The organism is Sphingobacterium sp. FBM7-1, assembly GCF_020687765.1.
In the GTDB taxonomy this organism is placed as follows: Bacteria; Bacteroidota; Bacteroidia; order Sphingobacteriales; family Sphingobacteriaceae; genus Sphingobacterium.
Genome location: NZ_JAJEWJ010000011.1, coordinates 1 through 57671 on the forward strand (window position 1 = coordinate 1; position 57671 = coordinate 57671).

General features: G+C 43.3%; 36 protein-coding genes (1 of these 36 running past the window's edge). 16 read left to right on the forward strand and 20 right to left on the reverse strand.

Annotation, left to right across the window (positions count from 1 at the left end; genetic code table 11):
• Window positions 1–89: 89 nt before the first annotated feature.
• Window positions 90–530, reverse strand: a complete 441-nt coding sequence (locus tag LKO28_RS14635; RefSeq protein ID WP_227695766.1) for a hypothetical protein — start codon at window positions 528–530, stop codon at window positions 90–92.
• Window positions 531–1198: 668 nt separating this feature from the next.
• On the opposite strand from LKO28_RS14635, the gene acnA reads away from it, so the two are divergent.
• From acnA to LKO28_RS14660, 5 genes are all read left to right on the forward strand, one after another.
• A complete protein-coding gene (acnA, locus tag LKO28_RS14640; protein ID WP_227695767.1) occupies window positions 1199–3925 on the forward strand; it encodes an aconitate hydratase AcnA in 2727 nt (908 codons plus the stop codon).
• A 316-nt stretch (window positions 3926–4241) separates the two neighbouring features.
• A complete protein-coding gene (locus LKO28_RS14645) occupies window positions 4242–7418 on the forward strand; it encodes a SusC/RagA family TonB-linked outer membrane protein (protein ID WP_227695768.1) in 3177 nt (1058 codons plus the stop codon).
• 10 nt (window positions 7419–7428) lie between these two features.
• Window positions 7429–9234, forward strand: coding sequence for a RagB/SusD family nutrient uptake outer membrane protein (locus LKO28_RS14650; protein ID WP_227695769.1), 1806 nt, complete (start codon window positions 7429–7431; stop codon window positions 9232–9234).
• A gap of 18 nt (window positions 9235–9252) precedes the next feature.
• Window positions 9253–10800, forward strand: coding sequence for a DUF4957 domain-containing protein (locus LKO28_RS14655; protein ID WP_227695770.1), 1548 nt, complete (start codon window positions 9253–9255; stop codon window positions 10798–10800).
• Between the two features lie 87 nt (window positions 10801–10887).
• Window positions 10888–12621: a pectate lyase gene (locus LKO28_RS14660; protein ID WP_227695771.1), complete on the forward strand. Its 1734-nt coding sequence runs from the start codon at window positions 10888–10890 to the stop codon at window positions 12619–12621.
• A gap of 686 nt (window positions 12622–13307) precedes the next feature.
• On the opposite strand, the gene LKO28_RS14665 is transcribed toward LKO28_RS14660, so the two are convergent.
• The 5 genes from LKO28_RS14665 to LKO28_RS14685 form a co-directional block, all read right to left on the reverse strand.
• The gene (locus tag LKO28_RS14665) at window positions 13308–13673 is read right to left on the reverse strand and encodes a hypothetical protein (protein ID WP_227695772.1); all 366 of its coding nucleotides are present in this window, start codon (window positions 13671–13673) and stop codon (window positions 13308–13310) included.
• Window positions 13674–14026: 353 nt separating this feature from the next.
• Window positions 14027–14329 (reverse strand): hypothetical protein, encoded by a 303-nt coding sequence (locus LKO28_RS14670; RefSeq protein ID WP_227695773.1) that lies wholly within the window; start codon window positions 14327–14329, stop codon window positions 14027–14029.
• Between the two features lie 397 nt (window positions 14330–14726).
• Window positions 14727–15644: a hypothetical protein gene (locus LKO28_RS14675; protein ID WP_227695775.1), complete on the reverse strand. Its 918-nt coding sequence runs from the start codon at window positions 15642–15644 to the stop codon at window positions 14727–14729.
• 238 nt (window positions 15645–15882) lie between these two features.
• Window positions 15883–16326 carry a hypothetical protein gene (locus tag LKO28_RS14680; RefSeq protein WP_227695776.1) on the reverse strand — a complete coding sequence of 148 codons (444 nt, stop codon included), beginning with the start codon at window positions 16324–16326 and terminating at the stop codon, window positions 15883–15885.
• A gap of 13 nt (window positions 16327–16339) precedes the next feature.
• The gene (locus LKO28_RS14685; RefSeq protein ID WP_227695777.1) at window positions 16340–16807 is read right to left on the reverse strand and encodes a hypothetical protein; all 468 of its coding nucleotides are present in this window, start codon (window positions 16805–16807) and stop codon (window positions 16340–16342) included.
• Window positions 16808–17061: 254 nt separating this feature from the next.
• On the opposite strand from LKO28_RS14685, the gene LKO28_RS14690 reads away from it, so the two are divergent.
• The 4 genes from LKO28_RS14690 (at window position 17062) to LKO28_RS14705 (ending at window position 20988) form a co-directional block, all read left to right on the forward strand.
• A complete protein-coding gene (locus tag LKO28_RS14690) occupies window positions 17062–17508 on the forward strand; it encodes a ferritin-like domain-containing protein (RefSeq protein ID WP_227695778.1) in 447 nt (148 codons plus the stop codon).
• A 176-nt stretch (window positions 17509–17684) separates the two neighbouring features.
• The gene (locus LKO28_RS14695) at window positions 17685–18845 is read left to right on the forward strand and encodes a glycoside hydrolase family 105 protein (RefSeq protein WP_227695779.1); all 1161 of its coding nucleotides are present in this window, start codon (window positions 17685–17687) and stop codon (window positions 18843–18845) included.
• A gap of 4 nt (window positions 18846–18849) precedes the next feature.
• On the forward strand, window positions 18850–19857 hold the full coding sequence (locus LKO28_RS14700) for an alpha/beta hydrolase (RefSeq protein ID WP_227695780.1): 1008 nt from the start codon (window positions 18850–18852) through the stop codon (window positions 19855–19857).
• A gap of 78 nt (window positions 19858–19935) precedes the next feature.
• Window positions 19936–20988 (forward strand): sugar phosphate isomerase/epimerase family protein, encoded by a 1053-nt coding sequence (locus LKO28_RS14705; RefSeq protein WP_227695781.1) that lies wholly within the window; start codon window positions 19936–19938, stop codon window positions 20986–20988.
• 46 nt (window positions 20989–21034) lie between these two features.
• Here LKO28_RS14705 and LKO28_RS14710 read toward each other — a convergent pair whose 3' ends face one another.
• The 14 genes from LKO28_RS14710 to LKO28_RS14775 all read right to left on the reverse strand — a co-directional run bounded on the left by LKO28_RS14710 (window position 21035) and on the right by LKO28_RS14775 (window position 49446).
• The gene (locus LKO28_RS14710; protein WP_227695782.1) at window positions 21035–23512 is read right to left on the reverse strand and encodes a glycosyl hydrolase family 95 catalytic domain-containing protein; all 2478 of its coding nucleotides are present in this window, start codon (window positions 23510–23512) and stop codon (window positions 21035–21037) included.
• Between the two features lie 14 nt (window positions 23513–23526).
• Window positions 23527–25185 carry a glycoside hydrolase family 28 protein gene (locus LKO28_RS14715; protein WP_227695783.1) on the reverse strand — a complete coding sequence of 553 codons (1659 nt, stop codon included), beginning with the start codon at window positions 25183–25185 and terminating at the stop codon, window positions 23527–23529.
• Between the two features lie 15 nt (window positions 25186–25200).
• On the reverse strand, window positions 25201–26106 hold the full coding sequence (locus LKO28_RS14720) for an alpha/beta hydrolase (RefSeq protein WP_227695784.1): 906 nt from the start codon (window positions 26104–26106) through the stop codon (window positions 25201–25203).
• Window positions 26107–26125: 19 nt separating this feature from the next.
• The gene (locus tag LKO28_RS14725; protein ID WP_227695785.1) at window positions 26126–27202 is read right to left on the reverse strand and encodes a pectinesterase family protein; all 1077 of its coding nucleotides are present in this window, start codon (window positions 27200–27202) and stop codon (window positions 26126–26128) included.
• A 7-nt stretch (window positions 27203–27209) separates the two neighbouring features.
• Window positions 27210–28700 carry a pectate lyase gene (locus LKO28_RS14730; protein ID WP_227695786.1) on the reverse strand — a complete coding sequence of 497 codons (1491 nt, stop codon included), beginning with the start codon at window positions 28698–28700 and terminating at the stop codon, window positions 27210–27212.
• Between the two features lie 80 nt (window positions 28701–28780).
• Entirely contained in the window at window positions 28781–30412 is a 1632-nt protein-coding gene (locus LKO28_RS14735) for a DUF5123 domain-containing protein (protein ID WP_227695787.1), read from the reverse strand.
• A 19-nt stretch (window positions 30413–30431) separates the two neighbouring features.
• Window positions 30432–32459, reverse strand: a complete 2028-nt coding sequence (locus LKO28_RS14740; protein ID WP_227695788.1) for a RagB/SusD family nutrient uptake outer membrane protein — start codon at window positions 32457–32459, stop codon at window positions 30432–30434.
• 13 nt (window positions 32460–32472) lie between these two features.
• Complete coding sequence (locus tag LKO28_RS14745) at window positions 32473–35760, reverse strand: SusC/RagA family TonB-linked outer membrane protein (RefSeq protein ID WP_227695789.1); 3288 nt, start codon at window positions 35758–35760, stop codon at window positions 32473–32475.
• 141 nt (window positions 35761–35901) lie between these two features.
• Window positions 35902–40200 carry a hybrid sensor histidine kinase/response regulator transcription factor gene (locus tag LKO28_RS14750; protein ID WP_227695790.1) on the reverse strand — a complete coding sequence of 1433 codons (4299 nt, stop codon included), beginning with the start codon at window positions 40198–40200 and terminating at the stop codon, window positions 35902–35904.
• An 11-nt stretch (window positions 40201–40211) separates the two neighbouring features.
• Window positions 40212–42254 carry a RagB/SusD family nutrient uptake outer membrane protein gene (locus LKO28_RS14755; RefSeq protein WP_227695791.1) on the reverse strand — a complete coding sequence of 681 codons (2043 nt, stop codon included), beginning with the start codon at window positions 42252–42254 and terminating at the stop codon, window positions 40212–40214.
• Between the two features lie 37 nt (window positions 42255–42291).
• Entirely contained in the window at window positions 42292–45648 is a 3357-nt protein-coding gene (locus tag LKO28_RS14760; RefSeq protein ID WP_227695792.1) for a SusC/RagA family TonB-linked outer membrane protein, read from the reverse strand.
• Window positions 45649–46017: 369 nt separating this feature from the next.
• Window positions 46018–46794, reverse strand: coding sequence for a rhamnogalacturonan acetylesterase (locus LKO28_RS14765; protein WP_227695793.1), 777 nt, complete (start codon window positions 46792–46794; stop codon window positions 46018–46020).
• A gap of 6 nt (window positions 46795–46800) precedes the next feature.
• Window positions 46801–47799 (reverse strand): pectinesterase family protein, encoded by a 999-nt coding sequence (locus LKO28_RS14770; RefSeq protein ID WP_227695795.1) that lies wholly within the window; start codon window positions 47797–47799, stop codon window positions 46801–46803.
• 12 nt (window positions 47800–47811) lie between these two features.
• On the reverse strand, window positions 47812–49446 hold the full coding sequence (locus LKO28_RS14775; RefSeq protein ID WP_227695797.1) for a glycoside hydrolase 43 family protein: 1635 nt from the start codon (window positions 49444–49446) through the stop codon (window positions 47812–47814).
• A gap of 180 nt (window positions 49447–49626) precedes the next feature.
• On the opposite strand from LKO28_RS14775, the gene LKO28_RS14780 reads away from it, so the two are divergent.
• The 7 genes from LKO28_RS14780 to LKO28_RS14810 all read left to right on the forward strand — a co-directional run.
• A complete protein-coding gene (locus LKO28_RS14780; RefSeq protein ID WP_227695799.1) occupies window positions 49627–50382 on the forward strand; it encodes a rhamnogalacturonan acetylesterase in 756 nt (251 codons plus the stop codon).
• Window positions 50383–50386: 4 nt separating this feature from the next.
• On the forward strand, window positions 50387–51397 hold the full coding sequence (locus tag LKO28_RS14785) for a zinc-binding alcohol dehydrogenase family protein (protein ID WP_227695800.1): 1011 nt from the start codon (window positions 50387–50389) through the stop codon (window positions 51395–51397).
• Window positions 51398–51537: 140 nt separating this feature from the next.
• Window positions 51538–52515 carry a pectinesterase family protein gene (locus tag LKO28_RS14790; RefSeq protein WP_227695801.1) on the forward strand — a complete coding sequence of 326 codons (978 nt, stop codon included), beginning with the start codon at window positions 51538–51540 and terminating at the stop codon, window positions 52513–52515.
• A gap of 90 nt (window positions 52516–52605) precedes the next feature.
• On the forward strand, window positions 52606–54267 hold the full coding sequence (locus LKO28_RS14795) for a glycoside hydrolase family 28 protein (protein ID WP_227695802.1): 1662 nt from the start codon (window positions 52606–52608) through the stop codon (window positions 54265–54267).
• Window positions 54268–54287: 20 nt separating this feature from the next.
• Complete coding sequence (locus LKO28_RS14800; RefSeq protein WP_227695803.1) at window positions 54288–56201, forward strand: glycoside hydrolase family 88 protein; 1914 nt, start codon at window positions 54288–54290, stop codon at window positions 56199–56201.
• A gap of 7 nt (window positions 56202–56208) precedes the next feature.
• Window positions 56209–57246 carry a pectate lyase gene (pelA, locus tag LKO28_RS14805; protein WP_227695804.1) on the forward strand — a complete coding sequence of 346 codons (1038 nt, stop codon included), beginning with the start codon at window positions 56209–56211 and terminating at the stop codon, window positions 57244–57246.
• Between the two features lie 3 nt (window positions 57247–57249).
• On the forward strand, window positions 57250–57671 hold the start of the coding sequence (locus LKO28_RS14810) for a tagaturonate reductase (RefSeq protein WP_227695805.1). 1078 nt of this gene lie beyond the right edge of the window; the window shows 422 of its 1500 coding nt (coding positions 1–422); its start codon is at window positions 57250–57252; its stop codon lies off the right edge, out of view.

Here is a 57671-nt window from a genome sequence, read left to right on the forward strand (position 1 = left end):
ATTCCTTAAGGATCTTACTGATCTGCTCTGGTTTGAATCGTTTTCCTTTCATAATACACTGTTAAAGTTATTAATCATTTTTCTATTCTCTAACAGTCTTTTTTTAGGGGAAGCTTACAGGCAGTATTATTGATTACCCTCTGATGGTTATAATGCTTTGACAATAGGTCTATATCATTTTGATAAAAAAAATATACAAAAGCATCTCCTAATGCTTTTATTGTGTTGACAATAAAATCTATTCCTTCTTTAAATTTCGAAAGTAGCCTAACCTTTGATAAAAACCAATCGCGATTATATTTACTTCTGTTTGTAATAATTCTCTTTTCTTCAGAAATTATTTGATCTCTAATCGAGTGTAAATCAAAAATTGTTTCAGCTAGTTTTTCTTGAAACTCAACGATATTAGTCCCTAAGTTTGTCCTTTTTGTCTTAAACTCTTTAATATCAATTAATATGCCCCAACAAATATTGATCTTATCTTCTGCTTTATCAAAAGCATTTTTTACGGCTTTCTTCGTTAATTTCATTTTAAATAAGATCTATTTTTAAACCAAATGATATTATCGAAATATAATAATTAATATTAAAACCTTCATTAAAAACAAAATATGTCTATTATTTTACTCTGAATGTTAAAGATGGCACATACAAAATCTCATACAAATTCTTCTTTTATCACTAAACAACATTCTATACATATTTGGAAATCTTAAAATTTTGTGTGTTGATAAAGTTTTTACATTTCCAAAATCATAATGAAACCATATATTTCATTATGAAAATGTGAATTCTGCTCGGGGCTACAATTTTTAACGAAAAACGCCGAAATCTTTAAGACTTCGGCGTTTTTTTGTTTTCTCTAATCTTTTAAACTAGAACAGCCTAAAGATTTAACTTAAAACTGGTAATGTTCGCCTCGTCTACGGAAGGTATTCGGCAAATATAGGAGAAAGCTTGCAGAAGACTTCGAAAAAGTTAGGGCATTTCTTCGGCATTTCTTCGGCAGCGCTTCGGGTGTTCTTCGACTAGCAGCCGAAGAAACCCGAAGCGGAGTCGAACAACAGTCGAAGCGGACTCGAAGCCTACCCGAAGCAGTCTCGAAGCGGAGTTTTCCCAAAGTTTATTTATATTCCTGATTTCAAACAATATGTGTTATATTGGGGTTATCCCGTAAAATGAACGAAACTAACACATCATGACACACAAAATAGCTCCACTTAAAAAATTACAAGAGAACGGTAAGAATATTCATCGATTACCATTTTCGATTCGGATTCTTTTAGAAAATGTCCTTCGAAATCATGACGGCTTTGCGGTAACCGATGATCATGTGGATATATTGACAAACTGGAATGCTTCGGGCACGGACAAAGATATCCCTTTTAAGCCAGCTCGTGTATTGATGCAAGATTTTACAGGTGTACCTGCGGTTGTGGACATTACTTCAATCCGAGCGGAATTTGTACGAAAGGGAGGCGATGGAGCCAAAATTAACCCTGCTATTCCGGTTGACCTAGTCATAGACCATTCGGTACAAGTAGATTATTTTGGGACAGATTATTCTTATCAGGAAAACGTAAAATTGGAGTATGAGCGAAATGCGGAACGGTATCAGCTGCTAAAGTGGGCCCAGCAGGGCTTGGACAACTTGACGGTGGTTCCGCCCGGCATGGGTATCTGCCATCAAGTGAACTTGGAGTACTTGGCGAAAGGTATTGTAGAGCGGGATGGTTGGGCTTTTCCGGACACTTTGGTCGGAACAGATTCCCATACCCCGATGGTAAATGGTATCGGCGTTCTGGGTTGGGGTGTAGGAGGAATTGAAGCCGAAGCAGCCATGCTAGGGCAGCCGGTATATTTCACCTGTCCGCAAGTAGTTGGTCTAAAACTCACCGGCGAAATTCCCGCGGGTTGCACGGCGACGGATATGGTTTTGTCCATAACAAAAATACTGAGAGATACGGGGGTCGTGGGGAAATTTGTAGAAGTATTTGGTGATGGTTTGGATAAATTAACCGTTACCGACCGCGCTACAATCTCGAATATGTCGCCTGAGTTTGGCTGCACGGTAACTTACTTTCCTATCGACGATCAAACGCTTGATTATATGGCGCGGACGAACCGTTCTACAGCGCAAATTGAACTAGTACGAAAGTATTGCCAGGAAAATATGCTTTGGCGGACGGGAAATGAAGAGATTGAATACTCTAGGATTGTAGAGTTAGATCTCACTACATTAGAACCCACCGTCGCGGGTCCCAAACGGCCACAAGACAAAATTCTAGTGAAAGATCTGCAGTCCACTTTTCGCACCGTTCTCGACCAAGATTTTCAAAGAAACTACGTCCCATTTGATGATCGAAGGGAACATGCTTGGTTAAACGAGGGGGGCTCTGGTACCCAATTTGTTAGGGAAGAGACGGAAGAACATAATGAAACCGTGACCACAGCCGCCGCCGATTTACGGAGCGTAAAGATTAAATTAAAAAATGGCGAATACCGGCTGAGTGACGGAAGTATTGTGATCGCTGCGATCACCAGCTGTACAAACACCTCTAACCCCAGTGTCATGATAGGTGCTGGATTGGTCGCTAAGAAGGCTGTTGAAAAAGGACTTCGCACCCGATCCTGGGTTAAAACAAGCCTAGCTCCGGGATCGAAGGTGGTTACAAAGTATTTAGAGCGCTCGGGTTTATCCACCGATTTGGAAGCGCTGCGGTTTCATACGGTAGGCTATGGCTGTACCTCATGTATAGGCAATAGCGGGCCTTTGCCGCCGCATATCGCGGAGGCTATTGATAACAGTGAAATGGTAGTCGCTTCAGTCCTATCCGGAAACAGGAATTTCGAAGCACGTGTTCACCCGCAGGTGAAAATGAACTTCTTAATGTCTCCTATGCTGGTAGTTGCTTATGCGCTTATCGGTCGTGTCGATGTGAATCTAATGGAAGACCCCTTATCCTACGATCCGAATGGGAATCCGATTTATCTAAAGGATATTTGGCCTACGCAAGAGGAAATCAATCAAACGATCCAAGAAGCCATGCGGAAAGAGGATTTTGAAGAGGTGTACGATGTTATATTTGACGGGGATGAAGAATGGAAAAAGCTCGCAGCCCCTCAAGGTAAGGAATTCATTTGGGATGATGCTTCTACGTATATCCGGGAGGCTCCCTTCTTTAAAGATCTACCGACTGAACCCGTAGCACTTACCGAAATTGAAAAGGCTAGAGTTCTCTTATATTTAGGCGATTCGGTGACGACCGATCATATCTCACCGGCCGGCTCCTTCAACGAGGAAAGTGCGGCAGGAAAGTATCTGTTGAGCCAGGGAATTGATCGGAAGGATTTTAATTCGTATGGTTCCCGACGAGGAAATCATGAAGTCATGATGCGTGGTACGTTTGCGAACGTTCGTATCCGAAACAAGGTTACCGACCGAGAAGGTGGTTATGCTATGTATTTTCCGACGAAAGAAACCTTGACGGTTTACGATACCGCGATGCGATATCAGGCCGATGGCACGCCATTGGTGGTTTTAGCGGGGAAAGACTATGGAAGCGGTTCGTCACGAGATTGGGCTGCAAAAGGTTCTCGCCTGTTAGGTATCCGAGCGGTAATTGCTGAAAGTTTCGAGCGAATCCATCGCAGTAACCTCGTGGGGATGGGGATACTGCCTGTAGAGTTCCCTGCAGGAGAAAGTGCACAATCATTAGGTTTGACAGGAGAGGAAGAAATCAATATAACAGGAATAACGAGTGACTTGAAGCCCTTTAAGATGGTAAAAATCCGCGCGGTAAAAGCATCGGGAGAAGTCGTTGAGTTTGATGCCCGAGCTCGGTTAGATTCTGATATCGATGTGGAATATTTTAAACACGGAGGCATCCTCCAATATGTTTTAAGAAGTTATTTAAGCCGATAGAGGCAAATCATCGGCTACTTTACCCCATTAACTACGGCAAGAAAATGTGACGAATAGCTGTCCTGTACTGTCCTGCAAACGTTGCCGGTAACGTTTGCGTGCTTTTTGTTCCTATTTCTTGCCGTTTACTAACCTTATTACCTTATAATTGCAATAGGATATTAAAGCTAACAAGATATAAACATAAGTGCAACTGATGTTTACACCAATTGAATCTGTTTAAAATCCAACCAAAATGTAATGTAATATAATCTGTAAAAAGATTATCGTTCTTATAATTTTCAGTAACCAGTTTAATCATTTATTAACAATTATCATGAGGAAATTTAAAGCTTTATTGCTGATGCTTTTCGTCATTCAGTGTGTTTTTGCACAAGAACGGACGATTTCGGGTACAGTGCATGACGAAGACCGAATACCGATGGCAGGAGTCACGGTAAAAGTGAAAGGCATGAATCAACAAACAAGTACAGATGATAGCGGATACTTTACGATCGCTATTCCGAATGGAGGTAATGTTCTTGTATTTAGTTCTATTGGATATTTGGAGCAGGAGCAAAATATTCAAGGAAACACTAAGATTTCAGTTACTATGCGAGCCGATGCCGCAGGCCTAGATGAAGTCGTCGTTATCGGTTATGGCTCCGTGAGAAGGAAGGACCTTACTGGAGCGGTTGCCTCGGTAGATGCAAAGACGATTACAGCGGCTCCCGTGTCTTCCGCTTTGGAAGCTATCCAAGGCCGTGTAGCTGGCTTGAATATCAACACAACTGAGGGGTCGCCGGATGCGGAACTCACTGTCCGGGTGCGAGGAGGAGGGTCTATCACACAAGACAACTCACCCTTGTATATTGTCGATGGTTTCCCAGTTAGTTCGATAGCAGATATTGCACCCCAAGACATTGAGTCTATCGATATTCTAAAAGATGCGTCTTCCACAGCAATATATGGTGCGCGTGGGGCGAACGGGGTTATTCTTGTGACCACAAAAGGCGGCAAAACAGGTAAAACAGCGATCAGCTTTAACGTATTTACCGGCTCTCGCAATTTGGCCAACAAACTTGATGTGCTCTCGCCGCTAGACTATGTTACTTGGCAATACGAACATTCGCTTTTGGCTAACAAGCCGGAAAATTATACCCAATATTTCGGAAACTATCAGGATATCGATCTTTATGCGGATGTCGAGCCGAATGACTGGCAGGAGATTATATTTGGAAGGACAGGAACGACATATAATCAGAACTTGAACCTCAGCGGTGGCGGAGAGAAAACGCGGTTTAGCGTGAGCCACAGCTTTGTAAAAGACCGGGCGATTATGCAGATGTCGGATTTTCAGCGCCACAATGCGAATTTTAAACTGAATCATAAGTTATACGATAATTTAACGTTGGATATTGGTGCACGTTATTCGGATACGCAAGTGAATGGTGGCGGGATGAACGAGCAGAACGAAGTTTCTTCGGCCGATTCCCGGCTAAAGTACGCCATGTTATATCCGCCGTTTCCGGTAGCCGGCCTAACGACAACGACCGAAACAGATGACGATTTTAACTTATACAGTCCGATTGTAGCCATTTCTGATAATGATCAATATTACAGAAGAAAAACGGTTAACTTAAACGCAGCCCTCTCCTATCAGGTGTTGCCGAACCTCCGTTTACGTTCTGAATTTGGCTACGATAACTATCGAAATGATCAGGATCGGTTTTACGGAGCAACGACCTACTACGTTCGTAACGTGCCCGCTGCGGACTATCAGGACAAACCAGGTCTGATATTGACTAACACGAGCCGTAACGGTTGGCGGAATACGAATACGGCAACTTATACCTTGGATGATATGATTGGCGAGGACCATAAGTTGAACGTCATGGTTGGACAAGAGTATTTATTTACCGAAAATCAAGTGTTGACCAATGCCATTCACAATTTCCCGGAATCTTTCTCCTTTGAGGATGCGCGAAAATTGACGACACAAGGCGTACCAAATTCCGTTGATAATAACTTCTCTCCGGATGATAAACTATTGTCTTTCTTCGGTCGTGCAAATTATGATTTCAGAGGGAAATACCTGTTGAGTGCAACCTTTCGGGCGGACGGTTCTTCAAAATTTTCCCAGGATAACTGGTGGGGCTATTTCCCTTCCATCTCGGGAGCATGGCGTTTATCCGATGAGGAGTTTTTATCCGATGCTAAGACCTGGTTAACGGACATGAAACTTCGGGCTAGTTACGGAACGGCAGGGAACAACCGCATTCCTTCCGGCTTGCTGGTGCAGACTTTTAATAACTCCACGACAAATTGGGTGAATGGTTATGATAACTATTGGGCGGCGTCCAAAACAATGGCGAATCCCGATCTAAAATGGGAAACAACAGTTACGCGAAACATTGGTTTAGATTTTACCTTGTGGAATGGCCGTTTGAGCGGAACCATTGATGCCTATCATAATAAAACGAAAGATTTGCTTATCGCCTTTCCTGTTGCCGGAACGGGCTACGACGTGCAATACCGTAACTTGGGTAACACGCAAAATAAAGGGTTAGAATTCACGCTGAATGGCGGAGTCGTTCGGAAAACAAACTTTGACCTATCTATCAATGCGAATATCGCTTTTAATCGTAATAAAGTATTGAGCCTAGGTGCAATTGAAAATATTCCCGGTACCTCGGGTTGGGCGTCCACGGCTATTGGAACGGATTACATGGTAGAGGTTGGTGCTCCTATAGGGCAGATGTACGGTTACCAAAGCGACGGTCGATATGAAGTGTCAGATTTTGAAAGGTATGATGCGGGATCCAATCAATGGGTTTTAAAAGAAGGTGTGACAGATGGAAGAGAGCTTGTCGGCTTGATCCGTCCGGGTTCTATGAAAATAAAAGATCTAGATGGAGACGGTAAAGTTAGTGTTGCTGACAGAACCATCATTGGAAATGCAAACCCATTGCATACGGGCGGGTTTTCAATCACCTCACGGGTTTACAACTTTGATTTTGCGACCTATTTTACCTGGAGTTACGGCAATGATATCTACAATGCAAATAAGATCGAATATACTTCGACCAGCCAATATAATTCCCGCAACATGATCGATGCAGTCGCAAGCGGTTCGCGCTGGACAAATCTTCGTCCGGACGGAACGATCAGTAACGATCCGGCCGAGCTGGAAGCCATGAACGCAAATACCACGATGTGGTCACCTTATACACGTTCATTTACGTTTAGCGACTGGGCAGTGGAAGATGGTTCGTTCTTGAGGCTCTCCACAGCGACGATCGGTTATACTTTTCCACAATCGATTACTTCGAAACTGAAAATGCAGAATCTGCGGATTTACGCTTCGGGTTATAACCTGTTGTTATTCACGGATTATAGCGGTTTTGATCCAGAAGTTTCTACACGTCGGAGAACACCACTGACACCGGGTGTAGATTATTCAGCCTATCCGAAAAGTAGGTCCTTTGTATTTGGTTTGAATGTGAATTTTTAATTTGAAAGAAATGAAGCGAATTATAAATATAGCTGTGTTGGCCGCAGCGGTTTTATCGGTAGCGGGATGTAAAGACGTGTTGGAAGCGCCGACAAAGTCTTCCTTAGATGAGTCTGTCATTTTCTCTTCCCCGAGCTTGGCGGAAGGTATTATCCCTGGGATTATTCAATCTTTTGGGGAGACGAACTCTTATCGGGGAAGGTATCTCGTTTATTACGGCACGAACACGGATGTGGAGATCCATAACTCTCTTAAATCCATAGATGATGATAAATCGAGGTTGGGTAATTACAATACCAATTTCGATAATGGTCAAATGAATACAAACAATAATGCTTATGCGAAATTCTATGAGGGAATTGAGCGAGCAAATATGGCAATACGTGGCTTACGGACCTACGGGAATGTAGAAACGAATGCACAAATGGCACAAATATTAGGTGAAGTTCTCGTTCTTCGCGCTGTATTATATAGTGATTTGATCAAAGGCTGGGGAGATGTCCCGGCACGGTTCGAACCTATCAATACTGAGACTACATATTTGCCGCGAGCTGATCGAGACACGATTTATAAGCAGTTACTAATGGATTTGGAAGAGGCAGCGAGTTTATTACCTTGGCCCAATGAATCCTCTAAGACTTCTTCCGTGGAACATGTCAGCAAAGCATTTGCGAAAGGACTTCGGGCACGACTGGCATTGGCAGCGGGAGGTTATGCACAACGGCTAGATGGTACGGTTCGGCTGAGTCAAGATCCGGATCTTTCAAAAGAGAAGATGTATGCGTTGGCTAAACAAGAGTGTCTGGACATTATTAATAGCAACACGCAGCGTTTATTAGGTTTTGAAGAAGTTTTCCGTCGTTTTAACCAAGAAAACCTAGCGGCTGGCGGAGAATCCATGTGGGAAATCCCCTTTAGCGAAGGGCGAGGACGTGTCATTTTTGATTTAGGAGTTCGCCATTTAAAAACTAGCCAATATACAGGACAAAATAGAGGAGGTACGGTGGGACCGAATCCTATTATGTTGTATGAGTTCGATAAAGATGATGCGCGGCGCTTTGTTTCCATCGTTCCTTACGAATGGGATCGTGCTGGTGATGTAGCCGATGCAGGGGCTTTCCAAACTCCATCATCGCTTGGACGCCTCTACTTTGGCAAGTATCGGTACGAATGGATGGGTCGACGTGTTACTTCGACCAATGACGACGGTCTTAACTGGATGTATATGCGTTATGCAGATGTCGTATTGATGGCTGCGGAAGCAATCAATGAACTCGACGGACCGCAAGCTGCAGCACCGTATCTGAAAATGATATTGGATCGCGCATTCCCCGCAAATATGACTAAAGCTGCAGATTTTTTAGCTGAAGCCACGGTGTCAAAAGCGACATTTTTTGATGCTATTGTGGATCAACGAGCTCTGGAGTTTACGGGAGAGATGTTGCGCAAAGGGGATCTTATTCGTTGGAATCTGCTCGGCACCAAACTGGCTGAAGCGAAGGAGAAACTTCAGCAATTGGAAAACCGGACTGGAAAGTACGCGAACCTACCGGAAAAGATCTATTACCAAACCAATGATGATGACGAAACCATCACGATTTACGGTTTAAACTTCGGAGATACAGATGCTGCTGGTGCTGCGCTGAATTATTCTGAAAGTAAAACCTGGACGATGGTAGGTAGTAGTGATGCAAACACATTATGGGATGCACTGGTTTACCCAGGCAAAGATCCGAATAAACAGCAATATTGGCCGATTTGGCAGTTTTTTATTGAAAACTCGAACGGCTTGTTGAATAACGATCATTTAAATTAACCTTTAAGACGTTGAATCATGAAATGTAAATATATAGTATGGTTTTCCGCAATGATTTTGGGATTGAATTTCTCTTCTTGTAGCGAAAACCTTTTAGAAGAAATAACCGAGCTGAACCTGGATCGTGCATTGTCGCCAACGGATTTGACTGCTCAGGTTGTTGATCGCACAAATGTTAGGTTAAATTGGAAAAAAGTGAGCAATGCCGACTCCTACGTTATTGAAATATTTGATAACGCTGAATTTTCTGGTACGGCGGCCAAATCAATTGAGGGCGTGACTTATGAGGAGCTGCCTTATACGGTCGAGGGTCTTTTCGGAGAAACACTGTTCAGTGTACGCGTCGGTGCAGTGGGTGAGAATCTGAAAAACTCCAAGTGGATTACGACGACCTTCGAAACCGGTATAGAGCAAATTTTTAACGAATTTGATCCAGAAACACTAACCGAAGAGTCGGCTACTCTTCATTGGCCAGCTGGTGAGGTAGCCACTGGCGTGGTGTTGATGCCAGGCGAAATCCAACATGTGGTGACATCTGCAGACGTTGCGGCAGGAGCGACCACGATCACCGGACTATCAAGTGATGTGACCTACACCGCCACACTGATGAACGGCAACAAAAGACGGGGGGAATTGACTTTTACAACACTATTAGGAGGCGAGGGAGTGACGAAGGTCACGGCAAATGACAATCTTGCGACAATGATCGCCGCTGCAGCCGATGGAGCGGTATTCGCCATAGAGCCAGGGACGTATGTAATCAATGACAAGATAGAGATCAATAAAAACATATCCGTTCGGGGATATAAGCCGCACAAAAAGCCGGTTATTCAAGGCGCTATCTTTCGTGTTACGAAAAATGCCGCGTTAACGCTTCGAGACTTATCTCTCGATGGCACAGGAGGAGGATCGGATCAAACTGTTGTTTACAATGAAGATCTTGACAACCCATATGGTGCTTTCTTGATGCAGAATTGTGAAGTGAAAAACTATGTGAAAGGCATATTTTATGTAAATAAAAAGGCGAGGATACCGTCTGTAACGTTTACAAATAACCTGATTCATGATATTGAGTGCAATGAGGGGGATTTTATAGATTTCCGAAAAGGTATTGCCGACGAATTTACTTTTGTGGATAATACCGTTTATAATAGTGCAGCTGCGCGCGATTTGTTCCGGATGGACGCTGGTGGTTCTGACAACTTTGGTTCCGTGGAAAGTAAGATTACGATTACCCAAAATACCTTCTACAACACGATTAATAATAATGGGAAAAGATACTTGTATATCCGGTTGGCGAATAACAGTATATCATTCACGAAGAATTTGATCGTTGCGAGTGAAGGTTATTATGCAAATCAAAGTGCGACCAATATAACGGAACTTTCGGGCAATAATTACCATAATGCGCCGAATTTCACGGCAAGTTCAGTGTCAAATGCCCAGAATGATACCGGAAATTATACCTCCCTAAATCCCGAATTTACAGATCCGGAGAATGGCGACTTTACGGTCAACAACTTGGATTTGAAACTAAACGGAATCGGCGCTGCGCGGTGGCGTTAGTTGAGTAACGGGAAGAGCCGCATCGAACATTGATGCGGCTCTTTTTAAAATATGGGAAGAGCAAAGCCTAGTAAAAATAATATATAGATGAAAAATTATATCTTTCGAAGAAGAAGCATGGTATTTCCGATTGGACTATGCCTCCTTTGTATAATTCTTGGCTGTGGTAAAGATACACCAGAAGAACAGGGAACAGCGCTTCAACCACCCCAAAATTTTACGATTGATGCCGGAGTTGAATCGGCTACTTTTGACTGGGATGCGGTCAATAACGCAGATGGCTATCTTCTCGAGGTAGGCAAAAATGCCACTTTTTCTGAGGTTGTTGCCAAGACGGATACTATCCAGCAAACTCAAGTGGAGTTCAGCGGATTATCTTCCGAAACAACGTATTACGCTCGCTTACGCGCCATTCATAAAAGCAATCCTTCTTTTACCTCTAATGTCCTCGTAGAAAGTTTTACGACAAAGGAGCGACCTGTTTCAGAGATACCGCTAGCGTTTCCAGGCGCCGAGGGCTATGGGAAAATGACGTCTGGCGGGCGTGGTGGCAAAATGATTAAGGTGACTTCCCTAGCGGACAGTGGCCCCGGTACGTTACGTGCGGCTATTGACCAATCTGGTCCCCGGATTATCGTTTTTGAAGTTTCGGGCAATATCGAATTGAATAGTAGGCTACGGATTCGTAACGGGGATGTCACGATCGCCGGACAGACCGCACCGGGCGACGGTATCTGTATACAAAATTATGAAGTGAGCGTTGATGCGGATAACGTTATTATACGATTTATGCGTTTCCGAATGGGCGATTTAGCCCGTCAGAAAAGCGACGCTTTATGGGGAAGGTACCGTAAAAATGTTATTATCGATCATTGTTCGATCAGTTGGTCGATTGATGAAACAAGTTCCTTCTACGCTAATCAGTTTTTCACCATGCAGTATTGTATCATTGCGGAAAGCCTGAATAAATCTTTCCACGAGAAGGATGACCATGGGTACGGCGGTATATGGGGTGGTAATAAAGCATCGTTTCACCACAATTTATTAGCACATCATAACAGCAGAACACCCCGTATGGACGGTGGAGCTCGAAATGGAACAGGTGTAAGTCCCGTAGGTAAAGATTATGTCGATTACCGAAATAATGTGATTTACAATTACAAAGGAATCGGTGCTTATGGAGGTGAAAATGGCGAGTACAATTGGGTAAATAATTACTACAAACCAGGACCATCAACGACAAGCTCTGCTACACAAAGAAGAATTTTCAGAGTTAGCTATGAAAATGATGCGCAATACGGCCCAGGGTACGGTAAATTTTATATGAATGGAAATTATGTGCATAATCAACCGTCGATTACGGCAAATAATTGGGCGACAGGAGCAATGCAGTACGATGGGTCTGCCTCCGAAGCATTGTGTAAACTAACCTCTCCTTTGGCTATTGATGAGATTTATCAGATTAAAGAAGAGACCGCCGCAGCCGCTTATGAAAAAGTGTTAAATCTTGCAGGTGCAAGCCTGAAAAGAGACGAAGTGGATGCTCGTATTGTGTCAGAAACGAGGAACGGAACGGCAACTTACAACGGGTCAAAAACGGGATATCATGGTATTATCGATTCTCAGACGGATGTCGGTGGTTGGCCTACACTGGTGCAGACTACGCCGGCTGTTGATACCGATGGAGACGGTATGCCGGATGCATGGGAAATTGCAAACGGACTAAATCCCAACGTAGCCAATGCAAATGGTAAAGACCTCAGTGCTGTGTATGATAATATCGAAGTGTATTTTAATAGTTTAGTAGAGGGGTTGTATTGATAACACAATAGAATGTAAACAGCTAAAGCATAATATAGAGTGGGCTTATTATGCGGAATACCAATCGATAAAAAGGTATAATTTCAGAAAATCGTATAGGCTGGTAGCGTTGACGGATACCGCGGGAGTCCATTATACGAATGAAATGTCTTTTTTTGTGTTCTATTTCGCTAGATGTCCGTTTGGCATCATAGTTTTGATTGTGGGCCGGAATACTTCCCACGTCAAACAGTATATATTCTTTCGATTGCAGACTATGATCTTGAGACCACGCGTAACCAAATGGAAATCAAAGTAAGAAGCTGAGTATATGTATTATTTTGCACATGGTAATTTTCCTTGTCGCGACTGTATATTTTCTGTTTGTTGATAATCAGATGGGTATACCCGCCAGAGATAATTACCTGCGTGCTAATTCATCGGCAGGCATCACTTTTTCCTTCCACATATTTCGTGCTGAAGATCCGGTTGTAAAATAAGGGGGAGTAGTCTTTTAAGCCTAATTTGATGTACTAGTCTAGAAAAGAACAACATTGGAATCGCCACAGGTGAGGTTGTTGCCGATGGCGAGTCCAATGTCATACAAGGCTTATGCAGTTTCTCTTTTGTTATTTCCTTTCGACATAACGGTCAATAGTAAAATAAAGGAGAATCGGGTATAATATTCCTGCAATAATAATAGGCCCTCAGAAGCTCATAGGATTTGACTTTAACATATAACCTATATATTCTCCAGCCAAGAATGCGTAGCAAACGGTGTAGAAGACCGTAAAAACGAGACTCTTTACAAGCAGGGATAAAGGTTTGCGCTTCTCACTAAAATAATCTTTAATTAACTGAAAAGGAAGCAATATCAATATCAGAAACATGACGGGCAGAAAAGGATAGGCAATCCGGTGATGATACTTATGGATACATTCCGCCAGCGTCTCGTAATAAGCATCGTCGATTTTATAAATGCCATTTAACCAATTGCTCCAATGACGTATGGATACAACCATTGGCAATAAAATAAACGCCAGCAATAAATTTACAATTGTTTTTCTAAGCATAGTATCCTTGTTTTCAATCTTCACAATCTGAGCTTAACGTACTTAAAGGCTTTTTGCCATCGATGACATCTTTTATTTGTTGCCAATCTGATCTACGGATTTCTTCGGTTGTTGGCAATGTTTCCCATAGAGCGGTTCCTCCATTTTGTCTAACAATTTGTCCTGTCTTTTTAAAAACCAATTTATAGGCATTAAATCTTCAAGACCATATAGGCTATTGGCTCTGAGTACACTATTCTTGGAAAAGATATTCATCACACTTGATACTAGTATCCCCCCTTTTGTACTATTACAACGTTCCAGACTATATTAGCTCATCTGGAACGTTACCTTTTACCAAAGCACTATAAAACTCACTTGTTAATCACCTTATAAGTGCTGTTATCACCACCAGCTCTTATATAAGATTCTGTTTTCTCGGGCAATAAAAGCTCCTTTTCAAAAATGTGCTTTTTGACAATCTTATACAATTCCAATCTATTTATAAAATGTAGATCTGGATCGAAAGGCATAGAGGTGTTTACATAGCTATATAGCACGCTAGCAGGTCCATCATAATCTACTTTGTTTTTTGCAATAGCACGGTTGATATGTGATAGATAGATTTTCGGTTTATTTCGGATAGATTCGATTTCGTTAGTGTAAACAGAATACATTGAATCTCGTTTCGTTAGTTCTTTCCACCTTCGTTTTGCCCCATACATAATTGACAAAATATAAAAGTCGAGATAAAAAAAGTGATAATCTTCATGAGAATATGTGTTTTAAAATTTTTATTTATTTTTTTCTAAAGTAAATCCTAGAAAGATACGATTGTCCGTTATATATGTAATCTGGAGCAGTGTTTCCATACTGTTCCGAATATCTCGGGGATGATGAGTGATGATTTGGTACTCTCCCATTTTACTACTAATTTCCGTGGCGTAGCCCTGCGCATCCACTTGTGTTACTATTCGTCCCCCTACTACATAGTTTATCGTTCTTTTAGAAATCGATATTGTTCTGTCAATACATAATGCCCCGAACGACCTAATATGGTTCGGGACATTTTCTCTATAATCTGCCTGTTAATTCGTCGGCAAGCATTACTTTTTCTTCCCACATATTTTGTATTAAAGCTCTATTTGTCAAGCCATTATGGCGAAGATGAAAAAAGAAATAGAAATCTAAGGAAGCACCGACAATACCCCTGCCTGGCATATATACAAACCGATCCAATCCTCTCTCTATTTCATAACCATCGGCAGTACTCCAGTCATAAAATGTCCAGAATCGGTAGGCCTCCTCACCTTCGATGGTCAGTTTCTTACTTAAAAATTCTTTTTTCATCCGCAGCGGCTCAAAAGATGAGGAAATCCTTTCCGGAAGCATGGGAAAGCTGTCATCGGGGTATTGTCTCTTAAAAGCTTCGGAAAACGAGTAAATGGAGATAAAAGGCTGGCCAATGTCAATGGTACCCAATGGTCTGTTCATTCCGTCAACATAATTCCGAACAGCAAAAAACTGTAAGAAAGTTTGATTGCCCACTTTCAGCTTACCGTTATGGAGTATTGCCAGTTTAATTTGATTAATAGATCTTGTAAAATAAGGTGGATTAGTAGTTATGCCTAATGATCTGTCCTTAAAATTCAAGAGTTCCGAGTAACTAATCTCCCTAATATCAGTTCTTTTTATCTCTGTCCATGATGACTTTTTTTCGAAGTCGGGTAGTACTGCAAAGACAATAATTTCTGATCTGTGCCGGTGTGACTTCGGCAACAAATTATATAGATGGACTTTCTGATTGACAGGATATAAGGCCTCTGTGGACAACGTATATTGCGTACAATCAAAATCAGATTGTATGTTGAGCGAATCAAGGTTAAGCACAAAGACCCTATCCTGAGCTTTCGCAGTGTATGAAGCTATTAGCACTAAAAAGCTAATCAGTACACTTCGTCCCCTTGCTGTTAGCATTGCCGTTCCTTTCATTGTTATTGATATTTATGTCATTATTACTTAGGTTATTTACTATGCCATATCTAGCTAATTCTAATCTTAAGCGTTTGAACTCAAGTTAAAAAATGGCTTTTCGCCATCAATGACATCTTTTATTTGGCTGTAATTTGATGTACCCGTTAAGAAAAGAATAACACTGGAATCGCCACAGGTGAGGTTGTTTCCGATGGCGAGTCCAATGTCATACAAGGCTTATGCAGTTTCTCTTTTGCTATTTCCTTTCGACATAACGGTCAATTGTAAAATAAAGCAGAATCGGATATAATATTCCCGCAATAATGATAGGCCCCCAAAAGCTTATGGGATTTGACTTTAACATATATCCCATATATCCTCCAGCCAAGAATGTGTAACCAAAAGCAAAAAAGATCGTAAAAACCACACTCTTTATTAGGAAATGTAAAGGTTTCCCCTTACTATTGAAATAATCCTTAATTAGCTGAAAAGGAAGCAATATCAATATCAGAAACAAGAAAGGCAATAAAGGGTAAGCAGTCTCATGTAAGTAAACCTGTACATATTCCCCAAAGGTCTCGTAATAAGCATCTTCGATTTTATAAACACCGTTCAACCAATTACTCCAATGACGGTCAGCTGTGAATATTGGGAATAGTACAAAAGCTATTAAAATATTTGTTATCAGTTTTCTAAGCATAATATCCTTGTTTTCAATCTTCACAATCTGAGCTTAATGTACTTAAAGGCTTTTTGCCATCAATGACATCTTTTATTTGTTGCCAATCGGGTCTACGGATTTCTTCGGTTGTTGGCAATGTTTCCCATAGAGCGGTTCCTCCATTTTGCCGCACATAACTCACGATAATATCTTCACTGCTCATGCCGTTAAAAAGAGTGTGATATAACGAATCTGTTTTTACAAGGTATTCTGGAAACTGGTCTGGGATCTCTATCAGTTGTTTACTCTTATGGTATCTCATATTACTAATAAGGAAACAGGCAGCTCGAAATTTTTGCTTATCCTTTTTATGGTAGTTATTCAGCACTCTTTCTAATTCATTCCTATTATCACCAGCCAACTCAAGTGCATATTGTACTTCCTTTGGAATAGTGTTATTACATCCAACATATAATAGACAACACAAAAAAATAGAGCAATAAAAAATAAATAACTTCATTTCTAAAAGATTTATAATGCTACCACAATGAATACTTAAACTTTTGCGTTAAAGGTCTGTTAGTATCAATGACAGGCTTATCTTATATGTTAGCTCTTCTAAAATAGAAAAAAATCTTAGAATAAAAAAGAGAATATAAATTTATAACCTATTGGTCCGAATTTCTTTGGAGAGTATAAAGCAGATACAAATGAGGGCTGAAACTTTTATTCCCCTAAACCGTTCATATCATGTAGTCACAAAAACAAAATGTTATGAAAGCTATAAAACACTTACAAAATCTGATAGAGATTAATAATGACCGTACATTAGGATTTAGAAAAGCCTTGGAAGACCTAGAGCCCATCAATGCAGATCTTCAAGTTATTTTTACCTCGGCCGCTGCGGAAAGCGAAGGCTTTTCAAGAGAGCTTTCGGCTATAGCGGAGCAATATGGCGAAGAAGTGGATGAGGATAACGAAAGTGTAGCGGGAGCTATACACCGGGCATGGATTGACGTAAAAGCACTTTTTGGTGGTAAAGATCGGAAAAGTATTTTGGAAGAAGCAGAACGCGGTGAGGATGCGATTAAAGCAGCTTATAAAAACGTTATGGATAGTAATGTGTTAACTGGGCATGCTTTGGAAACTGTTTTAGATCAAGCAGCGCAAATTCGGATGTCGCATGATAAGATTAAAATGTTACGCGATAACGCGGGCTAGTTCCAATAACATTTCGTAGTAAAAGACCCATTTAATAGAAATAATGTTTAAAGATGCAAACGTTGCCGGCAACGTTTGCATTATTTTTTTAGCATCATAGCTATGAATTCCCCGTTCAAATGGCTATCGTTGTAAAGCGTAGTTTATAAACCAAATGTACATGTAAATTCTTTCGAATGAAACAGTTATTCCTATTGATAGTCTCCGTTGTTTTTGCCGTGCAAACTTTCGGACAAAAAAACTATATCCGTATGGCGGACTCCGATATGAAACGTAACCCAGAAGCGTGGATGATTGACTTTTCAAAAGCCTTGAAATGGAATTATTGCCATGGGTTGGTAATGCAGTCTATATTACAGGTTTATGATAAGACGGCCGATCCGAAATATTATAATTATGTTTATGACTATGCGGATACCATGGTAAATAACGATGGAACCATCAAAACGTATAGGCCGTTAGAGTATAATATCGATCGCGTCAATACCGGCAAAATTCTTTTTCCTATTTTGGAGAAAACAAAGGAGGAGCGGTTTAAAATAGCCTTAGATCATCAGCGCGAACAGATGCGTACGCATCCGCGTACGAAGGATGGAAGTTTTTGGCATAAGAAGGTGTATCCGCATCAGGTATGGCTGGATGGTTTATATATGGCCGGTCCATTTCTGGCTCAATATGCTAAAGAAAACAACGAGTCTGCATTGTTTGATGACGTGGCTTTACAGATTATAGATGTTCGAAAATATTTGTTTGATCCCAAAACGGGTTTATACTACCATGGTTGGGACGAAAGTAAGCAACAGCGTTGGGCAGACCCCGAAACGGGTCTTTCGCCGAATTTTTGGTCGCGTAGTATAGGTTGGTATATGATGGCCATTGTTGATGTTTTAGATTTTTTGCCAGCGGATCATAAAGACCGTCCGGCAATTATTAATATTCTACAGGAACTTTCCGCTTCGATCGAAAAATTTAGAGATCCCCAAACAGGCATGTGGTATCAGGTCACGGATTTAGGACACAGAGAAGGGAATTATTTGGAATCGACAGGCTCTATCATGTTTATTTATGCCTGGATAAAAGGTGCCCAACAAGGCTACTTAAGGAGTTCCTATTTAGAAAAAGGAGAAAAAGCCTACGACCAGTTTATAAAGCGTTTCGTAAAGACAGAAACAGATGGTTCCTTATCGATTACCGATTGTTGTTCGGTTGCGGGATTGGGCGGCGACAAGAATTATCGAGATGGGAGTTTCGAATATTACCTTTCGGAACCGGTGCGAGATAATGATCCGAAGGCTATAGGCCCTTTTATTATGACAAGTGTACTCTTGGATAGGTAGCAATATGATACAGAAAACATCTTTCTGGTGTCTGTTAGGGCTGTTGGTTGCAACTTTAACGTCGGCGCAAATGCCATCGAATCCCCCTGCGCTCATGGGTACAGACACCCTAGGGAAGCCAATTCCGAGAGATACGTCTTTCACATTGCATGGTACCTACTTGAAGGAGCGAAAATATCGACCCTATATTCGTATTGCGGAAGTAAAAACTCCGGTTGTATCGCATTTAGATCAGGAATATGATAGGATCGGAGATAGACCTTTATTTTTAGATGTGTTTTGCCCTGATGGCGATACCTCGAAGCGTTATCCCGGTGTTTTACTCGTTCACGGAGGTGGATGGCAATCGGGCGATAAATCGCAAATGCATACGATTGGGAAGGAATTAGCAGCAAACGGATATGTAGCGGTAGCGGTCGAGTATCGATTATCGCCCGAGGCGAAGTATCCCGAAGCGGTATTTGATTTAAAATCCGCTATCCGCTGGATGCGTGCAAATGCCGATAAAATCCTACTGGATACGAAATATATCGCCAGCCTGGGGACCTCCGCAGGAGGACAATTGGCCAGTCTATTGGGTGTCACAAATGGGAACGCTGATTTTGAGGGACAGGGAAGAGTGAATGCGGAGCAGCTATCCGATGTCCAAGCCGTCGTTAACATTGATGGAACGCTGGCATTCCGGCATCCAGAGTCGTCGGAAGGCACGGCAGCATCCAATTGGTTGGATGGAAGCTATGACCAAAACCCCACAAACTGGGAATCGGCGGCTCCGTTGAATCATGCTTCTCGGAATTCGGTACCCATTATATTTTTAAATAGTTCTATTCCAAGATTTCATGCGGGGCGAGACGATATGATCAAAAAGCTTGATCGATATGGTATTTATTGGGAAATCCGAGAATTTCCCGATACACCTCATCCATTTTGGTTCTTTCATCCATGGTATCAGCCGATGATGGATTATACGCTTGATTTCTTGGATCTGACCTTCCGACAGATGTTTGAGTGATATTCAGCTCGAAAGAGGGTTATTTGTAGAAATTTTGCGTTAGATTTGACATAGGCTTTCAAATTTAAAATTTTTACTATGAGAACGATTAAAGGTCCGGGCATTTTTCTAGCTCAGTTTATCGATGAAAGTACACCTTTTAACAGCTTATCGTCCATTTGTGCATGGGCAAAGAATTTAGGCTTCAAAGGCGTACAGATCCCAACTTGGGATCCGAAGATTTTTGACTTGCAAAAAGTAGCCCAAAGCAAGACTTACGCAGATGAGATTCGAGGTCTGGTAAACTCCTATGGTCTAGAAATTACCGAACTATCTACCCATTTGCAGGGACAGCTTGTTGCTGTTAACCCGGCATATGATAAACTGTTTGATTCTTTCGCGCCAGAGGCGTATCATAATAACCCCAAAGCTCGGACAGAATGGGCTGTGCAGCAGCTCCAATACGCGGCAAAGGCGTCTGAAAATTTGGGGTTAAAAGCTCACGCAACGTTCAGTGGCTCGTTATTATGGCATACGGTTTATCCATGGCCGCAACGCCCCGCAGGACTCGTTGAAGAAGGGTTCAAAGAGCTTGGTCGGAGATGGTTGCCTATCCTTCAGAAGTTTGACGAATCTGGGGTGGACGTATGTTATGAAATTCACCCCGGGGAAGATTTGCATGATGGAATCAGCTATGAAATGTTTTTGAAGGAGGTTAATAACCATTCTAGGGCATGTCTTTTATATGATCCATCCCACTTTGTATTGCAGTGCTTAGATTACTTAGCATATATTGATCATTACCACGAACGTATTAGAATGTTTCATGTCAAGGATGCTGAATTCAGGCCTACGGGAAAACAGGGGGTGTACGGTGGCTATCAAAGTTGGGTGGATCGGGCTGGACGATTCCGGTCACTAGGAGATGGACAAGTAGATTTTAAAGCGGTATTTTCGAAGCTGACTACATATGGTTTCGATGGTTGGGCGGTGATGGAATGGGAATGTGCGTTGAAGCATCCGGAGGATGGTGCGAAAGAAGGGGCGACATTTATACAGGATCATATTATCCGGGTTACGGATAAAGCGTTTGACGATTTTGCGAATGCGGGTATTGATCGTGACCTGATTCGCTCCGTCTTAGGAATATAAAGAAAGAGGCTTCTATCTAAAATGGAAGCCTCTTTCTTTTTGTGCATTAATTGTTGGTAAACGTATATTGCTTGCTGGGTTCGGTATTAAACTCGACAAGTTTTGTGTCTGGTAATTGGAAGCCCTTCAAGCTTGCCTTCTCAGACGTTAAAGGCGCTTTGATAGCATGTACTTGGTAGAAGGGATTAGCGTTCTCGCCTGTTGCTGGCTGTAGCGTAGCATCGCCTTCTAGGTTGGTGCCCGCTGCTAAACGCAATCTACAGTTTCCGCCCAATGCGGATTTGATCCGAAGTGTAGTGAGTTTGCTGTCTGCCCAAGCGATATCGATTTCAAAACCTCCACGAACTTTCAACCCGCTGATGCTGCCTTGAGGAAATGCATCAGGTAATGCGGGTAGAATAAAAATATTTCCGTCGTAGGATTGTACGAGCATTTCTGCGATACCAGACGTACAGCCGAAATTCCCGTCAATTTGGAAAGGAGGGTGCGCATCCAATAAATTCGGATAGGTACCTCCGCCCTGTCCTTTATCGCCCACAGGTGGGCTCAACTGCTCCTGAATGAGTTTATACGTTTGATTACCATCCAATAGACGAGCCCACCAATTTACTTTCCAGCCCATAGACCATCCGGTTGATTTATCGCCACGGTAAATTAACGAATTAATAGCTGCTTCTGTCAAATCCGGATGGCGGAAAGGCGATATCTGCCCGGCAGGGTATAAGCCGTAAAGGTGTGAGATATGACGATGTTGGTCGGTTGTTTTGTCTAAATCCTCTAACCATTCCTGCAGTTGTGTATGTTGACCTATTTGCATCGGAGGAAGTCTATCCAAAGCTAGTTGTACGCTGTCGGCCAGTGCTGCGTCTGTCCCTAATATTTTAGCCGCGTCTATAAAATTATGGAACACATCAAAGATGAGCTGATTATCCATCGTAGTGCCGGCAGAAATTCCTATACTACCGGGTAAATAAGAGTTTTCTGGCGACATGGATGGGCTTAATACCAGCCAGCGTCCAGAGCGATCTTCGTGCAACACGTCTAAGTAAAACAAGGCTTTACCTTTTAGTATCTCATAATACTTCTGTAAAAACGATTTCTGTCCGTTATAGAGGTAATGTTGCCATATATGCTGGCTTAGCCAGGCGCCGCCCATTGGCCACATTCCATAATAGCCTCCGTCTACAACGCCCGTAATACGCCAGAGGTCCGTATTATGATGCATGTTCCATCCGCGTGCCCTGTACATCTCTTTGGCACTTTCCTGTCCGGTTACCGAAAGATCTTCCAGCATCGAGAATAGCGGTTCGTGCATTTCTGAAAGGTTAGTTACCTCGGCGGGCCAATAGTTCATCTCGGTATTAATATTTACGGTGTACTTACTGTCCCATGGCGGGTTGAGTTTGTCATTCCATATACCTTGGAGGTTAGCTGGTTGGCCACCGGGCTGAGAGGAACTGATCAGTAAGTAGCGTCCGAACTGGAAATAGAGCGAAACCAATGCCGGATCCGATGTGGTGGCGAATTCGCGTACACGCACATCCGTGGTTTTCGCGGCCTGTGCGGAAGTACCTAGATCAAGTTGTACCCGATTAAAAAAGCTTTGATATTTCTGGCTGTGATTTTGCAGCGCTTGTGCATATTTTGTGCCGATTGCTTTATCCAGTTTCGCTTGCGCATGTTTCGAAGGATTACCGCCTAAGTCGTTGTATTTATTGAAATTAGTTCCGATAGAAATGTATAAAATGACCTCATCGGCGTTGTCCACAGATAACTGATCCCCGTGGGCAGAAAGTTTTCCGCCTTTCAGTATAGGGCGCACAATACCTTCAAACTGTACTTTACCCGTTTTGACATCGAAAGAACCACTGGTGCCCTTTAGAATAAGTTGCTTGTCGGTAGAAGCTAGTGTATGCTGTACTTGCGGCGTACTTAGCCCGATAGAAAACGACAGTGCATTTTTCTTGGAGGAGGTCAGGCGTACGAGGACGACATCATCTGTAAAAGAGGCAAAGACCTCCCGATTGTATCGAACGCCGTTAACGGTATAGGAAGTGCGAGCTACTGCATCCTGGATGTCTAATTCGCGATGGAAGTCTGTAAAGGCTTCGTGTCCCGGGAAGTTTAACCATAGGCTGCCAAAAGTCTGATAAGGCATTCCATAGTCTAAATCTTCGGGGGATTGCCGCGGGAAGGTCTCGTTGGACAGGGCTTGTGCTTCCGCTGGTTTACCTTCGGCAAGTAGTCGCCGAATCTCGACGATTTTATCATACGTATTTTTCGGTACATTATTACCGGGTTCGCCTGCCCAGATCGTTTCTTCGTTTAACTGAATCTGCTCGCGAGACGGATTCCCAAAAACCATAGCTCCTAAGCGACTGTTACCTATAGGTAGTGCCTCATTCCAATCGGCGGCCGGTTTATCGTATACCAGTTTCATCTTTTGCTGTGCCTGCGTTTGCTCTAATAGACCGCACAGCATCACGGCCATGAGCATAATTTTAACCATTCTACTCTTCATCATTCTTCCGTTTTGTATTAGTTTATTTTAATTCCTTGCTTTTTTGCTCCGTTGTGGAAACTGATATTACCGCTATCAATTTTGGAGTCTGTTAATAAAATATTTGTTGAGTTGCTACCATGTATCTCTACGCGATGGGGTTGCTTATTGTCTAATTTTAGTTTGTTAAACGTTAAATCCTGTGCGCTTTCTACGTAGAGTAAGGGGGCATCCGAAGCAGTGTAAAAAGCCGCATTTTCGATCGTGAGGAATTGCGTATCTTTAATTTCTATACCTTTATCGACCGTGAGATTTAAATTCTTCAGGTGAATATGCTGTACAGGCATCTCTGGTAATCCGCGTACAAAAACGCCCACTTTTGCCCCATTGCACTGGACATTTTCGATGAATACGTTTCGAATTTTGGGCGTCTCTTCGGTTACCGGTGGAATTTCCTGTACTTCATTTGCCTGTGGAGGTTTGGTCCAGTAATACATGTCAAAGAAAATCGCTTCGTCTACGATATTTGACATGTTTATATCTCGAATATGAATGTTTTCTACTATCCCGCCACGGCCTCGTGTGGTTTTAAAGCGTATCCCCTTATCTGTACCCATAAACGTACAGTTTTCTACGAAAATATCGCGCGCACCTCCTGACATTTCACTGCCTACGACAAAGCCTCCGTGCCCTAAATATACTTTGTTTCGCCGAATAATTACTTTTTCGGTGGGTATCCCTCTTTTCCGGCCCTCTTCATCCTTTCCAGATTTGATACAGATAGCATCGTCGCCTACATCCAAAATACAATCTTCAATGAGTACGTTGGAGCAGGATTCGATATCAATACCATCACCATTCTGTGCATAATCTGGGTTTTTGATTTTAACATCCCTAATCGTAACATGCCGGCTCATGAGTGGATGTAGGTTCCACGCGGGAGAGTTTTGGAACGTAACACCTTCTAGCAATACCTTTTCACAGTTAGTTAGCACCAGTAGGTTGGGCCTTAAATAGTCTTTAATATCTTCAAAATCGGCCAAGGTTCTCTCTTCCGTTAGCAAAACGGAACGTTTTTCTTCGTGTGCTCGTTTTGTTTTTTCCGAAGGAAACCAAGTTTTACCATCGGCACTAACCAATCCGCCAGCGGCTACTTTGTCACGCCATTCCCGTTCTGTTAGGGCGCCTCTTCCCACCATACGCCAAGCGTCACCGTTACCATCAATTGTACCAGCTCCCGTAATGGCGATGTTTTTTAAATTCTTTCCGCTGATCGGGGACTGGTTCCGCGCAGAAGGTTTGCCTTCATAGTTTCCTTCCACAATCGGGTACTGATCAAAATCGGCTGTGAATTGTAAAAAAGCGTTGTCCGCTAAATGCAGGTTCACATTACTTTTTAATTCAATAGGACCTGATAGCCAATAGCCGGCAGGGATGAATACGACCCCTCCTTGATTTTGGTTGCTGGCAGCGATCGCATCGTTGATGCTTTTGGTATTGAGGGTCATGCCATCCCCTTTGGCTCCGAAATCTCGAATATCGAGGGTGTCCTTCCGGAATATAGGTTGCTGAATTTCGGGTAAATTATCCCAGTTGTAAGGGCTGTTTGTAGCTTGTGTCTGACCGTCTACACGCGTACTCAACATCGATAAAACGCACATACTCGTGGCGATCCAAACTTTTCTGTTCTGTTTCAAAAACATGTTTCTTTTTTATAGTTTCTCATTTTCAATTAACCATTCCTCGCAAAGCATAACCCATTGGGATGCTGATCCCGGGTTGTTTCGTAAAGCGATGGCATGTTTCCCCTGTGGGAAGATGTGAAGGGATGTCGATACCCCCTTGGTAACTAGACTGTCCGCATACAACAGGCTGTTTTTTACGGGTACAGCGGGATCGTCAAAAGCATGGACGATAAATGCTGGTGGGGTCTCTGCGTCCACCTGATGCTGCAGGCTAAATTGCTTTAATAACTCGTTTGTAGGTTGTTTACCCAGCAAATTTTCCCGGCTTCCTTTATGGGCAAATTCGCCCATATCAATAACCGGAGAGATCAGAATCTGAAAAGCGGGTTTAAAATCATGGTTGTCCAAGGCATCGCCTACAGCGGACACATCTTGGTTCCACGTGCTTAATGTCGCCGCAAGATGTGCTCCCGCTGATGAGCCCATAACACCGATTTTATCGATATCTATATCCCATGATGCGGCGTTTTGTTTGATGATGCGTATTGCCCGTTGCGCATCTTGTAATGGTGCCAGATGCGGTGTTATAACGTCCGGAGATTGTGGCATATGATGTTCTAATACAAACGCATGCATGCCCATCGTGTTAAACCATTTTGCTAATTGATAACCACTGATCTCGTAGGCTAAACGAGCGTATCCTCCTCCCGGAATAATCAGTACCGCAGCATGTTTATTTTCCTGTGAAGAAGTGAAAAATGCCTGTATCCGAGGTTCTGCGACCTGATAAATGCGTTCATTTGCAATGCTGTCTTGCAGGATAACGCCTTTTGTATTGGGCATATTATTTTGCTCCCAAAGGTTTATCCGCTGTTGCCCCACGGTATATTGTGCAAGTAAGAAAAGGCAGCATGTGATAATGGATGTCTGCATACGATGTATATAGGGAAAATTAGTTGATCTGGATTTTTTCCTTCGAAAATTTGGGGTGTTGATCGCCTATAACGTTCTCATAGGTAAAGCGATTGGCTTCTTCCATTGTCAGTTGATGAGACCACGAAACACGGGTATCCATACTAGCGCCTGCACCGGTAGATTTGTATTCGGCATAAAATGCTGTTTTTTCATTGTCAGGGTTTCCCCAGTTATGCCAACCCGCTAACTGTATGTGCTTATCCATAGCACACTCGACGAATACGACTTTTGCATTCGGGCGCCAAGGCCTACCGAGATATACCGATCCCGCAGGTACGGTAGGGTAGGCGTTAACCTTGCACTGCTTGAAAATATAGCCGAACGCCTGTTCTTCTGGTGTAGATGCTGCTGTCAAGTACCCGCCGCGTGTACTGACAAGCTCACATTGATCAAAGAAGGCAGTAGAGCCACCAAAAATGAAATCCACCGATCCTTCAATATAGCAATCTTTAAGATATTGATAAGTTCCGTTGCTGGCATACCACGTATCTTGATGGCCTAAAAATCTGCAGTTACGGAAAGAGGAACGTGCACCACCGATATTGATCGCTAATGCCTGTCCTGCATCGATACCAGCCGTATTTTCGAAAGTTATCCTTTCGGCAACGAAATTATTTCCATGCACAAAAAAAGAGGCTGAACCGCTCGTTCCATATTCAGAACCATCCGGTCTAAGTCGGCTGGCATAATTATCATACGTTAAAACGGTAGTTGCTTCGTTTTCTCCGGCCAAGTATATATAATCTTTATTCTTCGGCACGGTAATGACCTCTTTATAAGTCCCTTTTTTAACATAGATGTAATAATATGCTGTCCTATTATTTGGTGCGGCATTAATTGCGTCTTGTAAGGAGGTGAAATCCCCGGTGCCATCTGCCGCGACAACGGCATCTGCGTTGATCGTTTTGTCCTCTTCTTCTATCGGCGTAGTTTCATCCGATGTTTCCGAACTTTTAGAACAGGATATCAGCGTAGGACAAACGGCTATTAGGAGGATAGAGCATAGCATAGAGATATGCGATATATAATTTTTTATTTTTAATATTGAAATCATACTATATTTATTTAATCTTCACTAGACTATTCATATACACCTCGATATTATCATACGCCGTGCTCAGATCACGTCCATTGGCATTCGGCGTATTCGGGTCAAGGTTGTGGGCGATTTCCCAGTCATCAGGCATGCCGTCTCCATCCGAATCTTTCGGTGCCTTACTGCTCTCTAATACGGGCCAACCACCCACATCATGAGGGCTATCTATAATACCAAACCGACTGTTTTGTTCGCCACTGGAACCATGGGCAGTATACGTCTTGTTTATTACATTATCGATAACGCGTATATCTACTGCATCTCTTTTCAAGCTGGCGCCGGCATACTGCAAAACTTTATCATAGGCCTCCTGGGCAGTATGTGTTTCCACATTGCCTTCGTTATTATGAGGCGTATGAAGCTGCATGGCTATTTTATCAGTTTCGGGCACAACACCGTAACTGTGGTGAAAATGATCATAAACGCCATACGTCCAATTGTCGCTAGTCGCATCGGGTGCTCCCTCGACGTAGTTACCGTCGATATAGAATTTGCCCCAAATATCATAAATAGGTTCATTGACCTCTTTCTTCTTATCGATAGAGTAGATGCGCGTTGTGTTACGTGTGGCCGGACCTGGCTTGTAGTAATTATTAACCAGATTAATATTCATGGCTTCACCACCGTAGGCGCTGTTCCCTCCCCAATTATAGATGACATTATTTCGGTAATCAACCAAAGAACGTAATCCGATATCGGTGTTTCCGCGCTCGCCAAACCGCGGGTTACGGCTATCGTGATGTGCCAGTAGATTATGATGAAAAGAGGCTTTTATCCCACCAAATATTCCGCCATAACCGTGTGCACCTTTATCATGTGCAGACACCCGTAAGCTCTCCGAGATAATGCACCATTGCATGGTGAAATTTTCGTTGCTATAAAAGGATACGCATTCATCGGTAGACCAACTCATCGAACAATGATCTATGATAATATCCTTTTGTTCGAAGCCACCTAACGCGTCGGCTTCTACTCCCTTCTCATCTCCCATTCGGAACCGCATATATCGTATGATGATATTTTCTGTAGAAACCACCACGGGATAATTTTTAATGGTAATACCATCTCCTGGAGCTGTTTGTCCAGCGAGCGTAATATTGGGATTGCGGATATTTAACTGCGATTCCAATTCTATGGTGCCAGATACTTCAAATATGACGATACGTGCTCCAGAGGCTTCAATCGCTGCTCTTAGACTGCCTGTTCCCTTGTCGTTCAGATTGGTTACTTTAATAACTTTCCCGCCGCGTCCGCCGGTTACTTTACGTCCAAATCCTTCCGCTCCGGGAAAGGCAAAAGCTTCCTCTTCTATGGGGTCTGGACCATTGTTCTCTTCTTCCTGCTCTTGTTCGGGCTTTTCGTCTTTATGTTCTTCACCGTTTTTGCTACAAAAAGTAAAGAAGAGTAGTGACGAGGTCATTACGAACAAAAAAAGATAATGGGTTTTTCGTCTCATTTTTTAATAGATTGCTTTAAGTTATATATAGCTACAAGCGTTATACTTTAGGCCTGTAGCTATATACGATGGTTTATATTCTATTGCTCAAACCAACGTGGATCGCCAGCTGTCCCACGACCGCCAAACCCGTTGCCGGGTTTAATCCTAAAATCGCTGGCATCCGGATCCACAAAAAGATCGGCAGCACTACCGCTGAAGAGCGTAATATCTGCAAATCCACGAGAATCCCTTTCTATTTCAAACTCGTTCGTCCGGTAACCACCAGCGAAGGATACCGGGAGGGCAAAATCTCCATGATTATAGCTAGTTGAATTCAGCTTCGCGCCACTGTTTGTGCCTGAAATAATATTGTTCCCTGCCTGTAACTCTAACGGGAGTCTATTCGTATCAAAACGTAACAACTGGCTCATAGCAGCGTTCTGATTGTAGAATGTACAGTTCTGTACAACAATCTTTTTGACCGCTACCCGTACATCCATGAGCTGTGTGGAAAGGTCGGTTAGCGTGCTGCGGGTAAACTTGATGGAGTCGACAACTGCCGAACTTCCTCCCACGTTTACAACTCCCCAGCCTCCGTTTTTATGAATTCTACAATTATCAAACCTGATTTGTCCCACATTGACTGCATTATTCAGACGCACCACGCCGTTACCAAAGCCTTGTATGTGACAGTTGGTGAACCAGTAGCCTGTAGCCCGCATACCTGCCTGATCGGAGGTGACAAGGAAAGAACTACCCGTAATAGCGTGAAGGTCCACATTTTCAAAAATAACCCTACCGTACTGTGTATCCGATAGTTTAAAAGAACTGATCTGCAGTACTGGATTCTTCCCATTGGCATTCGCCGTTCCGGTTACGCTGACATTGATAATGCCTGACGGTAATGTTACGGCACCCAAATTGTACGGTTGATCGCCCGAGAAATTTAAAATGATGTTTTGTTTGCCGGCAGCAAGGGCAGCAGAAACCAAGGCGGGGATATCGTCTCCCGGAGAGACGGGAATGATTTCGCCTTCGGGTATACCTGAAGTTACTAGAATTCGAGTTCCGCGTAAAACGTCGTTGTTATAGATGGAAATCGCATAGGCTTTACCAGGTTGAAGATCGGTAATCGTAGCAGCCCCTTCTGTTTTATTGGAAGCTGTCAAATCTACCCGTTTTACCTCGCTATCACTGTTCAACGGATCGGTGACCGTAATATGAGTCACATTGTCAGTTGCCGGCCAGTGCATCTTAATACGGTCTAAGGATATGTCAGCACTGGAAAATAATTGCTCTGCCATGGTTTTAAAAAACAGTGCGACATAGCCGGACTCTTGGCCGGTTTCCGTATTGATGCCTTTCATGCGTACAGAGTAAGGCGATGTCCCGTCTAAATCCTCGAATATCGTACGGTAGACCACCCGTGTCGGTGTGGTGGACGGTGCAAAGGGCGTTAGTGTATCCGCTAGAATTTCTACGGTTTTAACAATCTCGTTAAATGCTAAGCTATCTTTGCTGAACTCAAAAATATATTTATTAGCCGACACTGTTTGGGTATAGCCGATTTCTACATCGGTAGCCCCGATGTTGGTTGTTTCGAAACTTAGCGATCGGAAGAGTCCCGCATAGGAAGGATCGACATCCCAATCGTTGACTTTCTTTTCGCAGCTTGACATAGCTAGTGCCATTGCAACTAGCAGGATCATATTTATTAAAATCTTTCTCATGACTGTTGTCCTCTACTCGTTAATATCCATATGAATTTTCTAAATAGCCTCTTGACTCACGGATATCGTCCACATAGATTGCGAACGGATAGCGATAATTACATACACCGTTCCCCATTTTATATTGCTGTAGTAAATTTTGGATTTCCGTTCCATATGTCAGCGTAGATAAAAACTCGGAATAATCGTACGAAACCATCAAACCGGTTCCCGCCAAGAGTGTTCTCACGGGCCACATCGTGTAATTGTAGGTACGGCCCTGTTCGACGGTAGCAGGTTTCTCTGCCGCTTTGGGAAACCAAGAGACAGACAGCCAATCTCCTCCTGGATTAGCGGGAAGATCGCCATAATAATTTAACGAGCTTTGATCGATATATTCTGCGTTCCGGAACCGATAGTAGACCGTTTTGGGGAAATCCGAAGGTTGATAGGTTTTGTCAAATATGGTCACGGGTCGTGTATTATCGTACATGAGACAAAGTGCTTTCTTCATGTCTTCGATTTTCTCGTATAGCAATCCCCAACGGACTAGATCTTGTTTGCGGATTGATTCTCCTCCAAACTCCCATGCACGCTCGTGGATGACCGCGTCCAAGAAATTGGGATCATATTGGGTTATCTTTGCCGACCCGGTGCCAAAAGCTCTTTCACGTACCTTTTCTAGGGCTTGGCGAGCGGATATCCCGGCAGCTTCATGCACGGCGTCTGGGTTTTCTAATTGGCTCAACGCTTCGGCATACATTAGATAGACATCCGAATAACGCATCAAAATCCAGTTCACGCCGGTAGCAATTCTTCCGCTAGCGGTTTTATGCATGGCTAGATAGGCATCGGACATCCAATATATCCGCCATTTTCCAAATTTAACATCATAAGGGTTCGTGCTCACATTTTCTTTGTTATCCCCACCATATCCAATCCAGGTCAAGGTTACATCCCGGCGTTGATCTTCACGGTCGAACGAGTAAAAATAATAAGCGGTAGACGTTACGTAACTGCCGCCAAAGCCTCTCGATCCATATTTAGATCCGCCTGCGACCGCGTAGCCCATCAATGAGCCGATATCCCCGTTTTGCCCCATACCAAACGCTACTTCGAAAAGATTTTCATTGAAACTGTTCAATTGGCCACCACATACCGTCTCCCATATATGTTGAAAACTCGGATCTAAGGCGTGTGGGTTATCGGGCGAACCGATCAACTCTGCCGTATGCTGGGCGGCAATCGCATAGTAATCCCGCCAGTTTTTCGGACGTCCTACGTAATAACCGTTGATTTCGGGAATGGTAGGATGCTTTTCCGCAGTGGAGTTTGGAAATAGACTCGCGTCCCTTAAAGACCAGCCTCCGGCAAATAACGCTACCCTTGCCAACAGCCCTTTTGCAAAGCCTTTGGTAATACGCTCTACGGTACCGTATTCGCCCGTGGCACCTTTATAGGGCAGGTATGACTGTGCTTCGTTTAGATCCTGCACGAGATAGTGGTAAATGGTATCTTTGTCTGACTTTCCGGAATATACGTTGGAAAGATCGGATTTAGAAGCTTCTTTTTTATAAGGTGCATCACCCCAATATCGCGCAATCTCAAAAAAAGCCAATGATTTGAGCGTAAGTGCTTCTCCCAATAGCGGTTTCATGGTTGCTGCATCGCTTTCTAATATGGGGGAGTTACGGATGCCATCTACGACAGCCGTGGACATCTCGGCAAATTCATATAGACGCTGCCAACGGGTGGTTTGATTGTTGGCATCACCAAAAAAGTTTCCCGCACCGTAATCACTGGTCGGTTGCACATAGTTGGTCTCGCTAAAGCTACCATTGGATTCTGTATCGGATACGCCTTGCCAGTTGACCGCAAGCTTTTGGCCGTAGATATATGCATCTGTCATTCGTCCGTAAAGACCCATGACGGCAGCTTTTGCCATGGAACTGGTGTTAAATACGGTCTCCGGGCTCAACGAAGAAGGCGATTCTGTTTCTAGGTACTTTTCACAAGCGGTGAAAAACGTGACGAACACGACAGAAATTATTCCTATTATCTTTTTCATTTTCATCATCTCTTTAAAATGTAACATTTAATCCAAATAGCACTTTTTTAGATTTTGGATATGCGGAGTATCCCACACCTGGAGTCAAAGCGTTCCTCTGGGTATCTACTTCGGGATCTTGTCCGGTGTATTTTGTCCACACGTGTAGGTTATACCCTGCGATGTATACCCGTAGGTTTTGCATGAGCAAACGGTTGGCGATGCGTGCGGGTAAAGTGTATCCGAGCGTTAGATTGCTTAGTCGTAAGAACGAACCATCTTCGATAGCCCAATCGGTCAAGATACGCGCATTGGCAGCCATGGGGTTCCACATGGTTTTTCCTTCGTTTAACGCCTGAAATAGCTCAGGATCTGCCTCGTTTCCAAACATCATGTTGTATCCGGTCGCGGGGTCGATAGTGGTGAAGCGTTCCGATAGACGCATGTCTGCGCTGAGGTTTTGATAGCGTTTGGAGCCCTCATAGGCGTTGAAATCAATTTTATCTGCGTTGTAGATGTTGTTTCCGTAAGACCAATTGAACATCGCTGCCAAATCGAAGTTTTTATAGGAGCTGTTTAACATAAAGCCGCCGGTGTGTTTAGGTTGTGCTCTACCGATAACCACCCGGTCATCGTCTGGATTGACAACTGTTTCTCCCTCTTCGCCTCCGACTTTCTTCAGTTTAATATGACCTGGTCCAAAATAATTGCCTGACCGGGACATGACGTGGGAAGCGTCTACGACGCCGTCATTCAAGATCCACTTATTTTGATCCCCATCAAAATGGAAGTCATCAAAAGTATAATAGCCATCTGAGAGAAACCCGTACATCAGTCCGACGGGTTGTCCGACAATGGCCCGGAAATCATCTCGCCCGAAATCCAACCATGGGGAGGCTGGTGTATTCATTTCGTCCAATCCATCGAGAAGCGCGCGGATTTTGTTGCGATTGAACGAGATATTGAAGTCAGCCGATAGCCGAAAATCTTTTTTCTCCATCAACACAGCCGAGGCGGAAAACTCTAATCCCTTATTGGAAGTGCTACCGATGTTCTGGTATTGATTTGCATAGCCGGAACTGGAAGGGAGAGGAACTTGAAGAATCAGGTCGTTTGTAATATTATTATAGGCATCGATGGTAACATTGAACCGGTCGTTCAAGAAGCTTAAGTCTAAACCGATATTGGTAGAGACCGTGCTTTCCCAAGTGAGGTTTTCATTTTTCAACGTATTTTTTGTGCGTAATGCACTCTGTGGTGTTTCACCGATGTAATACAGCTGATTACCTCCGGTGACGAAACCATATTCCTGTCGCCAATAAGAACCTACTCTAGCGTTGCCCACCGCTCCACGGCTTAAGCGTAATTTTGCATCAGATAGCCAACTACGCGTATTCTCCATAAAGGTTTCGTCGGAAAAACGCCAGGCGAAAGCAGCACCGGGAAAGAAGCCCCACCGGTTGCCGGGTGCAAAAACGTTCTTGCCATCTACTCTTCCGGTCAGGGTCAATATATACCGATCGCTGAGGGTATAATTGACCCGAGAAAAGTAGGACGAAGTTCTGGATGGCTCGCCGATCGTAGTATAAGTAGGTTGTGGCGTGCCGTAATTCCACATCGCTAATACATCCTGCGGAGTGAAATCTTCGGGATAGAACTTGGACTCCATTAACATATCGTTCCGTTGACTGTTTGTGATCTCCTGCCCACCCACGATGGTAAAGCGGTGTTTATCTTCTTGCAAATTGAAATCATACGTCAGGACGTTTTGTATAGAATACAAGGTTCCTTTTCTATCTTCTCTACGAGCTACGGGCTGTCCGCCATTAGAGCTTGACTGCCCCGTGCCCCGTACCCATATATTATCGGTAAAGTCTTTGTTATACCCAAAGGATCCTTTGGTGCTAAAGCGCAGCCCATCGATAATTTTCCAGTTGAAGCCGGCATTAAAGGTGAGGTTAAAACGATTTTGATCTTTATATTCATTTTCGACATTCACGACAGGATCGCGCAAGGAACTTAGCGCTTCTGGTGAAGTGATATCTTCTGCACCGCCAAGGGCATCCTCGGTCAAGGAGGCTAAACTCCGTACCGGGGCATATTTAACAGCCTCCCGGAGCTTTCGTCCATCCGATATACTGGGACCCTGTATTTCCGTTGCAGACATACGCGAATTAAACTCGAAAGACAGTTTAGGGCTGATTTTCTTATTAAGTTTGGCGCTGACATAATCACGCTGATAGGCAGAGTTTAGCATAATATAATCTTCATCGTCCCGCGTATAATTGATGTTATAGGTTAAGCTGCCATCTTGGTCGCCCCCACTGAGTCCAACATTGTAATTCTGCTGTATACCGGTATTGCCGTAAAGCCGGTCTTGCCAGTTGATACCTGCTTTGGATTTGTAGATATCCAGGTCTTCCCACAGCCCATACATGGAATTGAAACTATTATTGGCGGAAGTTGACGGATCAAGCTCCCGTTGCCAATAGACGTATTCATAAGGAGATAATACTTCTGTCAAGTTGTAGACGTTACTGACACCCAAATACGAACTAAATGCGATTTTAGGCGAACCGCCTTTACCAGACTTAGTCGTGATCAAAACGACACCGTTGGCTCCCTCTGACCCATAGATAGCCGTTGATGCGGCGTCTTTCAGAACGTCGATGTTCTCGATATCGGTCATGGGAATATCGTTGATATTGGCAACCCGGAAGCCGTCTACGATATATAGCGGAGAGTTATCTTGCGTGATGGAGTTTCCCCCACGCACACGAACCTTTATATCAGCATCCGGAGATCCTTCTGTGATAGTTACATGGACCCCTGGCATTCTCCCTTGTATGGCTTGAAGCACCGAGACAGTAGGTAAATCTTTTAGCTGCTCTGCATTAATCGATGCGACAGAGCCGGTTAGATCTTTACGCCTCGCTGTTCCATAACCAATTGCAACAACTTCTTCAATGGTTGAGGAACTTTCCTCCAAAACAACATTAACCCGCGTTCGTCCGGTTATGGAAACCTCCTGTGATTGCTTGCCCATATACATAAAAACGAGAATAGCATTTTCTTCGATATCTCGTAAAACATACTGACCGGAGTTATCGGTGGAAGTAACTTTGTTTCCTCCTTTGACACTTACCGTTACCCCTCCTATAGGATTGCCATCGGTATCGTTAACTTGCCCGGTGACGCTAATCTGCTTCTGGGCAGTTGTGGTCTCGAGCAACCGATCTGGATCAAATCCCGATGCATGGGCAGGATAGCTATAACAGGCTATACTGATCAAGAAAGATGATGTGATTAAATTTAGTTTCATATTACTTTGGTTTATAGTTTTAGTCTTTTGGCGGATGCCAATAAAAGACACTACAAGTATAGGAGAGAGGGCGCTTGTAGAGGTTCAAAATTTGATTAATAAGGTTCAAATTTTGAATCTACCTATATGGAGGGGTAGATTTTAAAAGGTATTTCCTTCGGGAGACTTCTTTTGCTGGAAATAAATCTTAGGGGAGACCCCAAACTTTTCCCGGAAACAAGTGCTGAAATACTTCGGGTTATTAAAACCGACTTGATAGGCAATTTCTGCGATATTATCCAATCCTTGATCCAACAATATTTTGGCTTTTTGAAGCCGCATGTCCCGAACAAACTCCACAGGAGCGATATCGGTCAAACTTTTGAATTTTTTATAGAACGTATTCCGTCCCAAGTTGAGCGAATCCGCTATTTGATCAATACTCAACGTAGGGCATTCCATTCTCTCCTCCACGATGGAGATCACGTTCCGGAGAAATTCCCGGTCATGGTCTGTGATAATAATATCATCTGTACATATCAACAGTTCGCGACGATTTAACATGTGTTCAAAAAGAAACTTACGTTGTTTCAAAAGACGTTCTACAGAAGCTAATAGAAAATCTAAATGGAAAGGTTTGGTAATGTAATAGTCTGCACCATATTGCAGACCTTCTATCTGGGTTTCTATGGCGTGTTTGGCACTCAACAGAATAATAGGAATATGACTTGTCTCTACATGATTTCGGAGTTGTTTTACCAGTTCTATTCCACTCATACCGGGCATCATCACATCGCTAACGATAATATCTGGTTGATTATTTAGCGCTTCCGATAGTCCCTGATTACCTTGTTCGGCTTCTAGTACTTGATAGTATTTCTTTAGCTGCGAGACTAAAAAGGCGCGAAGCTCCTCATTGTCTTCGACGACAAGTACCTGTTCGCTTGGTTTTTGGCTTAAGGATGCCTCTTCCAATCTTTCCACACCCAACTTCACAGGGATGTCGATATTTTCTGATACATGGAGAACCGGCGAGGATTCGTCTCCTTCGTTTTTCTCTAATAGGAGGGAAAAGGTGACTTCCAAGCCTCCTTTGTCCCTATTTTTTGCCCATATTTCTCCCCCGTGCAACAGTATGAGTTCTTTCGCCAGAGATAATCCTATGCCCGAACTCTTTTCAGTACTGCGGACAGAAGTCGATTCCATGTGAAAGAGCTCAAAAATTTCATGCAACGCTTCTTCTTTAACGCCCGGTCCTTGATCTTGTACGGATAGGGTTACCGAATTGATTGCTGTATTTATATTACAGGCGACCGTAACTTCTGTATTTGGGTAAGTATATTTTAAGGCGTTGGATAACAGATTATACAGTACAATTTCTAGATTATCCCGGTCTACGGTCAAAAATAGCGGTGTGTTGGGAAGGTTGTGTTGTAGACGAATATTTTTTTCTTTCGTTGCGACTTGGAAACCGTCTAGCACCTGACGGACAAGTGAAATAAAATCAGTGGGGGTTTTATGCAATTTATAACTGTTTTCCTGTATTTGTCTTAATTCTAAGAGTTGATCAACAAAACGTTGCATGCGCTTTGCGTTCAAGTTGATTAATTGTGTGTATTGTCGATTTTCTTCATCTAACTGTTTGTTCTTGAGCAATTGTTCTGCGGGGCTTAAAATTAGGGTTAGCGGTGTTCTCAGCTCGTGGGAAATATTGGTAAAAAAGCGCATCTTGACTTCTGCCATTTTTTGCTCAATAATAATGCGTTGTTTCAGGAGCCACATGGATCTGATAAAGTGTCGAACAGCTATCAGTGTAACGAATAGGAGGCATGCATAAAGGCTATATGCCCACCAGGTTGTCCACCAAGGAGGTGATATGATGATGGAAAGCTTTCGTAAAGGAGTAGTCGTATGGAGGTCGTAGTCCCTTTTCACCTCAAATATGTAACGACCCGGCTTCAGATTGGTGAAAGTTGCCCTATTTAAAGAGCCATTCTGTTGCCATATACTATCTAAACCTAATAGTCTATATGAAAAATTGTGATTACCTGTGTAAAAATCCGTGATAGCAAAATCGATACTGATATTGTTTTCGTCGTGTGGTAGAACAAGGTTGTCAAGATATTGAATGTTCACTTTTTCCTTATCTCCTATGAGATTTTGTTCTGCATTATTGATCCATAATCGGGTCAAAACTATGTTGGAAGCCCGTGATTTAGATCCGACTTTAGGGACGTTTACGGTGAGGAATCCCTTATTCGTTCCGAAGAATAATCTCTTTTCCGCTGTGCCCGATACTGTCTTTTCCGAAAAGGATAGCGTATTAAGTTGGTTACCGCTGTCCATGTTCATGAATTGGCTTCGTTGTTGGTCATACTTGATTAAGCCTCCTTCGGTGGAGAGCCATAAATCACCGTTAGCATCAGCGATGCCACTTAAAATGAAACTATTTTGAAGACCTTCTCTTTGTCCAAAGTTAGTAAAGGAAAGTTTTCCGAAAGGATTGCCTTCTACTTTGGTAAGCCCACCGCCAGATGTACATAAGTACATCGCTCCTTTTGTATCTGAAAAGATATGTTGTATGTCATTTTCACCTAATCTTACAGGGTGATGTGGGGTATCAAAGAAAAACTGGGTTTCACCTTGGGGAGCACGTACCACTAGTCCTTCTGTCGTGGCAATCCATAAGTTTCCATATTGATCAAAAGTAATGTGGCGGATTTTGTTGAATAATTTTTCTTTGATAGGGCGATTGCTCCATTCAATCTTTTGGACGTCCACCTTTCCAAATCCTTGCACGAGTTTATATAGGCCATTCTCAAAAGTGCCAATCCAGATACTTTGATTTTTATCTTGAGCTAGTGTATATATTTGATCCGCATCCAATCCATTTTTTTTACGCGAATATCGTTCTAAGGCATAATCACCGTTGGCGGTGAGGGTACCCTTAAATAATCCTAATGCTTTCGTCCCGATCCAGATGTTGCCCGATTGGTCTTGCATTAAACTATAGATACCATCAGATTTTTTAAAAGTGGTTTGATTGAACAGGGAGACGGTATTTTCCGATTTTCGAATGTAGATATCGCCGGATTTCGTGCCTATCCATAGATTAGACGACGCATCCAACAGTAGACTTCTTACTTCATTGTACAGTGAAGTATGCTCATTAATAAACAGGTCGTGATGGTGAAAAGCAACGTCTGAAAAAACAAGCTTACTAAACCCTTTCTCTTCGGAGGTAAGCCAAACGGCTCCTGGATGATCATTAAAAAAGAGATAATTATATTGCGGCAGAACAGTGGTTTCTGACCCTACATCATTGATCGAAAATTTGATTTTCTGTGCATTTTCATCAAAGTATCCGAAACCACCTCCTCTTATGCTGATCCACACGCGATTGTTGACATCCTCAAAACAAAAAAATGGTGTGTTTTTATTCCGTTTCGCATATAGCGGTTCAAAAATGCGCGGTAAATTGGTCGTTCGATCTAGATAAAGTACGCTTCCTTCTTGTTCTATCCAAAGATTCCCCTTTGTATCCTCGTACATACTAAAGAGCGGCTCGTTTCCTTCGATAAGTTTGTCTACAGTCTTGGTGGAGAGGTTGAGGCGAAATATGCAACCGTCGTTACCGGTTATGTATAGAAAATCACCATACTTGGAGAAAAGGAGCGCATGAAGCATATCTCCGCCAATGGTGATTTTTTCCACGCGACGTTGACCTTCTTTTACCAATAATATATCGGAATTACTGGTGATAAATGCGGAACCCCACTTTCCCTTCGACGATTTGATAACGGAAGCGGCGGTGTAGGGACTCTCCTCGGATTGATACTGTTTATCTACCAAGGTGAGGAGATCAAGCCCTTTGTGGGTCCCAATCCAAAGATTGCCTAATTTATCTTGGTGAACAATGTGTATGGTATCAGATGAAAGAACATATTCTTTTGAACTTTTGATACCGTAGTGTAAGATGTTTGCCGAGCGATCGCGACGAGGGATGGCAATGATTCCTTTTTCTTGTGTACCTACCCAGAGATGATCATCGGTTAGTCGAAATAATTTATCAAACTGATAGACCTGCCCTAACGACTTTGTTATCCAAGGAGATAGGGCATGAAACTTTTCTGTTTTCTTCTCAAACCAATAGATTTGTTTATCGTACGTTAATACCCATAGATAATCGTCATCATCCAAAACTTGTACGATTCGACGATTTAATAAAAAAGAATCATTCTTCTGCGCAGCATTGTCAAATGTTCTAAAGCTGGTTCCATCATAGCGGTTAAGCCCATTCCAGGTGCCTAGCCACAGGAAACCGTCTTTATCTTTCGTAATGGAAGAAACTGTACGGTGAGATGGTCCGTTTTCTTTGGTGTAGCTCGTTAAATGACCAACCGCCTGTGGGAAACCCACAAGCGGTAAGACACAAAATAATATGACAGCAATTATACGCAATATCTATTTAATTAATTGTTTGGTAATCCGTAACCATTCGTGACCTTACCTTTCGATTGGTCGATCACGGTAAGCGGCATGGGATGGTAGTAGCGCGGAGCCATATTTTCTCTACCCACAACCCCGTCCAAGATAGCTGCTCTATACATAGCAGGGTTTGTTCCTTGCAACATTTTGATCGCCCAGTCGGTCTTGACATAGCCGTCAGCTTCTAACGCGGCTGCTTCAGAACCGTTCGGATCGATGTAATTGTACAGACCTTTAATGGCCAGGTTTTTAGCAGTAACACTTGCGTGTGCAGCAGCATTCCAATTGTAGATCCCTCGCCAGCCTGGGAAACGTGCCGGATCGTTGGGGTTGGTGCTTTCTTGCGTCACCACAGCAGCCGAGCTGCCCGGATTTAGCTGCACATGTTTCGTCCAGATGTAATTAGAAATTGTACGTCCGCTCGGGAAGGTGTAATATCCATTGCTAGCCAATCCCGCTACCATGTCTTCCATTTCCTGCCGGACTTTTGTAGCTCTTTCGTTGAACTTTCCGGAGCGTATCATGTCCCAACGGACGTCTCCTTCTCCAAGTAACTCTAGTCGCCGCTCTTCGTAAATTGCATTTAGGAGTGCATCGCCACTCAACGACGGGATATTGTTGTTAGTGTTACCAAACGCGCGAGTTCGAATTTGGTTTACCAAATTTACCGCACCCCCGTTATCTGTACCCAGAATAGCTTTTGCTTCTGCTAGCATCAACATGGCGTCCGCCATCCGCATAACGGTGTAGTTCATACCAGAGTTACGGAAAGCATTATTAGGAATCAAAGGATTGTCTCCGCGGTTTTGATCCCATTTATTGATCGCTGGACCGCCGCCGCCGATACGCGTTCCCGCACCCATAGGCATTAATGTCTCTCTTCCCGTTGCCGCATCGCTACCTGTTACTACCATACTCACGTCACGACGCTTATCCCCGTCCTCAAAGCCGTTGTAAAAGAAAGACGGTATAATACGGATAGCAGCAAAAGTGTTGAGTACCGAAACAGCCCCGTTGTTTGAACCAGGACGTCCTTGGGAATAGGGGTGCTCGCCTCCGAAACCCGGAGCACAAGCGACTTCGTATAAAGATTCTGGACTTACACGTCGGGAGTTGATTTCTTGCCAGTGTACTTGAAAAGGATTGTTCAATGCCCTGCTATCGGTGGTTATCAGCCTAGCGGTTCCGTTATGTGTATTGACGGCAAGGTTCAGATATTGTTCCGCCATCCGGATGTAATCCATATAATCTTTTCGTCGTGCATATACACAAGTACCATCGTCTGTACCTTTGTAATCAAATTGCACGTTACCATATAAGCCGGCTACATCCGTACGGATAGTCTGCCAACCACCGGCGTGCAAGGCAATTTCTCCAATAAGGGCATTTGCATAGGAACGGTTGAGACGTTCTGCAGTGACACCCCCCTCACCAACTTTATACATCAGACCTTCGGCAGCTTTCAATTCTGCAATTAAGGTGTCCATGATTGCAAAACGCGATTTCAGTTCGTAGTCTTGTACATAGGTGTTCTCATAGCCGAAGGGTACATCACCAAAATGACGAACCAATTCCCAGCCACAGAGCGCCCACATCGTTTTCGCTTCACCATAGAGTTGTTTCCACTCGTTGTTCTCGCTGGTTTCTAGTACACCCATGCCTTGAATTACCTCTGCAATTCGGGATGCACGAGCCAAAATAATATTCAAACTATTGTATTGGTTTGCTGCATTATTTATGGCCGAGGCTTCCGGCTGTAGCCGGGCAATTACATTATTCCCGGTAGGGAACTCACTCATGTATTCCGCATCGGAACCTAGGGGATCCTGCCAGTTGTAGTTACCTCCCGCAGCCACGTTGGTTCGGTATTCGCCGTAAGCCCAAGATAAAGTTTTGGCTGCTTCTTCTGGGCTAGACATAACAAACTCGTTATCGCTCTGCCCCGGGTTGGTGACATCTAGGTAGTCTTTACATTGGATAAATAAAGCTGATGCCGCCAGAAATATATATAAAAATGTTTTTTTCATGGTTCTCTGTGTTAAATTTTTTAATCAATCGCCTGGCTTAGAAAGTAGCGCTTAATCCGATCACAAATTGACGCGGGCGAGGATAAGTTCCCCAATCAAAACCTGGCGTTGGATAACGCGCGTTGTTGATATTCGGATTGGAGTTTACTTCAGGGTCGATTCCTGAATATCCGGTTATGGTGGCTACATTATAGATGGTGCCATAAACCCTTAACTTGCTTAGTCCAATTTTGCTCATTAAAGACTGCTCCATGCTATAGCCCAATGTCAACGTATTCAACCGGAGGTAAGACCCGTCCTCAATACCAATATCGCTTACATAACCTTGGTGTAAGTAGGTAAGCGGTAAAGTTGCGTTCTGGTTTAACGCATCCAATGCATTTGGATCGTTTATCCGCTGTAGGTTTCCACTCGCGTCAATATCGTAGATTTTATAGCCATCTTTTACGATGTCTAGCTTGTTGCCGTACAATCCTCCTCCTTTATTCCCATTATAAAGTGTAGCCAACTTGTTGGCATTATAAATTTGGTTTCCATAGCTCCAATTGAAATACGCGCCTAAATCAAAATTTTTATAGTTAGCATTCAGACTGATACCTCCGGTGTGTTTTGGGGTCATATTGCCAATTTCCACATAATCTTTTGTATCGATCATGCCGTCGCCGTCGGTGTCTACGAATTTAGGCATGCCGGGATAAGCTTGCTGGCCGGCAGGAACGACACCTTTATGGTGAGCTACAAATGCCGAGGTTAGATCGGCGATCCCATCTTTTAAAGTATACATCTGTGTGGCTGCATCGTATGTAAAGTCGCTGGTTTCGTAAAAGCCTCTGCCTGCCGTTTGATAACCCATGACGATACCTACTGGTTTACCTTCTTGCAAGATAAAATCATTACCCGGTATACCGGATTGCAAGAAGTTACTACCGTATACACTTTGCACCCCTTCTGCTAACTCCTCGATTCTATTTTTGTTGAAGTTGATATTACCGCCCGCGGTGATGTTCCAGTCCTCATTTCTGAATACCGTACCCGATAGGGAGAATTCTACACCTCTGTTACTGGTTTTTCCTACGTTTGCGTAGCTGGTGTTGAAACCGGTGATGGATGGAATATCGGTAAGCATTAATAGATCACGCGTGGAGTTTTTGTATACGTCTACTGTACCCCAGATTCTATTGTTCCAAAGGGTGAAATCAAGCCCTAAGTTCCGGGTAATGGTTGTTTCCCATTTTAAGTTACGGTTTGCCATTTGTGCGGACGCTAAGTCGTAACCAGGCTGCAGGACGTTGCCTAATGCTTGTCGATAACGTAGATCGGTTTCTGCGACCCATAATTGTGACCACTGGTTTGGATCGACCGCGTCGTTACCTACTTCGCCGTAAGAGGCACGTATCTTCAAGTCATCTATCCAGCTTTGGCTTTTCAAGAAAGGTTCGTTAGAAAGACGCCAAGCCGCCGCAGCAGCGGGGAAATATCCCCAACGGTGCTCTGGCGAGAAATTCGATGAACCATCGGCACGCATGGTCACCGTTAGCATGTATCGGTCTAATAGTGAGTAGTTGCTTCGGGCGAAATAAGAAAGTATCCGTGAAGGCGTAGTGACACCACTGGAAACAACAAGATTCGTAGAAACGCTGGTATCATACTGGTTGATCATTGCAAAGGCGTTGTCTTTCGTGAAGTTGGCGGGAAAGCGCATCGCGTCGATCCGCATATCACTTCCTCCTGAATTCGTGATTTCTTGTCCTGCTAGCAGATTTAGCCGATGGGTATCATTCTGTAAAATGTCATAATTCAACGTGTTCGTCCAACGAAGGCCCCACTTATCTCGCTTCCTTAAGTCCGCATTTCCGGCATATATAATCTTGTCCATCGTTTCCATCGTACCCGTAGCGATGTAATAGTTCGGATCGACGGTAGGTCCTTCCCAATTTTTGTCGGTTGTATACGAGCGTGAGAGAGTTAACTCCGTACGGTAGGTTAAGTTGTTAAGTATATTCCAGTTTAGCCCCGCTGTACCCAAAAGCGATTGTTCTAAGACTAGGTTGTCGTTGTCTAACGTTCTGTTTACCCCGTTTGTTACATCATACATTACCGTGTTTTCTTCGCCTAAACTGGAGTGCGTTAGATAAGACAAATCTCCTTTGATATCTGCAATCGCGATCGGGCGAAAACGGTAAGACGATGATAGTATGGACCCTGCGCCGCTGGTAGTCCCTTCGCTTCCTAGGGATCGTCTATCTGTATAACGAAGATCTACGTTAAAGTTTAGATTTTCATGAAGCTTCTGATCGATTTTAAATATAGCAGAGGCTCGTTTTGCGTAAGACATTAATTTCATCCCCTGTTCGTCCATGTAGTTTGCAGCAAATAAAATTTTTGTCTTGTCCGTTCCCCCCGCAATCGAAAGATCGTGGTTATGGGAGAATGAACTATTGTATAAGCTTTTTTGGATGTTATATGCCGGGACGTCTCGGTAAGCGTCGATACCCGCGGTATTGTTTCCGCGATTAGCCCCTAAGGCAAATAATTGTGTGAATGGCGTTACGTAATCGATATCTTCGTAAGCATCTAACATAGCCCATTTAAACGCTAGATAGTCATAAGGACTCAGCGCATCCATATAGCCCGTAGGGCGATTGAATTTGGTATAACCTGTATAAGTTACCATGCTTTTGCCTTCCTTCGCGCGTTTGGTGGTCACAAGTACCACGCCGTTTGCACCGCGTGCACCATAGATGGCGGTAGATGATGCGTCTTTCAGCACGTCTACACTTTCCACCATATCACTTGGTATATCTGAGATGTTTCCGGGAATTCCGTCGATGAGGATTAAAGGTTCATTGCTCTGTGAAATGGATCCACCGCCGCGGATACGGATGGAGACGTCACCATCCGGACGGCCATCTTGAGACATGACATTAACGCCGGGCATCTTTCCTTGCAGTGCTTGCGCCACGTTAATAACGGGTGCTGTAGCGAGATCTTTTCCGCTCACCGAGGCAACTGATCCGGTCAGATCGCGACGACGAACCGTTTGATAACCGATAACCACCACTTCATCTAGTGCCACGTCATCTTCCGTTAGGGTGACGGACAAGGTCGTGTTGGGATTTGCTGGAAGTTCTTGTGTAATATACCCGGTATAGCTGACCACAATAACACTTCCCGAGGATGTACCCGATAACGTAAAATCACCGTTGTTATCGGTAGCAGTTTCTGTAGTCGTACCTTTTATTTTTACACTGGCACCGCGAATCGGTGCGCCAGATAGGTCAATGACATTCCCTTGCTGGTTGGCGGTCTGTGCTAGACCCCGTCCGCACAACAATAGGATCGGAATGAGAATGAGAAAGAAGCCTTTTCTTCGCATTGTATTTATTCTTTTCATAATAATATAGGATTGATTTAAATTTTTAGTCCTTATTTACTTCATGGTGGGCGTATAAATGAGATCGTGTTGCAACCGGTTGTTTCGTTTCAACAAAAATAAAATTGCTTCATTCAAATCCCATTCCAGACGCTTAACTGGATTAATTTGCTTTCTTAAAAACGGATACTTATTAAATGTTTATTAGGTGGATCTATCACTTTGCTTAATGCACTACATTCTCCTAGAAAATGCAGGCGGTTTATTATTTATGTTATACAATGATAGCGTATTTGATGGACTAACACAACGCTTGTGTTTCAAAAAAGTTACGCAAACGTTGCCGGAAAGGAGGCTGTTGTCGTGATGTATTTGATGGTATCTAGCCCATCATTTTTTCATCGCATCGAAAACCAATTGGGCAATAGCTTTTCCGCCGGCTGCCTGAAAATGGGTGTTATCTTTTTGGCCGTCTGGATAGGCTTTAAATTGTCCTGAAGGCAGATTCATAAAGTAATTTTGCGTTACGTAATCTTGTCCTTTTTCAGAGAAATGTGCCATTGAAAGTTCGTTGAGATCGATGAGTTTCACATTCATTTCGCTAGCCACCTCTTTAACAGCCTGTGGGTATTCCCCATGGACATTGTGTAGCTTGCCCTCTTTCCAAGGATAGTTTCGCGCTACGGGCGTAAGTAAAATTGGTAGTGCTCCTTGTTGTCTGGTCTGATCAATAAATAGGCGAAGGAATTCTTTATATCCTTGTATATCTACGTATCGTTCAGGTTTGTTAACGGCGCCGTCATTATGTCCGAATTGGATCATTACGACATCGCCCTTTTGAAGGTTTTTATATATCGCTGCCCAGCGTCCCTCCTGAAAAAAGGTACGGGTACTTCGACCGCCTTTTGCCCGGTCGTCCACTTTTACTTGGTCTACTTTGCCAAGGAGATGTTCCACGTGCTTTAAGCTGTCTTTGACAAAGAATGGCTGAAACATTTGTCCCCACCCGACTAGCGGATACCGTTTGCTGTCGTAATCATCTTCTAGGGAGTAATCGGCTACCGTGGAATCACCGATTAGATAGATGGTCGGTATGCGCTGATAGGAGAACGAAGTGAGTATCAATGATAATACGCTGATAAAAAATGGTAGACGATATCTATGCATAAGCTTTTATTTAGGGTTCCAGCCGTTTAATACTTTTTCTGATGTATATTTTTTGAGCGCGGATTTCTTTAATTGATGAGACCAAACGACTCTTTTTGACAGATCTCTAGCGCCTGGTCCGCGGCTACCGTATTCGGCATAAAAAGCTGTTTTTTCTTTATTAGGGAAGTTTTTGTCGCCGGGCCATGGGTGCCACCCCTCCGGTGTAATATGGGAACCCATTTCTGTATTCAGAAAAACAGTTTTCGAAAATGGACGCCAAGGTCTGCCGAGATAGACCTTATTTACTTCGTCGTCTTTCGCGGTTAATGTGCAAGATTCGAATACAAAACCGTAAGCGTCTTCGGCTGTGGTAGACGCTGCGGTAATATAAGAGTTTGACAAACTTTCGATCCGGCATCGCAGAAAATATGCGGTAGCGGCGCCGAAGATAAAATCGGTGGTACCATTAATGAAGCAGTCTTCGAGATAAACTCGTGTTCCTGCTGCTGCCAGATAAAGGGTGTCCTGATGACCCAGGATATGGCAGTTTCGAATGGCAATGCGGTCGCCTGCGGTATGTAGGGCGACGGCCTGTCCGACCCTACCAGCGGTATTAGCGATGGTAAGGTCTTCTAGGGAACAGTCGTTAGCGTCAACGAAGACGGTATAAGAGGTGTAGGTGCTGAATTTCGAATCACCAGTCACATCAATTCCGCGAAATGGTTTACCTGAATAATCATCATATTGAATGATTGTTTCGGATGGCCCTTCCCCTTTTAAGGTGATATTTCGCTTAAAAGCAGGGATAACGACTTTCTCGTTGTAGGTGCCCGCTTTGATATGGATGACCACCCGTTTTTCCGCATGGTCTCTTACCTGATTAATGGCTGCCTGTATCGTCGTAAAGTCACCCGATCCATCTTGCGCTACCGTCAGTTCAAATCGATTGTCCGAGGTCTGTGCTGTCACTCCATGAGCCAGAAAGAAGACGCACAGAGCCAGCAGAACATTCCGTATATACATAACTATATTCTTTTATTTTATAGGCTCTATCCGAAACCAATCAAACTCCGCATACCCACTGTCGTTGATTTTCGTGTCACGTGCAGCATATAAGCCGAGTGTAGCGCCTATCCATTTGCCGGGCTGGGCGGTAAAGGTGTCGCCAACCGCGGTGTATTTTTTGCCGTCGAGACTGTAATACCATTGACATAGTGCGCCTTTGCCTACTTTCACACGGAGGTAAACATATCCTCCCTCTTCTAGGTCAGTTACGTTGGTAACAGATTCACGACCCGAAGTTAATCCCTTTTTACAACTTGCATAATGTAGTGTCTGCTTGCCCGCTCCTTGTTTGATATAAAGCTGGCTGTAATCCTCCCCTACTACTGCGAAGCCGGCACGTTCATTTTCTACCTTTTCATTGCCAATCAATCGCATTTTTGTAGTTGCCATAAATTCTTCCGCTGGAAATTTTTGTGTAAGCACATTCGGAATATCTAGTAAATTTTTATAGCTCTCCGGAACTTGTTGCGTATATAAAGTTAGATGGCCGTGTTTGCTCGGCATAAGCCAAGTTCCGTCCGGATTAGCTTGCCATTGCCATTGTTTACCAAGTAATGGGCTGTCGAACTCATCCGACTCGGCCGGGGTCTCTATCGGATAGGTTTTTCCTACATTCGGCTTTTTATGTTTCAAGACAGGCTCACCCGTTCCTTTGACATCTTTCTCAATGCCGATAACCGGCCAGTCGTTTACCCATTTCATAGGCTGTAGATGAACAATGCGGCCATAGGCGTCTTTATCTTGGAAGTGAATGAACCAGTCTTCCCCAGTTTGTGTGTCTACCCAAGCCCCTTGATGAGGCCCATTAGTCGGCGCGCTGCCTTGGTGCATAGCAACGTGACGTTCGTAAGGTCCATAAATGTTTTTGGAACGTAACACCAGTTGCCACCCAGTAGAGACGCCGCCTGCTGGAGCAAACATATAATAGTAACCATTCCGTTTATGCATTTTTGTACCCTCGATGGTGGGGTCATCTTCGTGCCCATCATATACGATAACACCGCGGTCGAGAACTTTGCTACCGGTTGCATTCAGCCGCGCAATAGCTAATACACTCTTCAAACCGGCACGACTGCCCGCATAGGCAAAAGATAGGTAGTTATTGCCGTCCTCATCCCAAAACGGACAAGGGTCAATCAATCCTTTCCCTTCAAACACCAATACCGGCTCTGACCAATCACCCGCAGGATCTTTGGTTTTTATCATATAGATCCCAAAGTCAGGGTCTCCCCAATAAATATAAAATTCTCCCTCGTGATGCCGAATCGCAGGTGCCCAAACTCCGTTGCCGTGCTGAACAATTCTGAAGACATCCTCCGGAACTTGCCGAGGTAAGGCGTGGGACACGATTCTCCAGTTTACTAAATCTTTGGAATGGAGTACTGGAAGCCCGGGAGCATGATTGAAACTGGAAGCAGTCATATAAAAATCATCCCCTACTCGGATGGCATCCGGATCCGAATAATCAGCATGTAAAATAGGGTTTTGGTATTGTCCATTGCCTAAATCGGCAACCCATACAGCGGAAACATGCGAGCTTTGTGCAAAAACTGCAGAGCTAGACGTTAGCGCTAAAGCAAGTGAAAATATAGTAAATTTGTTCATAGTCTTATTGTGATTTATTTCTTGGTAAAAACAAGAATACGAATTTTTAGGAAGTGGAACAAACGGGAAATGTGCAATCGTTGCCGGCAACGATTGCGCTTAATTTTATGGTTTATTCTGAAAAAATGCAGAAATTGACAGGCCAAAGGAAAGGTATATGACATCATAAACCCAATAAATATGTGTAAAAAGAATATTTTATGGTCATTAAGTGGCGTGCTTGTGTTGGGGTTGCTGTGCAGCTATATAATACAGCCTAGGAAAAAGAACGTATGGATGATCGGCGATTCGACGATGGCTATCAAAGCGCCGGACAAATTCCCAGAGACAGGTTGGGGAGTGGCGTTTGCGACAAAATTTAATGCGCACACCGAAGTTCAGAATAGAGCGAGAAATGGCAGAAGCACAAAGTCCTGTATAAATGAAGGCATTTGGAAAGAAGTATACGAAGGCATACAGCCGGGGGACTATGTTTTCATTCAATTTGGCCACAATGATGAGAAAGTGCATAAGCCGAATACGGGAACAACGATAGCGGAATATAAAACAAATCTTTCTTTTTTCGTAACGGAGACACGTTCAAAAAAGGGAAACCCTATTTTGTTAACACCTATAGCGCGTCGTGCTTTTGCGGACGGAAAGCTGGTGGATACACATGGCGAATACCCGGATGCGGTAAGGCAAGTGGCTGACAGCTTAGATGTGCCGCTTATCGACCTCACGACGGAAACCTCTGCTGTGCTATCGAAACTGGGAGAGGAAAGGTCAGTAAGCTTATTTCTGCATCTTCCGGAAGGATACCCCAACTACCCAAAAGGTGCGGTTGATAACACGCATCTGAACGAACATGGGGCCGAAACCATTGCCAATCTCGTCGTTCAAGAAATGAAACGACAAGGTATACCTTTAGTCAATGATTTAAAAAAGAAAAGATAATAAAATGAAGAAATTAGTTTGCGTGGAACCGGGCAGATTTGCGTATGAAGAAGCAGATATTCCCACGCCGGGAAAAGGAGAATCTTTATTGCGTATCCGGAAAATTGGGATTTGTGGAACGGATATCCATGCGTTTGCAGGTCGACAACCTTTTTTCACCTATCCACGGGTGCTAGGTCATGAAGTTGCGGCAGATTATGTCCAGGGAGACGCAGCGGGATTTGTGCCGGGCGATAAAGTGACGGTGATTCCTTATTTCACGGAAGGTAAAGACATTGCTTCTCGGATGGGAAAGCCCAATTGTACGAATGATATGCGTGTATTGGGCGTTCATATTGACGGTGCGATGGCAGAGTACGTCGTCGTACCGTCGCATGCTTTGCGTAAGGAAGAAGGATTGGATTATGATGATTTGGTACTTGTAGAGCCGCTGTCCATCGGGGCACATGGTATACAGCGTGGAAGGGTTATCCCGGAAGAATTTGTGCTTGTGATTGGCGCAGGTCCAATCGGTTTGGGAATTATCGCACTGGCAAATATTGCCGGTGGAAAGGTGATAGCACTAGATGTAGATGATAGTCGTCTCGCGTATGCGAAGGCGTTGGGTGCGTCGTACACCGTTTCGGCACGGGACACCGATGTACAGGAGCAATTGGCTACCATTACAAATGGCGATATGCCTACGCTTCTGTTTGACGCAACTGGAAATACAGCGGCTATCAACAACGCTTTTCAGTATATGGCTCATGGCGCGCGTTATGTTCTTGTCGGACTGCAAAAAGAAGAGATACATTTTAGCCACCCGGAGTTTCATAAGCGGGAAGGAACATTGATGAGTAGCCGAAACGCTTTGGCGAATGACTTTGAGTATGTCATGCAGCACCTGCAAGATAAATCATTAGATGCCGCCCAGTTTATTACCAGACGGGTAAACTTCACAAATGCTGCGGAACTGTTTAGTGACCCTAGTAAACCTTTGCTATCAGGTATTAAGACGATCATCGAATTTAATTAGGTTTTTCACCTAGAGAGTAGGTATATTTCTTTCGCAAACGTTACCGATAACGTTTGCGTTTTTAATTTTAGGCTAACTCACTGTTAAACTGATTATTAATGCCTACATTTAACATCAACCAGTTAAGAGGGTGTATTTGTATGAAGATAAGCCTGTTCATTATTTTGATTTTGTTTGGTGTCCATTCTGTTTGGGCTACTTCTTATGATTTCGTGGTGGCGAAAGATGGTAGTGGTGACTTTGGAACTGTACAAGAAGCGATTGATGCCGTTCCCTCTTTTCGGAAAAACGTGACTACAATTTTTGTAAAAAAGGGTGTGTATAGAGAAAAAATTGTGTTGGCAGCGCCTAAGCAGTATATAAAACTAGTTGGTGAGGACAAGTTTAATACGATTCTGACATATGATGATTTTGCTCAAAAGAAAAATGTTTTTGGTGAAGAAATCGGAACATCGGGCTCATCTAGTTTTTATTGTATTGGAGACGGCTTTATAGCGGAGAACATCACGTTTGAAAATAGTGCTGGTCCAGTAGGGCAGGCAGTGGCGATATGGATAGGTGCGGATAAAGCAACGTTTATTAACTGCCGTTTTTTGGGTTTTCAAGATACCTTGTATACCTATGGTAAAGGGGCGCGGCAACTATATGTCAACTGTTATATTGAAGGAACAGTCGATTATATTTTTGGATCGTCCACCGCTTGGTTTGAGGCATGTGAGCTACACTGTAAAAAAGCAGGTTATATTACCGCAGCTTCAACTCCCGAAACATCTGCATATGGCTATATATTCAACAACTGTATTATTACCGGGTCAGAAGACGTACAACGTTTTTATTTAGGTCGCCCATGGAGGCCGTATGCGAAGGTCGTTTTTATGTATTGCTTCTTGCCCGCTTTTATCGTTCCGGAGGGATGGCATAACTGGGGCAAGGAAAGCAATGAACACACCGCTTTTTATGCGGAATATAAAAATAAAGGAGAAGGAGCTTTGTCACAAAATCGTGTCAAATGGTCTCGGCAGCTAACGGACGGAGAGGCGAAAAAGCTATCTATGTCAGCTGTTTTCGGTGATTGGGATGCCGAATCGATAATAAAGAAACACCAGGTTCTCCGGTAACGATTGCATAGTTTTTTCTTTCTTTTTCTACACAAACGATGTAGACTTGTCTAAGAGAAGCAACCAAAATTTAAACTCATAAGAGGTAAAATGATGCAAAAGAAACAATATATCAACGTAATATATACAACCATACTGCTTGGGTGGGGAGGTGTCTGTACATTAAAAGCCCAAGAGCCTGTACATCCTATCGTTCAGCAGGTGAGTTTTCCAAAAGATACCTTGGGAATTATCGATTTTGGCGCAAAGGGGGATGGACAATTTATAAACACGGAGCCTATTAATAAGGCGATTACCACCATTAGTGAAAAAGGCGGAGGTGTTGTATTAATACCTGGTGGTCTTTGGTTGACCGGTCCCATCGAAATGAAGAGCAATGTAAACCTGCATGTTCAGCGGGATGCTGTTGTATTGTTTACCGATGATTTTGGGGCGTACGAACTGGTAGAATCAAATTGGGAGGGAGAACCCGCTTGGCGAAATCAAAATCCTATTTCGGGGAAAAATTTGGAAAATATAGCGATTACCGGGGCTGGTGTCATTGATGGAAATGGAGGAGCTTGGCGCATGGTGAAACGGGATAAAATGACAGACGCACAATGGAAAAAACTCGTTGCATCGGGCGGTGTGGTGGATGAAGCGGGTAAGATTTGGTATCCTTCCGAAAGTTCGCTGCACGGTGCCACAACCAAAAATACGGGTAAAGGCCATGCTGGACAGACAGCTGCTGATTTCATGGATGTAAAGGATTTCCTGCGCCCGAATTTATTGGTGTTTACCGCTTGTAAACGTATTTTACTGGAAGGCGTAACCATTCAAAATTCACCGGCATGGAATATTCATCCGTTGATGTGCGAAGACTTGACAGTAAGAAACCTAACGGTGAGAAACCCTTGGTACGGACAAAATGGAGATGGTTTAGATATCGAATCTTGTAAAAATGTATTGGTCGAAAATAGTACGTTTGATGTGGGCGATGATGCCATATGCATTAAATCTGGACGTGATCAAGCAGGGCGTGATAGAGGAATGCCTACAGAAAATGTTATTATTCGCAATAATATCGTATACCACGGACATGGAGGATTTGTAATAGGAAGTGAGATGAGTGGCGGCGCTAGAAACATTTGGGTGGAAGATTGTTCATTCATAGGCACCGATATTGGCCTACGTTTTAAAACCACACGGGGTCGTGGCGGCGTGGTGGAGAACATATTTATAAATAATATTAATATGGTGGGTATTCCAGGTGAGGCGATATTATTTGATATGTATTATGGTATGAAAGGTCCCCTTCCGACGGCGGGTGAGCAAGGGGATGCCATGGTAGAAATCCCTGCCGTAACAGCGGAAACACCCCAATTCCAGAATTTTGTTATGCGCAATATTAATGTAAACGGTGCAGAAAAAGGAATTTTTTTCCGTGGGTTGCCGGAGATGGCTATTAAAAATATAGTGATTGAGCAAGCCAATATAACGGCAAAAAAAGGTGTAGAGCTTATAGAAGCGTCGGGAATTGCCTTGAAAGACCTGACGCTCAACGTAACCGAAGCAAATCCGCTTGTTCATGTAGATAATAGTAAAAATATTGTGTTCACAGATTTGAAACCGGTAGGCGATATAGATCTCTTGGTTCGCGTCTCGGGCAAGTCGTCCCAAAATATTGTACTCACAGGCGCCAAGGTAGAAGAGGTCAAAACAATAAGTGAGTTTACCAACGGTGCGTCAGAAGAAGCGTTGGTGATAAAGTAGCGGAACAAAAAAATAATAACATGAAGAAAGGTATACATATTATACTGTGCTTATTACTGTTTGCGCAGGTTGGTATCGGGCAGGAAAAGGCGCTGTCTGAAAAAATGGCGATTACGGCGATGGATTCGCTTTATAAGGATGCTCGTTTTACCAATGAGGAGCGCGGTCCACAGTGGACGTACGATATGGGTGTCGTATTGGAAGGGATGGTCGAAGTGTGGCGGAATACGGGTGATAAGACCTATTTTGAATATATACAGGGGTGGATGGATCAGTTTGTGGATGACAACGGGCATATCCGCAATTATAGACCGGAGGAGTATAACATAGACCATATTAAAAATGGGCGTTCGTTGTTGTTTCTGTATAAGGTTACGGGTAAACAGAAGTATTTAAAAGCTAGTGAAAACGTATATAAGCAGCTACTTACACATCCGCGGACCAAAGAGGGTGGTTTTTGGCATAAAAAAATATATCCTTATCAAATGTGGTTGGATGGCTTGTATATGGCTCAACCATTTTATACGGAATATGCCGATTTGATGGGAATTGACAGTATATACGATGATGTCGTGAACCAGTTCACCTATATGGAGAATCATGCACGTGACGAAAAGACCGGATTACTATATCACGGGTGGGATGAATCTCGTAACGAAAGATGGGCAAATCCGGAAACAGGTCTTTCCAAACATTTTTGGGCTCGAGGTATGGGCTGGTACGCCATGGCTTTAGTCGATGTGCTGGATTATTTTCCAATGGAACATCCAGGAAGGGAAAAGTTGGTGCAAATCCTACACCGGACATTAACAGCTGTCGCGAAGTATCAAGATCCGAAGACATCGGTATGGTATGATATTGTGGATTTGGGTACGCGTGAGGGGAATTATGTCGAAGCTTCGGCATCTAGCATGTTTGTATATGCTATGGCGAAAGCGGCGCGAAAAGGATATGTGCCGAAGAAGGATTTTCAAAAGCACATTGATAAAGGGTATGCGGGCTTGGTAAAACAATTTATCACTTCAGGTGGACCAGATCGCGTAAATATCAACCATGTGGTTACAGTTTCTGGATTGGGAGGATCGAAAAACTATCGCGATGGTAGTTTTGAATATTATATGAGCGAACCCGTGAAACCAAATGATCCCAAAGGGGTGGGGCCATTTATTTTGGCCGCCTCGGAAGTGGAGTTTGATAAAACGACGCGAGATAGACCGGTAAATATTACGTTGGACAATTATTATAATGACGAATACAAGAAAGCACCGGACGGTCAAATGAAGCCTTATCATTATCTTTGGGACGGCCAGGATAATAATGGTTTCTTTTTACTGGGACGTATATTTGAACAATATGGTGGAAAACTACATACATTGCGTGAGGCTCCTACCAAAGAAAAGTTGGCAAATAGCGGGGTCTATATTATCGTTGACCCCGATACCGAAAAGGAGACGGCAAGTCCGAATTATATGAACGAAACCGACGCAAATGAGATTGCTGATTGGGTACGTGCAGGAGGGGTGCTGTTTTTGTTGGCCAATGATGCAGGAAATTGTGAATTAGCCCAATTTAATACGTTGTCCCGCAAGTTTGGGATAACGTTTAATGAGGATAATAGGAATATGGTGAAAGGAAATAATTATGGGATGGGAGCGATTAACATACCACCGAATACGGGGATTTTCCAGAAAACAAAGAAAATTTATATCAAAGAAATCTCAACAATAGAAGCGATAAATCCAGCGAGGCCAGTCGTTCGGGATCAAGATGACGTCATTATCGCGACGGCAAAATTTGGCAAGGGGATTGTGTTTGCAATAGGTGACCCATGGTTATACAATGAATATGTGGACGGCCGTAAATTACCAGCGGAATACCAAAACTTCGATGCGGCAAATGAATTGGTGGAATGGTTGATTAAAAAAGCTAAATAAGATAAAAATGTTGGTTACTAGACTTTTAATATGGAGCTGTTGTTTGTTCGGATTTTCTTTTTCCACTTTTGCACAACAGACGGACAGCTTAGCAGAAAAGGTGTTGGTATACCAACTTTCCAACGGTGCATGGGGAAAACAGTTGATCGATAAAAAGGCAGTTAACTATACTTTACCGTTAACAGAAAAATTGCTTCAAAAAATTAGCGAAACGGATGAAAAGCACGCAACTATAGACAATGGCGCGACTACTAAGGAAATTAATATCCTTATAGCGGCTTATCATAAAACGCAGAACGCTGCTTATTTAAATGCGGCGCGCCGAGGAATTGAGTACTTATTAGAAGCACAGTATGAGAATGGTGGTTTTCCTCAATATTATCCCAATACATCCTTGTATCGCGGACAGATCACGTATAACGATAACGCGATGATTAATGTGTTGACGGTCTTGGATAATCTGGTAAAAGAGAAAAACGGTTGTGTCGTGTTAGCAGAAGATCGTTTAAAAGAGCGCGCAACGGATGCAGTGGCGAGAGGCATAGACTGCATATTGAAAACACAGATTATACAGGGTGATTCGTTGACTATCTGGGCTGCTCAATATAATGAGAAAACACTTCAACCGGAACAAGCAAGGGCGTTTGAACCTATTTCACTAAGTACATCGGAGTCTGTCAACATCGTTCGTTTCTTGATGAAGCAGCCCATTACACCCGCCATCGAAAAGGCTATAGAGGCAGCGATTAGTTGGTTTGCGGTGCATGATATTGAGGGGTACCGGTTCGACCGGACGGTTGATCCAAGTACAGGCAAAACCGTACGTAATCTGATTGCAGATAGCACATCAGTTGTATGGGCTAGGTTCTATGACAAAGAGAGCAATCGGCCAATATTTGGCGATCGTGATAATAGCGTGACCTATGATTTTTCAGCAATATCGGATGAACGGAAAAATGGATACGCATGGTTTGGCAACTGGCCGATCAAGTTATTAGAGAATGAATATCCCAAGTGGAAGGAAAATAAAGTGGTAAAAAAATAAAGCATGTTACTTTCAAGAGAGAATATAGAAAAAATAGATGTAAACAAGGTTGAGTTGCCTAAGGGTAACTCCTTTGAATTGCCGGAACGCGTATTGCAGTTTGGCACAGGCGTGTTATTAAGAGGTTTACCCGATTATTTTGTTGACAAAGCAAATAAAGCGGGTGTGTTTAATGGACGTATTTTAGTTGTTAAATCGACCGCATCATCTGGTACAGATGAATTTTCCGAGCAGGAAGGAGTGTATACTTTATGCATAAAAGGAATAGAAGAAGGACAGGAAGTGGTAAGATATAGCGTTAATAACGCTATATCACGTGTGTTAGCTGCTTCGAAAGATTGGACGGCAATTTTGGAAGCCGCGCACAACCCGGATATGCAAGTTGTGTTCTCGAATACAACGGAAGTGGGAATCGTCATGAGCAA

Excerpts from the sequence above, each read along its gene's own strand:
- LKO28_RS14635 (WP_227695766.1), bottom strand. The coding sequence starts at position 530 with ATGAAATTAACGAAGAAAGCCGTAAAAAATGCTTTTGATAAAGCAGAA.
- acnA (WP_227695767.1), top strand. The coding sequence starts at position 1,199 with ATGACACACAAAATAGCTCCACTTAAAAAATTACAAGAGAACGGTAAG.
- LKO28_RS14645 (WP_227695768.1), top strand. The coding sequence starts at position 4,242 with ATGAGGAAATTTAAAGCTTTATTGCTGATGCTTTTCGTCATTCAGTGT.
- LKO28_RS14650 (WP_227695769.1), top strand. The coding sequence starts at position 7,429 with ATGAAGCGAATTATAAATATAGCTGTGTTGGCCGCAGCGGTTTTATCG.
- LKO28_RS14655 (WP_227695770.1), top strand. The coding sequence starts at position 9,253 with ATGAAATGTAAATATATAGTATGGTTTTCCGCAATGATTTTGGGATTG.
- LKO28_RS14660 (WP_227695771.1), top strand. The coding sequence starts at position 10,888 with ATGAAAAATTATATCTTTCGAAGAAGAAGCATGGTATTTCCGATTGGA.
- LKO28_RS14665 (WP_227695772.1), bottom strand. The coding sequence starts at position 13,673 with ATGCTTAGAAAAACAATTGTAAATTTATTGCTGGCGTTTATTTTATTG.
- LKO28_RS14670 (WP_227695773.1), bottom strand. The coding sequence starts at position 14,329 with ATGTATTCTGTTTACACTAACGAAATCGAATCTATCCGAAATAAACCG.
- LKO28_RS14675 (WP_227695775.1), bottom strand. The coding sequence starts at position 15,644 with ATGAAAGGAACGGCAATGCTAACAGCAAGGGGACGAAGTGTACTGATT.
- LKO28_RS14680 (WP_227695776.1), bottom strand. The coding sequence starts at position 16,326 with ATGCTTAGAAAACTGATAACAAATATTTTAATAGCTTTTGTACTATTC.
- LKO28_RS14685 (WP_227695777.1), bottom strand. The coding sequence starts at position 16,807 with ATGAAGTTATTTATTTTTTATTGCTCTATTTTTTTGTGTTGTCTATTA.
- LKO28_RS14690 (WP_227695778.1), top strand. The coding sequence starts at position 17,062 with ATGAAAGCTATAAAACACTTACAAAATCTGATAGAGATTAATAATGAC.
- LKO28_RS14695 (WP_227695779.1), top strand. The coding sequence starts at position 17,685 with ATGAAACAGTTATTCCTATTGATAGTCTCCGTTGTTTTTGCCGTGCAA.
- LKO28_RS14700 (WP_227695780.1), top strand. The coding sequence starts at position 18,850 with ATGATACAGAAAACATCTTTCTGGTGTCTGTTAGGGCTGTTGGTTGCA.
- LKO28_RS14705 (WP_227695781.1), top strand. The coding sequence starts at position 19,936 with ATGAGAACGATTAAAGGTCCGGGCATTTTTCTAGCTCAGTTTATCGAT.
- LKO28_RS14710 (WP_227695782.1), bottom strand. The coding sequence starts at position 23,512 with ATGATGAAGAGTAGAATGGTTAAAATTATGCTCATGGCCGTGATGCTG.
- LKO28_RS14720 (WP_227695784.1), bottom strand. The coding sequence starts at position 26,106 with ATGCAGACATCCATTATCACATGCTGCCTTTTCTTACTTGCACAATAT.
- LKO28_RS14725 (WP_227695785.1), bottom strand. The coding sequence starts at position 27,202 with ATGATTTCAATATTAAAAATAAAAAATTATATATCGCATATCTCTATG.
- LKO28_RS14730 (WP_227695786.1), bottom strand. The coding sequence starts at position 28,700 with ATGAGACGAAAAACCCATTATCTTTTTTTGTTCGTAATGACCTCGTCA.
- LKO28_RS14735 (WP_227695787.1), bottom strand. The coding sequence starts at position 30,412 with ATGAGAAAGATTTTAATAAATATGATCCTGCTAGTTGCAATGGCACTA.
- LKO28_RS14740 (WP_227695788.1), bottom strand. The coding sequence starts at position 32,459 with ATGAAAAAGATAATAGGAATAATTTCTGTCGTGTTCGTCACGTTTTTC.
- LKO28_RS14745 (WP_227695789.1), bottom strand. The coding sequence starts at position 35,760 with ATGAAACTAAATTTAATCACATCATCTTTCTTGATCAGTATAGCCTGT.
- LKO28_RS14755 (WP_227695791.1), bottom strand. The coding sequence starts at position 42,254 with ATGAAAAAAACATTTTTATATATATTTCTGGCGGCATCAGCTTTATTT.
- LKO28_RS14760 (WP_227695792.1), bottom strand. The coding sequence starts at position 45,648 with ATGAAAAGAATAAATACAATGCGAAGAAAAGGCTTCTTTCTCATTCTC.
- LKO28_RS14765 (WP_227695793.1), bottom strand. The coding sequence starts at position 46,794 with ATGCATAGATATCGTCTACCATTTTTTATCAGCGTATTATCATTGATA.
- LKO28_RS14770 (WP_227695795.1), bottom strand. The coding sequence starts at position 47,799 with ATGTATATACGGAATGTTCTGCTGGCTCTGTGCGTCTTCTTTCTGGCT.
- LKO28_RS14775 (WP_227695797.1), bottom strand. The coding sequence starts at position 49,446 with ATGAACAAATTTACTATATTTTCACTTGCTTTAGCGCTAACGTCTAGC.
- LKO28_RS14780 (WP_227695799.1), top strand. The coding sequence starts at position 49,627 with ATGTGTAAAAAGAATATTTTATGGTCATTAAGTGGCGTGCTTGTGTTG.
- LKO28_RS14785 (WP_227695800.1), top strand. The coding sequence starts at position 50,387 with ATGAAGAAATTAGTTTGCGTGGAACCGGGCAGATTTGCGTATGAAGAA.
- LKO28_RS14790 (WP_227695801.1), top strand. The coding sequence starts at position 51,538 with ATGAAGATAAGCCTGTTCATTATTTTGATTTTGTTTGGTGTCCATTCT.
- LKO28_RS14795 (WP_227695802.1), top strand. The coding sequence starts at position 52,606 with ATGATGCAAAAGAAACAATATATCAACGTAATATATACAACCATACTG.
- LKO28_RS14800 (WP_227695803.1), top strand. The coding sequence starts at position 54,288 with ATGAAGAAAGGTATACATATTATACTGTGCTTATTACTGTTTGCGCAG.
- pelA (WP_227695804.1), top strand. The coding sequence starts at position 56,209 with ATGTTGGTTACTAGACTTTTAATATGGAGCTGTTGTTTGTTCGGATTT.